31 protein-coding genes, 2 tRNA genes and 4 rRNA genes (2 of these 37 only partly in view) are annotated in these 57,671 nt (G+C 60.9%); 22 read left to right on the top strand and 15 right to left on the bottom strand.

Going from position 1 to position 57,671, the window contains the following annotated elements; genetic code table 11:
• The 8 genes from U9R80_RS00560 to rrf (U9R80_RS00595) all read left to right on the top strand — a co-directional run.
• Nucleotides 1-334 carry the 3' end of an acyl-CoA dehydrogenase gene (locus tag U9R80_RS00560; protein ID WP_028942681.1) on the top strand. 848 nt of this gene lie to the left of the window's left edge, so only the last 334 of its 1,182 coding nucleotides appear in the window; the start codon falls outside the window, past its left edge; the stop codon is at nucleotides 332-334.
• A gap of 14 nt (nucleotides 335-348) precedes the next feature.
• Nucleotides 349-1,569 (top strand): CaiB/BaiF CoA transferase family protein, encoded by a 1,221-nt coding sequence (locus tag U9R80_RS00565; protein ID WP_301839165.1) that lies wholly within the window; start codon nucleotides 349-351, stop codon nucleotides 1,567-1,569.
• 553 nt (nucleotides 1,570-2,122) lie between these two features.
• Nucleotides 2,123-3,659: ribosomal RNA gene (locus U9R80_RS00570) — 16S ribosomal RNA — on the top strand.
• Nucleotides 3,660-3,744: 85 nt separating this feature from the next.
• Nucleotides 3,745-3,821 (top strand) — tRNA-Ile (locus U9R80_RS00575).
• 10 nt (nucleotides 3,822-3,831) lie between these two features.
• Nucleotides 3,832-3,907: transfer RNA gene (locus tag U9R80_RS00580), tRNA-Ala, on the top strand.
• A gap of 223 nt (nucleotides 3,908-4,130) precedes the next feature.
• Nucleotides 4,131-7,020: ribosomal RNA gene (locus U9R80_RS00585) — 23S ribosomal RNA — on the top strand.
• Nucleotides 7,021-7,157: 137 nt separating this feature from the next.
• Nucleotides 7,158-7,273 (top strand): 5S ribosomal RNA (gene rrf / locus U9R80_RS00590).
• Nucleotides 7,274-7,383: 110 nt separating this feature from the next.
• A 5S ribosomal RNA gene (gene rrf / locus U9R80_RS00595) occupies nucleotides 7,384-7,499 on the top strand.
• The 16S, 23S and 5S rRNA genes sit together here with 2 tRNA genes alongside, the layout of an rRNA operon.
• Before the next feature lie 62 nt (nucleotides 7,500-7,561).
• Here rrf (U9R80_RS00595) and U9R80_RS00600 read toward each other — a convergent pair.
• The 5 genes from U9R80_RS00600 to U9R80_RS00620 form a co-directional block, all read right to left on the bottom strand.
• The gene (locus U9R80_RS00600; RefSeq protein ID WP_301843376.1) at nucleotides 7,562-8,737 is read right to left on the bottom strand and encodes a PepSY-associated TM helix domain-containing protein; all 1,176 of its coding nucleotides are present in this window, start codon (nucleotides 8,735-8,737) and stop codon (nucleotides 7,562-7,564) included.
• Nucleotides 8,738-8,823: 86 nt separating this feature from the next.
• Nucleotides 8,824-11,241: a TonB-dependent siderophore receptor gene (locus U9R80_RS00605; protein WP_301843388.1), complete on the bottom strand. Its 2,418-nt coding sequence runs from the start codon at nucleotides 11,239-11,241 to the stop codon at nucleotides 8,824-8,826.
• Nucleotides 11,242-11,416: 175 nt separating this feature from the next.
• Nucleotides 11,417-12,385 carry a FecR domain-containing protein gene (locus U9R80_RS00610; protein WP_301843378.1) on the bottom strand — a complete coding sequence of 323 codons (969 nt, stop codon included), beginning with the start codon at nucleotides 12,383-12,385 and terminating at the stop codon, nucleotides 11,417-11,419.
• Nucleotides 12,386-12,391: 6 nt separating this feature from the next.
• Nucleotides 12,392-12,895: a sigma-70 family RNA polymerase sigma factor gene (locus U9R80_RS00615; protein WP_301843380.1), complete on the bottom strand. Its 504-nt coding sequence runs from the start codon at nucleotides 12,893-12,895 to the stop codon at nucleotides 12,392-12,394.
• A gap of 144 nt (nucleotides 12,896-13,039) precedes the next feature.
• Nucleotides 13,040-13,732 (bottom strand): GntR family transcriptional regulator, encoded by a 693-nt coding sequence (locus tag U9R80_RS00620; protein ID WP_301843382.1) that lies wholly within the window; start codon nucleotides 13,730-13,732, stop codon nucleotides 13,040-13,042.
• A 333-nt stretch (nucleotides 13,733-14,065) separates the two neighbouring features.
• Here U9R80_RS00620 and lapG point away from each other — a divergent pair, with 333 nt between their 5' ends.
• Nucleotides 14,066-14,728 (top strand): cysteine protease LapG, encoded by a 663-nt coding sequence (gene lapG, locus U9R80_RS00625; RefSeq protein ID WP_442964953.1) that lies wholly within the window; start codon nucleotides 14,066-14,068, stop codon nucleotides 14,726-14,728.
• A 10-nt stretch (nucleotides 14,729-14,738) separates the two neighbouring features.
• Nucleotides 14,739-16,685, top strand: a complete 1,947-nt coding sequence (lapD, locus tag U9R80_RS00630; RefSeq protein ID WP_301843386.1) for a cyclic di-GMP receptor LapD — start codon at nucleotides 14,739-14,741, stop codon at nucleotides 16,683-16,685.
• Nucleotides 16,686-16,721: 36 nt separating this feature from the next.
• Here lapD and U9R80_RS00635 read toward each other — a convergent pair whose 3' ends face one another.
• On the bottom strand, nucleotides 16,722-17,063 hold the full coding sequence (locus tag U9R80_RS00635; RefSeq protein WP_274117089.1) for a tryptophan synthase subunit beta: 342 nt from the start codon (nucleotides 17,061-17,063) through the stop codon (nucleotides 16,722-16,724).
• A gap of 158 nt (nucleotides 17,064-17,221) precedes the next feature.
• Nucleotides 17,222-36,247, bottom strand: coding sequence for a retention module-containing protein (locus U9R80_RS00640; RefSeq protein ID WP_324804604.1), 19,026 nt, complete (start codon nucleotides 36,245-36,247; stop codon nucleotides 17,222-17,224).
• 346 nt (nucleotides 36,248-36,593) lie between these two features.
• On the opposite strand from U9R80_RS00640, the gene U9R80_RS00645 reads away from it, so the two are divergent.
• Genes U9R80_RS00645 through U9R80_RS00655 form a run of 3 tightly spaced genes read left to right on the top strand, consistent with a single transcriptional unit; the run spans nucleotide 36,594 to nucleotide 41,493 of the window.
• On the top strand, nucleotides 36,594-37,931 hold the full coding sequence (locus tag U9R80_RS00645) for a TolC family outer membrane protein (RefSeq protein ID WP_301843098.1): 1,338 nt from the start codon (nucleotides 36,594-36,596) through the stop codon (nucleotides 37,929-37,931).
• Between the two features lie 42 nt (nucleotides 37,932-37,973).
• Nucleotides 37,974-40,130: a type I secretion system permease/ATPase gene (locus U9R80_RS00650; protein WP_301843097.1), complete on the top strand. Its 2,157-nt coding sequence runs from the start codon at nucleotides 37,974-37,976 to the stop codon at nucleotides 40,128-40,130.
• Nucleotide 40,131: 1 nt separating this feature from the next.
• Nucleotides 40,132-41,493 carry an HlyD family type I secretion periplasmic adaptor subunit gene (locus tag U9R80_RS00655; RefSeq protein WP_442964954.1) on the top strand — a complete coding sequence of 454 codons (1,362 nt, stop codon included), beginning with the start codon at nucleotides 40,132-40,134 and terminating at the stop codon, nucleotides 41,491-41,493.
• Nucleotides 41,494-41,552: 59 nt separating this feature from the next.
• Here the strand turns inward: U9R80_RS00655 and U9R80_RS00660 are convergent, their stop codons facing one another.
• Nucleotides 41,553-42,557, bottom strand: a complete 1,005-nt coding sequence (locus U9R80_RS00660; protein ID WP_301843094.1) for a helix-turn-helix transcriptional regulator — start codon at nucleotides 42,555-42,557, stop codon at nucleotides 41,553-41,555.
• Nucleotides 42,558-42,763: 206 nt separating this feature from the next.
• Between U9R80_RS00660 and U9R80_RS00665 the strand changes: the two genes are divergently transcribed.
• The 6 genes from U9R80_RS00665 (at nucleotide 42,764) to U9R80_RS00690 (ending at nucleotide 48,694) form a co-directional block, all read left to right on the top strand.
• Nucleotides 42,764-43,582: a tetratricopeptide repeat protein gene (locus tag U9R80_RS00665; RefSeq protein ID WP_301843093.1), complete on the top strand. Its 819-nt coding sequence runs from the start codon at nucleotides 42,764-42,766 to the stop codon at nucleotides 43,580-43,582.
• 94 nt (nucleotides 43,583-43,676) lie between these two features.
• Nucleotides 43,677-44,129: a MarR family winged helix-turn-helix transcriptional regulator gene (locus U9R80_RS00670; protein ID WP_301843092.1), complete on the top strand. Its 453-nt coding sequence runs from the start codon at nucleotides 43,677-43,679 to the stop codon at nucleotides 44,127-44,129.
• Nucleotides 44,126-46,216 carry an FUSC family protein gene (locus tag U9R80_RS00675; protein ID WP_301843091.1) on the top strand — a complete coding sequence of 697 codons (2,091 nt, stop codon included), beginning with the start codon at nucleotides 44,126-44,128 and terminating at the stop codon, nucleotides 46,214-46,216. Before U9R80_RS00670 ends, U9R80_RS00675 begins: the two co-directional genes overlap by 4 nt.
• Nucleotides 46,213-46,425 carry a DUF1656 domain-containing protein gene (locus U9R80_RS00680; RefSeq protein WP_028943804.1) on the top strand — a complete coding sequence of 71 codons (213 nt, stop codon included), beginning with the start codon at nucleotides 46,213-46,215 and terminating at the stop codon, nucleotides 46,423-46,425. The genes U9R80_RS00675 and U9R80_RS00680 overlap by 4 nt, the downstream gene beginning before the upstream one ends.
• A complete protein-coding gene (locus U9R80_RS00685; protein ID WP_301843089.1) occupies nucleotides 46,422-47,297 on the top strand; it encodes an efflux RND transporter periplasmic adaptor subunit in 876 nt (291 codons plus the stop codon). The genes U9R80_RS00680 and U9R80_RS00685 overlap by 4 nt, the downstream gene beginning before the upstream one ends.
• Complete coding sequence (locus U9R80_RS00690; RefSeq protein WP_301843087.1) at nucleotides 47,294-48,694, top strand: efflux transporter outer membrane subunit; 1,401 nt, start codon at nucleotides 47,294-47,296, stop codon at nucleotides 48,692-48,694. The genes U9R80_RS00685 and U9R80_RS00690 overlap by 4 nt, the downstream gene beginning before the upstream one ends.
• Nucleotides 48,695-48,757: 63 nt before the next feature.
• On the opposite strand, the gene U9R80_RS00695 is transcribed toward U9R80_RS00690, so the two are convergent.
• Nucleotides 48,758-49,504, bottom strand: coding sequence for a slipin family protein (locus U9R80_RS00695; protein ID WP_301843085.1), 747 nt, complete (start codon nucleotides 49,502-49,504; stop codon nucleotides 48,758-48,760).
• A gap of 2 nt (nucleotides 49,505-49,506) precedes the next feature.
• Nucleotides 49,507-50,892 (bottom strand): NfeD family protein, encoded by a 1,386-nt coding sequence (locus U9R80_RS00700; protein WP_301843083.1) that lies wholly within the window; start codon nucleotides 50,890-50,892, stop codon nucleotides 49,507-49,509.
• Between the two features lie 101 nt (nucleotides 50,893-50,993).
• Between U9R80_RS00700 and U9R80_RS00705 the strand changes: the two genes are divergently transcribed.
• The 3 genes from U9R80_RS00705 (at nucleotide 50,994) to U9R80_RS00715 (ending at nucleotide 52,456) form a co-directional block, all read left to right on the top strand.
• On the top strand, nucleotides 50,994-51,452 hold the full coding sequence (locus tag U9R80_RS00705; protein WP_028943809.1) for an aminoacyl-tRNA deacylase: 459 nt from the start codon (nucleotides 50,994-50,996) through the stop codon (nucleotides 51,450-51,452).
• Nucleotides 51,453-51,512: 60 nt separating this feature from the next.
• Nucleotides 51,513-51,752 (top strand): DUF2789 domain-containing protein, encoded by a 240-nt coding sequence (locus tag U9R80_RS00710; protein WP_301843081.1) that lies wholly within the window; start codon nucleotides 51,513-51,515, stop codon nucleotides 51,750-51,752.
• Nucleotides 51,753-51,817: 65 nt separating this feature from the next.
• Entirely contained in the window at nucleotides 51,818-52,456 is a 639-nt protein-coding gene (locus U9R80_RS00715; RefSeq protein ID WP_028943811.1) for a hypothetical protein, read from the top strand.
• Between the two features lie 16 nt (nucleotides 52,457-52,472).
• Here U9R80_RS00715 and U9R80_RS00720 read toward each other — a convergent pair whose 3' ends face one another.
• The 5 genes from U9R80_RS00720 to U9R80_RS00740 form a co-directional block, all read right to left on the bottom strand.
• Nucleotides 52,473-52,913: a CBS domain-containing protein gene (locus U9R80_RS00720; RefSeq protein ID WP_301843078.1), complete on the bottom strand. Its 441-nt coding sequence runs from the start codon at nucleotides 52,911-52,913 to the stop codon at nucleotides 52,473-52,475.
• Between the two features lie 166 nt (nucleotides 52,914-53,079).
• The gene (locus U9R80_RS00725; RefSeq protein ID WP_301843076.1) at nucleotides 53,080-54,936 is read right to left on the bottom strand and encodes a DUF3857 domain-containing transglutaminase family protein; all 1,857 of its coding nucleotides are present in this window, start codon (nucleotides 54,934-54,936) and stop codon (nucleotides 53,080-53,082) included.
• A gap of 73 nt (nucleotides 54,937-55,009) precedes the next feature.
• On the bottom strand, nucleotides 55,010-56,284 hold the full coding sequence (locus U9R80_RS00730) for a VWA domain-containing protein (protein WP_301843074.1): 1,275 nt from the start codon (nucleotides 56,282-56,284) through the stop codon (nucleotides 55,010-55,012).
• Nucleotides 56,285-56,296: 12 nt separating this feature from the next.
• Entirely contained in the window at nucleotides 56,297-57,523 is a 1,227-nt protein-coding gene (locus U9R80_RS00735; RefSeq protein WP_301843073.1) for a hypothetical protein, read from the bottom strand.
• 47 nt (nucleotides 57,524-57,570) lie between these two features.
• A protein-coding gene (locus tag U9R80_RS00740) for a hypothetical protein (RefSeq protein ID WP_301843071.1) crosses the window boundary here: on the bottom strand, nucleotides 57,571-57,671 show its 3' end. 403 nt of this gene lie beyond the right edge of the window; only the last 101 of its 504 coding nucleotides appear in the window; its start codon lies off the right edge, out of view — the gene reads right to left on this strand; its stop codon occupies nucleotides 57,571-57,573.

Below are 57,671 nucleotides of genomic sequence, written 5' to 3' on the forward strand. Positions count from 1 at the left end.
ACTGGCCGCCAATCAGCTAATCCAGAAGAAGCTGGCTGACATGCAGACCGAGATTACCCTGGCTCTGCAAGGCTGCCTGCGCCTGGGGCGGATGAAGGATGAAGGCACTGCGGCGGTCGAAATCACTTCGATCATGAAGCGCAACTCCTGCGGCAAGGCGCTGGATATCGCTCGCCTGGCGCGTGACATGCTGGGTGGCAACGGCATCTCCGACGAGTTCGGTGTGGCCCGTCATCTGGTCAACCTGGAAGTGGTCAATACCTATGAAGGTACCCACGACGTGCATGCGCTGATCCTGGGTCGTGCGCAAACTGGCATCCAGGCCTTCTATTAATAAGGAGCCAGCCCATGGGCGCGCTATCTCATCTGCGGGTGCTGGATTTGTCGCGAGTGCTGGCCGGGCCGTGGTCCGGGCAGATCCTTGCCGACCTTGGAGCGGAAGTGATCAAGGTCGAGCGCCCGGGCAGCGGCGATGATACGCGTGCCTGGGGCCCACCCTTCCTCAAGGACGCCTACGGCGAGAACACCAGCGAAGCGGCCTATTACCTATCGGCCAACCGCAACAAGCGGTCGGTGACCATCGACTTCACGCAGCCTGAAGGCCAGCGTCTGGTGCGCGAGCTGGCGGCCAAGTCGGATGTGGTCATCGAGAACTTCAAAGTGGGCGGCCTGGCCGCGTACGGGCTGGATTATGAAAGCCTGAAGGCGATCAATCCGCAGCTTATCTATTGCTCGATCACGGGCTTCGGCCAGACCGGGCCGTATGCCAAGCGTGCAGGCTACGACTTCATGATCCAGGGGTTGGGTGGGCTGATGAGCCTTACCGGCCGCCCCGAGGGTGATGAAGGTGCTGGGCCGGTCAAGGTTGGTGTTGCACTGACCGATATTCTCACGGGCCTTTACTCGACCGTGGCGATCCTGGCCGCCCTCGCCCATCGAGACCATGATGGCGGTGGTCAGCATATCGACATGGCCTTGCTCGATGTGCAAGTGGCCTGCCTGGCCAATCAGGCGATGAACTACCTGACTACCGGCAACCCGCCCAAGCGGCTGGGCAATGCTCACCCCAATATCGTGCCTTACCAGGACTTCCCTACTGCCGACGGTGATTTCATCCTCACGGTGGGCAACGATGGCCAGTTCCGCAAGTTCGCCGAAGTGGCCGGGCAGCCGCAATGGGCGGATGACCCGCGCTTTGCTTCTAATAAGCAGCGCGTCGCCAATCGGGCCGAGTTGATTCCATTGATCCGCCAGGCAACGGTATTCAAAACCACCGCCGAATGGGTCTCTCAGCTGGAAAAGGCTGGCGTGCCGTGCGGGCCTATCAATGATCTGGCGCAGATGTTTGCCGATCCACAGGTGAAAGCCCGGGGACTGGCAATTGAAATCCCGCATCCCCTGGCCGGGGTTGTGCCGCAAGTGGCAAGTCCTATTCGGTTGTCCGCGACGCCGGTGGAGTATCGCAATGCGCCACCTCTGCTGGGGGAGCATACTGAGCAGGTCCTGGGTGAAGTGCTGGGGATGGCGGCCGCGGAGATCGGGCGGTTGCGTGGAGCGGGGGTGTTGTAAGGTTTCTTCCCTTCTATATAGAAGCGGCGCGTCAGGGGCTTATTGTCATAAGTTTGAAATAAAGCATTGACGTGCCGTTTTATCTCTCTATAATTCGCCCCACTTCCGGCGTGGTCGGAATCGAAAACTCCTTGAGTTTCAAAGAGTTAGCGGTTCAAGGTAGTGCTGGAGGGGCTTCGATCGAAAGATCGGCAGCGGTGAAAAGGCAGTTGACAGCGACTTGAAACGCTGTAGAATTCGCCTCCCGCTGACGAGAGATCGCAGCGAGTTAAGCGGTTGAAGTTGAAAGAGAAATTCTGAAAAACTTCAAAATGAACGCTTGACACACTCTGAGGAAGGCGTAGAATGCGCGCCTCGGTTGAAGCGAAAGACTTCAGCCACCGCTCTTTAACAATCGAATCAAGCAATTCGTGTGGGTGCTTGTGAGCTCAGACTGATAGTCAAAAAGATTATCAGCATCACAAGTGACTACACGAGAAGTCGAAAGATTTCAAAGAAGTCATTTGAGATTGCTGAGCCAAGTTTAGGGTTTTCTCAAAACCCAAGCAGTATTGAACTGAAGAGTTTGATCATGGCTCAGATTGAACGCTGGCGGCAGGCCTAACACATGCAAGTCGAGCGGATGAGAAGAGCTTGCTCTTCGATTCAGCGGCGGACGGGTGAGTAATACCTAGGAATCTGCCTGGTAGTGGGGGACAACGTTTCGAAAGGAACGCTAATACCGCATACGTCCTACGGGAGAAAGCAGGGGACCTTCGGGCCTTGCGCTATCAGATGAGCCTAGGTCGGATTAGCTAGTTGGTGAGGTAATGGCTCACCAAGGCGACGATCCGTAACTGGTCTGAGAGGATGATCAGTCACACTGGAACTGAGACACGGTCCAGACTCCTACGGGAGGCAGCAGTGGGGAATATTGGACAATGGGCGAAAGCCTGATCCAGCCATGCCGCGTGTGTGAAGAAGGTCTTCGGATTGTAAAGCACTTTAAGTTGGGAGGAAGGGCATTAACCTAATACGTTAGTGTTTTGACGTTACCGACAGAATAAGCACCGGCTAACTCTGTGCCAGCAGCCGCGGTAATACAGAGGGTGCAAGCGTTAATCGGAATTACTGGGCGTAAAGCGCGCGTAGGTGGTTCGTTAAGTTGGATGTGAAATCCCCGGGCTCAACCTGGGAACTGCATCCAAAACTGGCGAGCTAGAGTAGGGCAGAGGGTGGTGGAATTTCCTGTGTAGCGGTGAAATGCGTAGATATAGGAAGGAACACCAGTGGCGAAGGCGACCACCTGGGCTCATACTGACACTGAGGTGCGAAAGCGTGGGGAGCAAACAGGATTAGATACCCTGGTAGTCCACGCCGTAAACGATGTCAACTAGCCGTTGGAATCCTTGAGATTTTAGTGGCGCAGCTAACGCATTAAGTTGACCGCCTGGGGAGTACGGCCGCAAGGTTAAAACTCAAATGAATTGACGGGGGCCCGCACAAGCGGTGGAGCATGTGGTTTAATTCGAAGCAACGCGAAGAACCTTACCAGGCCTTGACATGCAGAGAACTTTCCAGAGATGGATTGGTGCCTTCGGGAACTCTGACACAGGTGCTGCATGGCTGTCGTCAGCTCGTGTCGTGAGATGTTGGGTTAAGTCCCGTAACGAGCGCAACCCTTGTCCTTAGTTACCAGCACGTAATGGTGGGCACTCTAAGGAGACTGCCGGTGACAAACCGGAGGAAGGTGGGGATGACGTCAAGTCATCATGGCCCTTACGGCCTGGGCTACACACGTGCTACAATGGTCGGTACAGAGGGTTGCCAAGCCGCGAGGTGGAGCTAATCTCACAAAACCGATCGTAGTCCGGATCGCAGTCTGCAACTCGACTGCGTGAAGTCGGAATCGCTAGTAATCGCGAATCAGAATGTCGCGGTGAATACGTTCCCGGGCCTTGTACACACCGCCCGTCACACCATGGGAGTGGGTTGCACCAGAAGTAGCTAGTCTAACCTTCGGGAGGACGGTTACCACGGTGTGATTCATGACTGGGGTGAAGTCGTAACAAGGTAGCCGTAGGGGAACCTGCGGCTGGATCACCTCCTTAATCGACAGACATCAGCTGTCTTATAAGCTCCCACACGAATTGCTTGATTCATTGAAGAAGACGATATCGGTAACAGCTCTTAACTGGGTCTGTAGCTCAGTTGGTTAGAGCGCACCCCTGATAAGGGTGAGGTCGGCAGTTCGAATCTGCCCAGACCCACCAGTTTCTTGTTGGGGCCATAGCTCAGCTGGGAGAGCGCCTGCCTTGCACGCAGGAGGTCAGCGGTTCGATCCCGCTTGGCTCCACCACCCCTTGCTACCGTGTCAAAGCTTAGAAATGAATATTCGCCTCGAATATTGATTTCTGAACTTTTTCAGAATCGTTCTTTAAAAATTTGGGTATGTGATAGAAAGATAGACTGAATAGCACTTTCACTGGTGTTGTTCAGGCTAAGGTAAAATTTGTGAGTTTAATCGCGAATTTTCGGCGAATGTCGTCTTCACAGTATAACCAGATTGCTTGGGGTTATATGGTCAAGTGAAGAAGCGCATACGGTGGATGCCTTGGCAGTCAGAGGCGATGAAAGACGTGGTAGCCTGCGATAAGCTTCGGGGAGTCGGCAAACAGACTTTGATCCGGAGATCTCTGAATGGGGGAACCCACTCAGCATAAGCTGAGTATCTTGTACTGAATACATAGGTGCAAGAGGCGAACCAGGGGAACTGAAACATCTAAGTACCCTGAGGAAAAGAAATCAACCGAGATTCCCTTAGTAGTGGCGAGCGAACGGGGACTAGCCCTTAAGTGGCTTTGAGATTAGCGGAACGCTCTGGAAAGTGCGGCCATAGTGGGTGATAGCCCTGTACGCGAAAATCTCTTAGTCATGAAATCGAGTAGGACGGAGCACGAGAAACTTTGTCTGAATATGGGGGGACCATCCTCCAAGGCTAAATACTACTGACTGACCGATAGTGAACCAGTACCGTGAGGGAAAGGCGAAAAGAACCCCGGAGAGGGGAGTGAAATAGAACCTGAAACCGTATGCGTACAAGCAGTGGGAGCCTACTTGTTAGGTGACTGCGTACCTTTTGTATAATGGGTCAGCGACTTATATTCAGTGGCGAGCTTAACCGAATAGGGGAGGCGTAGCGAAAGCGAGTCTTAATAGGGCGCTTAGTCGCTGGGTATAGACCCGAAACCGGGCGATCTATCCATGGGCAGGTTGAAGGTTAGGTAACACTGACTGGAGGACCGAACCGACTACCGTTGAAAAGTTAGCGGATGACCTGTGGATCGGAGTGAAAGGCTAATCAAGCTCGGAGATAGCTGGTTCTCCTCGAAAGCTATTTAGGTAGCGCCTCATGTATCACTGTAGGGGGTAGAGCACTGTTTCGGCTAGGGGGTCATCCCGACTTACCAAACCGATGCAAACTCCGAATACCTACAAGTGCCGAGCATGGGAGACACACGGCGGGTGCTAACGTCCGTCGTGAAAAGGGAAACAACCCAGACCGTCAGCTAAGGTCCCAAAGTCATGGTTAAGTGGGAAACGATGTGGGAAGGCTTAGACAGCTAGGAGGTTGGCTTAGAAGCAGCCACCCTTTAAAGAAAGCGTAATAGCTCACTAGTCGAGTCGGCCTGCGCGGAAGATGTAACGGGGCTCAAACCATGCACCGAAGCTACGGGTATCACTTAGGTGATGCGGTAGAGGAGCGTTCTGTAAGCCTGTGAAGGTGAGTTGAGAAGCTTGCTGGAGGTATCAGAAGTGCGAATGCTGACATGAGTAACGACAATGGGAGTGAAAAACTCCCACGCCGAAAGACCAAGGTTTCCTGCGCAACGTTAATCGACGCAGGGTTAGTCGGTCCCTAAGGCGAGGCTGAAAAGCGTAGTCGATGGAAAACAGGTTAATATTCCTGTACTTCTAGTTATTGCGATGGAGGGACGGAGAAGGCTAGGCCAGCTTGGCGTTGGTTGTCCAAGTTTAAGGTGGTAGGCTGAGATCTTAGGTAAATCCGGGATCTTAAGGCCGAGAGCTGATGACGAGTTGCCTTTAGGCGACGAAGTGGTTGATGCCATGCTTCCAAGAAAAGCTTCTAAGCTTCAGATAACTAGGAACCGTACCCCAAACCGACACAGGTGGTTGGGTAGAGAATACCAAGGCGCTTGAGAGAACTCGGGTGAAGGAACTAGGCAAAATGGCACCGTAACTTCGGGAGAAGGTGCGCCGGTGAGGGTGAAGGACTTGCTCCGTAAGCTCATGCCGGTCGAAGATACCAGGCCGCTGCGACTGTTTATTAAAAACACAGCACTCTGCAAACACGAAAGTGGACGTATAGGGTGTGACGCCTGCCCGGTGCCGGAAGGTTAATTGATGGGGTTAGCTAACGCGAAGCTCTTGATCGAAGCCCCGGTAAACGGCGGCCGTAACTATAACGGTCCTAAGGTAGCGAAATTCCTTGTCGGGTAAGTTCCGACCTGCACGAATGGCGTAACGATGGCGGCGCTGTCTCCACCCGAGACTCAGTGAAATTGAAATCGCTGTGAAGATGCAGTGTATCCGCGGCTAGACGGAAAGACCCCGTGAACCTTTACTATAGCTTTGCACTGGACTTTGAATTTGCTTGTGTAGGATAGGTGGGAGGCTTTGAAGCGTGGACGCCAGTTCGCGTGGAGCCATCCTTGAAATACCACCCTGGCAACTTTGAGGTTCTAACTCAGGTCCGTTATCCGGATCGAGGACAGTGTATGGTGGGTAGTTTGACTGGGGCGGTCTCCTCCTAAAGAGTAACGGAGGAGTACGAAGGTGCGCTCAGACCGGTCGGAAATCGGTCGTAGAGTATAAAGGCAAAAGCGCGCTTGACTGCGAGACAGACACGTCGAGCAGGTACGAAAGTAGGTCTTAGTGATCCGGTGGTTCTGTATGGAAGGGCCATCGCTCAACGGATAAAAGGTACTCCGGGGATAACAGGCTGATACCGCCCAAGAGTTCATATCGACGGCGGTGTTTGGCACCTCGATGTCGGCTCATCACATCCTGGGGCTGAAGCCGGTCCCAAGGGTATGGCTGTTCGCCATTTAAAGTGGTACGCGAGCTGGGTTTAGAACGTCGTGAGACAGTTCGGTCCCTATCTGCCGTGGACGTTTGAGATTTGAGAGGGGCTGCTCCTAGTACGAGAGGACCGGAGTGGACGAACCTCTGGTGTTCCGGTTGTCACGCCAGTGGCATTGCCGGGTAGCTATGTTCGGAAGAGATAACCGCTGAAAGCATCTAAGCGGGAAACTTGCCTCAAGATGAGATCTCACTGGAGCCTTGAGCTCCCTGAAGGGCCGTCGAAGACTACGACGTTGATAGGTTGGGTGTGTAAGCGCTGTGAGGCGTTGAGCTAACCAATACTAATTGCCCGTGAGGCTTGACCATATAACACCCAAGCAATTTGCGTCGAACGACCAGATTACGGTGTTGTGAAGACGAAACGAACCGAAAGTTTGCGACTCACAAAACATCACATACCCGATTTGCTGGAGCGTCGAACGACGGTCCGGTACACAGAATTTCTTGACGACCATAGAGCATTGGAACCACCTGATCCCATCCCGAACTCAGTAGTGAAACGATGCATCGCCGATGGTAGTGTGGGGTTTCCCCATGTGAGAGTAGGTCATCGTCAAGATTAAATTCCGAAACCCCTATCTGCACACGCAGGTAGGGGTTTTGTCTTTAGGGTAGAAGCATCAAGAATTCGCTGGCACGTCGCTACAGACGGACCGGCACACAGAATTTCTTGACGACCATAGAGCATTGGAACCACCTGATCCCATCCCGAACTCAGCAGTGAAACGATGCATCGCCGATGGTAGTGTGGGGTTTCCCCATGTGAGAGTAGGTCATCGTCAAGATTCAATTCCAGAACCCCTGTCTGCACTGCAGACAGGGGTTTTGTCTTTCTGGGGGTTGGGATTTATACCTTCCTTGCTCTGCTATTGCGCCGCGCCTGCAGCTTGCGCCACCAGATGTACACCCCGGTCAACGACAGCACTGCAATCATCACCCCCAGCACCGCAATCAACACCTGGCCCGTCATGCCAATGATGCGTCCGCCATGTATGGGTAACTGCAAGCGGTAGAAGCGTTCCCCCAGCGTGCCTTGCCCGGCGATCTCTTTATCCAGCAACCGCCCGTCGGTGCCGTGAAAGAACAGCCAGGACTTACCCTGGGCATCGGTATCGTGCTGGCCAAAGCCTGCGCCGTAGAAGTTGTACTCGAAGCTGTAATACAGCTCGCCGATCGGTGCCGTCAGCCCCAGGCGCTGACCCTCCTGCTGAGCCAACTGATAGGCCTGTTGATAAGTCAGCAGCGTCTGCCCCAACTCATCCTTCGGCAGGCCGCCTCGGGCCTCATAGACGCTTGGCGCCACAGGCGAGAACAACGACACCGCCGGCTTGAACACTTGGGCAGGCAAGTTCATCGCCACGCTGCTGATTGCCACCGGCACCAGCAACAACCACAGCCATAAACCACCAGCCCTGTGGATATCCATATTCATCCGATATGCATGCCCACCCTTGATCTTCCAGGCAGTGGACCACTTGCGCCAGAACGGCCGCCCCCGCGGCAGCGTCAGCAACACGGCGATGAAGCAGTCGAGCACCCAGAGAATCGCCACCACGCCCATCAACAGAATCCCCCAGTTGCCTGGCAGGGTCAGGCTGTAGTGCAGCTCGAGCATGAACGGCATGAAGTTCTCACGCGAGAAGCAGCACTCGCCCCAGTAGCGCTGGCCGAGTGTCTGCCCGCTGACCGGGTCGAGGTAGAAGACTGTGTTCTTCTCGGCGTAGGGCTGCCCGGACGCCGGGTCATTGCGTGGCACGGCTGCCAGCAGCGCGGCATGCGCAGGCTCGTTCGGGTACTCCATGTACCAGACCTGCAGTCGCGGATGCTCGGCTTGAACCTTATCCACAAGCGCGCCCGGTTGCTGTCGCTCACCCACCGCAGGGGCGTCATAGAAGGAGGGGTTGAGCCATTCGTCCAGCTCGTGATGAAAGGCCAGCACACTGCCGGTGAGGCCAGCCATGGCCAGAAACAGGGCCGTGACCAGGCCAAGGTAGCGGTGCAGTAGAACGTAGAGATGACGCATGATCGAAAGTCCGAATTGAAGTCGCCACATACAACAAAGCCAGCCCCCTGAATCAGGTGCTGGCTTTGGCGTTCATTACCCTGGGATCAGAACTGATAGCTGACCGTTGCGCTGACGTTGCGCTCTTCGCCCATGTAGCAGTAGCTCAGGCTGGCACAAGAGGCGATGTAGCTCTCATTGGTCAGGTTGTTGGCATTGACCCGCACATCCATGCCCTTGAGGCCGACCTTGCCCAGGTCATAGCCGACCGAGGCATCGAACAGGGTGTAGGAGGGCACCTTCATGGTGTTCTCGGCATCGACCCAGCTATAGCCCACATACCGCACGCCACCCCCAAGACGAAGTCCGTCCAGGGCACCTTGGCGGAAGTTGTAGTCAGCCCACAGTGACGCCATGTGCCGCGGCGCCTGGGTGGGCGAGTTGCCGTTGTTGTCGAGGTCGGCGGCTACCAGGCTTGGCATCGCCTTGGAGTACTCGATGTCGGTGAAGGTGTAGCTGCCCAGCACCTTGAGGTTGTCGCTGACCTGCACGTGGGCCTCAAGCTCCAGGCCTTGGGAGCGAACCGCACCCACCGGGCGATAGAAGTCCTCGTTCGGTTGCTTGGAGGCCAGGTTCTCCTGCTCGATGTGGAACACCGACGCGGTGAACAGATTGTCGGTACCCGGTGGCTGGTACTTGATACCGGTTTCCCACTGGGTGCCTTCGGTAGGTGCCAGCGGCTTGCCGTTCTGGTCGGAGACGCTGTTGGGGTTGAACGACTCGGAGTAGCTGATGTACGGCGCGATGCCATTGTCGAAGACATACAGCACACCCGCGCGGCCGGTGAGCTTGGTCGGCGAATCGCTGACGCGGCTGCCTTCGATATCGCGATTTTCCTCGGAGGTCTTCACCCAGTCCTGCCGCAGGCCCAGGGAGAAGCGCCAGTTGTCCAGTTCGATGAGGTCCTGCATGTACACGCCGGTCTGCTGCAGGCGGCGCAGGTAACGGTTTTCACCCAGGATCTGCAGGTCACCATTGCCGTACTGCGGGTTCCCGGCGTCCAGGCTGTTGACGGTGCCGTAGCGCCAGTCCACGAGCGCCTTGCGGCGCTGATAGTCGGCACCGGTGAGCAAGGTGTGCTTGGCGGAGCCCGTGAAGAATTCGGCTTGCAGCATATTGTCGACGATGAATGAATGCAGCCGCTCGTCACCGCCGGTATAGGCGCGGTTCATCTCGTTGGTAGCGGGGTCGGCCCAGCCGGCAAAGTAGACCTGGTCCATCGACACGTCTGAATCCTGGTAGCGGAAGTTCTGTCGTGCGGTGAAGACATCGTTGAAGCGATGCTCGAACTGATAGCTGAAGGACTGCTGAGTACGCTCGTAGTTGTCGCTGTCGGGCTCGCCCTCGAAGAAGTGATCGGACAGCCGCAGGCCATTGCGTGGATGCAGGGCGCCATCTGCCGGCAGGGCACCGTGGTAGCCGCCGTTGGGGTCGTGTTGCAGGTAGGCCTGCAGGGTCAGTGAGGTGTCTTCGCTGAAGTTGATGCTGACCGAAGGCGCCAAGGCGTAGCGCTCTTCCTTGTTGTGATCGAACTGGGTGTCGGAAGCGTCGGCGAGGCCGGTCAGGCGATAGGCGATGCGCTTGTCCTCATCCAGCGGGCCGCTGAAGTCGAACCCGGCGCCCCGCTGACCCTGCGTGCCCACCGTCGCCTGCACCTGGCGGAACGGCTCATACAGCGGCTTCTTGCTGGTAAGGGCAACCAGGCCGCCCGGCGAACTGCGGCCATAGAGCACCGAGGAGGGCCCCTTGAGAATGTCGATGCGCTCGAGGAAGTACGGGTCGACCTGCATCGTGCTGTAGGTGCCGTTGTCCCCCATGGACTTAAGGCCGTCCAGGTAGATGTTATCCACAGAGCCATCGTTGAAGCCGCGCATGGCCACGTAGTCGTAGCGGTGAGTCGCGCCGTAGGGGTTGGTCAGTACCCCGGGGGTGTAGCGCATGGCCTGGGCCACGGTCTGCGAGCCCTGATCGTCCATCTGCTGGCGGGTCACCACCGACACCGATTGTGAGGTTTCCAGCAGCGCCATACTGGTCTTGGTCGCGACCTGGCTGTGGGTCGCGTTGTAGCCCTCCATGCTACCCAGTGCGTTGCCCAGCGCAAACTCGCGCACCTCGGTGGAGGGTAGGGCCAGGGCGGCGTCCTGCGCCTGAGCATGCAACACATAGCTGCTGCCATCCTGGCTGCTGGCTTCGAGCCCGGAACCATTGAGCAACTGGCGCAAGCCCTGGTCGGCACTGTAGCTGCCCGACAGGCCAGGTGATTGCAAGCCCTCGGTTAGCTGGGGCGTACTCGACAGGGTAATACCCGCCTGACGGGCGAACTGGTTGAGCACTTCGTTGAGCGAGCCGGCCGGGATGCTGTATTGCTGGCTCACACTACCGGCCTGTTCCGCCAGCGCCTGGGTGGGCAATGCAGCCACACCCAGGGCGGTGCCGAGCAGGGCGGCGCGGATTGCGTTGCCCAGGGTGCTGCGGCAAGCAGAATCTAAGACAGGTTGAAAATCATTCTTTCCAGTGGGCCGCAGCAAAGGCGAAACATTACGCATGGAGAACATCCGTTAAGTCGGTAAGGGCAGAAGAAGTCGCTTACTGTCCTAGCCGGACTCGCGAGAAAAACCCGACAGAAATATCTGCAGAAAATCAGGCCAGCCGTTCCAGGCGCACCCACCAGCGTGTCCGGTAGCTGACCTTGACGGGTAACGTCTGTGGCAGCAGTTGCAACAGTTTGTCGGTGTCTTCCAGGCGGAACACCCCTGACAGGCGCAGGTCGGCAATGTCATCGGCGCAACTGAGCATGCCATGTCGATACCGGCCGACCTCGGCGACAAAATCGGCCAGGCGCATATCGCGGGTCACGATCAGGCCTTCGGCCCAGGCCCCGGCGTCCATGTCCAGTTGCTGGAGCAGGCTGACGCCTTGGGCATCGAGCCGCAGTGACTGGCCGGCGCCAAACCATTGCAGTGCGCCGGGTGCATGCACCGCGACGCTGCCCTGGCTGACGCTCACCCGTGTGCAGTCCGGGTCCTGGCGTACCACGAAGCGGCCATCGAACCCTTCGAGCAGGCCGTGGCGTGTTTGCACCAGCAGTGGACGGCTGGCCGCATTGGCCGTGTCATTGGCGCAGGTCAGCATCATTTCGCCGCGCTTGAGGCGGATCAGCCGCTGCTTGCTGTCGAAGGCCAGGTCGGCGGCGCTGTCGGTATTGAGCTGCAGCACAGAGCCATCGGGCAGGCGGAAACTGCGGCGTTCACCCGTACCGCTGGCAAAGTCTGACGTCCAGTTATCGAGCGCCTGGAGATCCTTGCCCAGCCAGGCGGCCGAGCCGAGTACCACGACGCCACTGAGCAGTTTCAGTGCCTGGCGCCGATGCAGGCGCTGGTTGCTGTTCTCCAGCGTCTGCAAGGCGACACTGGCACCGGGCAGCGAACGCAGGTTCAACTCCTGGTGCAATGACTGCACCCGTTGCCAGGCCAGCTCATGCTCCTGATGGGCCGCGCGCCAGTGTTCGCACTGTTGCAGCAGGTGAGGGCTGTTGCCGTTCTCGCGCAGTTTGAGCATCCAGTGAATGGCTTGCTTGACTACCCGGGGCGCGGGATTCAGAGCGCTCATCGCCGTTTAATCCTGCGACTCATAACGCAGCAGATAGCAGTGATACAGCGCATCGGCCACATAACGCTCGACCGAGCGCAGGGAAACGCCCATTTGCTCGGCGATCTCCTTGTGGGTCAGCCCTTCACACTGCGCGAGCAGAAAAGCCCGGCGGACCTTGGGCTTGAGTCCGTCGAGCATCTGCGCGATGCCTTCGAGCAACTCCAGTAGCAGTTCACGGGTCTCGACCGACGGGACTTCAGCCTCCGGCAGATGCGCCAGGGCTTCAAGGTAGGCCCGGTGCAGTTCTTCACGGCGCCAATGATCAATCACCAGGCCCCGGGCGATCGTGCGCAGAAAGGCCCGTGGGGCAGTGAGTTCAAACTGCTCGCTGCGCTGCAACAGGCGCACGAAGGTGTCCTGGGCGAGGTCTGCGGCATCGGCGGCATTCCCCAGCTTGCTGCGCAGCCAGGAGTTCAACCAACTGTGGTGATGACTGTAAAGCGAATGCACGGACTCTTGAGAAGACATGTAGGTGCGCTGCTGGAGGGGTCACAAATGATAATTAGTCGCATTGTTGGTGCGCCGGGAATATTTTGCAACTTTTCTCGAACAGCGCTTCGCGGCCGATCACAGCCTGGCGGCCGCGGCTACAAAGCGTGTCTGTGAAGGGGATTATTCGGCAGATCGGCTGTTGAGGTAGGCCTTGATGGTGATCTCAGCCTTGTTCAAGTGGCGCTCGAGAATACGGATGGCGTCCTCGACCGACCTGTCGTTGGCGGCGTCCACCAGGCCGTTATGGTCATCCTGGGTCAGCTTGCCCAGGCCCATCGAAGACAAGTGAAAACGCAGAAAGCGCTCCTCTTCGTTCAGTTCGATCTCAATCAGGCGCAGCAGTTTCTTGTTGCTGGCCTTGCTGTACAGGCTCATGTGAAACAGGCGATTGAGCCGGCCAATCTCGGCATGGCGGGTTTCGTTTTCCAACTGCGCGATGTAGCTGCGGGCCAGGGCAATGTCTTCCGGCTCAAGCAGCGGGATCGACTGGCGTAGCGCTTCGGACTCCAGGATCACCCGCAGGGCGTAGGTGTCCACGGCATCTTCACCAATCAGCGGTGCGACCACGGCGCCCTTGTGCGCCACCACCCGCAACAGCGACTGCGCTTCAAGCTGACGCAGGGCTTCGCGCACCGGCATCCGGCTGACGCCGAACAGGGTGGCCAGTTCCTGCTGGCGCAGGGCGTGGCCAGGTGCCAGGCGGCCATCGAGGATAGCGCTGCGCAACCGCTCTTCAATCACACTACGAGCCAGGTGCGGAGGCACTTGCTCGCCGCCCAGTATTTCGCTCAGAGGTCTGGATTTATCGGTCACGCTGTACGCTGCCCTGTGTTGAGGTGTGTCATTGATTGGATCCAATCACACTAGTTAGAGGATGGGTGCATGTCAAACCGCGGGGGACAGGCGTCCATCGTTGCCGGCAGGCAGCGGCCGCGGCGGTACTTGCTATCGTGAATGAAGTTTTTCCCCAAGGGAAGCTGCGCCGACAGAGCGGCTGGCCAAGACTTTGCTGCAGGCCAGTAAGCGGATGGCGCAATGATTGTAAGGTGCCATTGTTTTTTAATGGACCAGGCCGCACCATCGGTGCTTTTCCATGAGTCTGCGCGGGTTCTCGCAGTGGCGATACGTTGGGCTGTTCACTTGACCATGCGCCGGCTGGGCCTTGCCGTCGTGCTCGGCTGCCTGCTGCTGGGCAGCTTGCAGGCCGATTGGGACTTCTCCCAGATCAGCCGTCGCGCCCAGTCCCTGTACGGACCAATGGGGGCGGGACAAGGTCGTATCGATGCCTGGCAGAATCTGTTGACCACACAGAAGCAGGGCAGCGAGGCCGAGCAGCTCAAACGGGTCAATCTGTTCTTCAACCACCAGCTGCGCTATGTCGAAGATATCGACCTGTGGCGCGAGGTCGACTATTGGGCAACGCCCATACAGTCCCTGATCAAGGGGGCGGGCGATTGCGAAGACTATGCTATCGCCAAGTACTTCAGCCTGCGGCGTATGGGCGTGCCGGCGGATAAGCTGCGCATTACCTACGTCAAGGCACTGCGTCAGAACCGCGCGCACATGGTCCTGACCTACTATTCGAGCCCCAATGCCATGCCGCTGGTACTCGATAGCTTGATGGATGCGATCAAGCCCGCCAGTGAGCGTACCGACCTGCTGCCGGTCTATTCCTTCAATGGTGAAGGACTGTGGCTGACGGGGGCAGGGGGCAACAAGAAGGTCGGCGACACGAAACGCTTGTCACGCTGGCAGGATCTACTGAAAAAGATGCAGGCCGAAGGTTTCCCGGCCGAGCCGGTTTACTAAAGGAGCACAGATGTCACTGTTCAAACAATTGCTGCTTGCCATCTGCCTGTTCCTGGTAGTCGCCTTCAGCGGCAGCTTCATGGTCAGCCTGGAGAGCTCGCGCAGCCAATACGTCAATCAATTGCGCTCCCACGCCCAGGATGCTGCCACCGCCCTGGCATTGTCGCTGACCCCGAATATCGACGACCCGGCGATGGTCGAGTTGATGGTCAGTTCAATCTTCGACAGTGGCTACTACTCAAGCATCAAGGTCGTCGACCTGGGCTCCAACGCCGTGTTGGTGGAGCGCCACGCCGAGGCTGAAGCAGGCAGTGTGCCGGCCTGGTTCATTCGCCTGATCGGCCTTGAGCCCGCCGGCGGTGACGCCATCGTCAGCCGTGGTTGGCAGCAGGCGGCACGGGTCGAGGTGGTCAGCCACCCGATGTTTGCCCTGGCCAAGCTCTGGCAAAGCGCCCTGGGCAGCCTGGGCTGGTTGCTGCTGTGCGGCGCCTTGAGCGCAGTGCTGGGCGCTCTGTTGCTGCGTCGCCAGCTCAAGCCGCTGGATTACATGGTGGAGCAGTCGCACGCCATTGCCCGCCGGGAGTTTCTCAGCCTGCCCGACCTGCCGAGCACCCCTGAATTGCGCCGGGTGGTCCAGGCCATGAACCAGATGGTCGAAAAGCTCAAGGCACTGTTCAAGGAGCAGGCCGAGCGCAGCGAGAAGCTGCGGGTCGAATCCTACCAGGACAGCCTGACCGGCCTGGCCAACCGCCGCTATTTCGAGATGCAGCTCAATGCCCAGGTCAGCAATATCGAAGAGGCCCGTCCTGGTTACCTGTTGCTGTTGCGGGTCAAGGACCTGGCCGGGCTCAACCAGCGCCTGGGAGGCCAGCGCACCGACCAGTTGCTCCAGGCCGTCGGGCAGCAACTACAGCGCACCTGTGCCAATTACCCGGAAACCAACAACCTGATCACCCGTAGCCGTGGTGGCGAGTTCGCGGTGCTGGCGCCGGGGCTGGTGCATGAAGAGGCGGTGCAATTGGCCCAGGCCCTGGAAGTGACGCTGCAGAGCCTGGCCGACACTGGCGCCACCGATGTCACCCCGGTCGCCTGCATCGGCATGGCCCCCTACAGCCCGGGCGACTCACCGCAGGCATTGCTCAAGCTGGCCGACGAAGCCCTGGCCCGGGCCGAGAACCAGGTGGAGCCTGGCTGGGTTTGTCTTGAGCAAGGTACTGCACCGCAGGCCGGCGATACCCATCACGCCTGGCATACGCTGCTTGACCAGGCGCTGCAGCAAGGGCGGTTCGAGTTGTTCTTTCAGCCGGTGGTGGACTGCAATTCACCGGAGAAGGTGCTGCACTACAAGGTGATCTCGCGGGTGCTCGACGCCGAAGGTCAGGCCGTTGCCGCCGGACGCTTCCTGCCCTGGCTGGAGCGCTTTGGCTGGTCGGCGCGGCTCGATGTGCTGATGCTCGAAAAGGTGCTCAAGCACCTGCAAACGCACACTGAAGCGCTGGCGCTGAACCTGTCGGCAGCCACCCTGGCCGACCCCGATGCCTTGCAGCGTGTTTATGAGCTGCTCGGCCAGCATGCTGCCCTGGGCTCGCGCCTGACCCTGGAAATCGGTGAAGAGCAACTGCCCGAGCAGGCCATGCTTGAGCAGTTGACCCGGCGCCTGCACGCACTGGGTTACAGCCTGAGCCTGCAACGGTTCGGCGGGCGATTCAGCATGATCGGCAACCTGGCCCACCTGGGCCTGGCCTACCTGAAGATCGACGGCAGCTACATTCGCGCCATCGACCAGGAGCAGCACAAGCGCCTGTTCATCGAAGCGATCCAGCGCGCCGCGCACAGCATCGATCTGCCGCTGATTGCCGAACGGGTAGAAACCGAGGGTGAGCTCAAGGTGCTGCGCGAGATGGGTATTCAGGGCATTCAGGGCCGCTTGGTGGGTGAGCCCGCACCTTGGCGCTGAAACAGGCTGAGCGGGCCTGAGGGAGGCCCGCAGCGATCAGATCAGACCGCTTTCTTCGCTGTCGTCGATCAGGTTGTTCAGGCCGCCCAGGGCTTCACGGGCACTGGAGCGGTTGAGCAACTTGGCCTGCGCACCGGCTGGCAGGTCAGTGATGCTGATCACGCCTTTGGTGGTCAGCACTTCGATCAAATCTTCAAGCACCCGGATCATGTCCAGATCGCTTTGCTTGAGTTGCTTGAGGCTGTTCTCGACAACATCGTCGGCGAACCATTCCTGAACCTCGGCGTGGTCGGCCGGCAACTCTTCCGTGTACCCATCGAAGGCGGCGGCTTCTACTCGAAGCAACTGGCCCTGTGCATCGCGTTGCACGTAGAACATGGGGTATCCCTCGTCAAATTGAGTCCGTGACCGCAGTCAGCAGCATAGGCCAAGCTCGCCGGGCTGTGGGCCCGGCGAGCGAGTATGCAATGTGAATACGGCAGTGGCAAAGCCCTGGTGCTGCGGTAGCCAGACATCGGCTACCGCAGGTTCAGGCATCAGCTGTTGGAGTGGTCGATCTTGATGGTCGGGTCAGCGCCGGTCACCAGCGAGTTGATCGTGGTGTTGGCCCAGTTGACGCCTTCAAGCTTGATCGTCACATCGGCATTGTTCACTCCGCCGGCAGCGTTGAGCTTGCCTTCGGAGCTGACCACCAGGGTCGACTCGCCCTTCACCGTCGTGATCTTCAGGAAGTTGTCGATGGTGCTGGCCTTCTCGCCCTGAAGCAGGTCGCTCAGGTCCAGACGGTCACCTTCGGCAGGCTTGAAGTCCTTGATCACATCCTTGCCCGTGTCGCCGGCTTTCCACACGAAGGTGTCCGCGCCGCTGCCACCGGTGAGGGTGTCGTCACCCTTGCCGCCAAGGAGGATGTCATCGCCCTCACCACCGAGCAGTACGTCTTTGCCGCTGCCGCCGAGCAGGATGTCATTGCCCTTGCCGCCATCGAGGTAGTCGTCGCCACCCTGGCCGAAGAGAATGTCATTGCCGTCGCCACCCAGCAGGGTGTCCATACCATCATTGGTGCGCGACACATCGAACTCGCTGACGTGCTCGGTGATGTACTGGTGCAGCACTCGGCCGTCGATGTCACCCAGCGGCTTGCCCAGCTTGCCTGCGACATAGGCCTGCATGGCCTCCACGCCGTTGCCGGCAATGCCGTCGAAGCTGACCAGGTCGCCGAACAGAATGTCGTGACCATCGCCACCCGCGACCGCATCGTTACCCGGTTTGGTGGCTTCGGTGTGGCCCAGAATGGCTTCGGCCAGCTTGCTCGGGTCGATGTTGGTCTGCGGCTTGCCGTCGGTGTCGTAAGGTTTCAGGTCGTTGGCGTTGACGCCCTTATTGAGACCGATCGCTTCGACGGTCGAGTGCTTGGACAGCAACAGGAACGACGCTTGGGTGTTGCTGTTGACGTACCAGCCGGAGCTTGAGTACGACAACTCATAGGTCCCGTCGCCTTGGGCATGCAGTTCACCCGAGGCATAGTTATCGTTCTCCCAGCCCCAGCCAGACTTGTACTCGGCCCTGAGGTAACCGTTTTTATCGATACTGATGCGGTTGTTGTCACCCAACTTGTAGTTGGAAACTACGTCACCGCGCTTGTAGTTCAGTTCGGCCAATGCCCTGTCGAGGGTGTAGTTGGAGCCGTAGAACGTCGGGTCTTTCTCGCCAGTCTGATAGATGTTCGGCTGGCCATCGGTGATGAAGAACGTCTGGTTTTCACCTTTGTTGCCTGCATTTTCGAGGTTCTGGAACCAGTTGGCCGCGGTTTTGAACGCGTCCTCGTAGTTGGTACCGCCACCGGCCCTGAACTTGTCCAGCGCCGCTTGCAGCTTCTCCAGTGCACGCGGGTCGGCCAGGTTGACCGAGACCTCGGCGTTGACGTTCGCGGAGAAGTCCACCAACAGGATATTCACCGTACCCGATTTGTCCCCTTTGACACTGTTGGCCAGCGTCTTGAACACGGACTCCAGGGAGTCTCTCGCAGCCTTGACGCCCGAATTCTCCATGCTGCCTGAGGTGTCGACGATGAACGCGAGGTTGTAGTCCTTGCCTGGTGTTACGTGCAGGCCGCTGACGTCGGCAACGACGATGTCGTTGTCGGTGCCAAAGGTCTTGTCGTCGTCCACCTCTGTCAGGTTTTCATAGCCGTACTTGTCCGGGTAAACGGTGACCTTGATCGTGTCTGGCGTGGAGGCGGTATCGCCGTTGGCCTTCTCGGTCGCAGTCGCGGTGACGGCAATGTCGAAGGTGCCATGGTAGTAGGCCGGCGGCTTGATGCTCAGGCCGTTGAGGTTCCACCCGGTGACATCCACTTCCGTCTTGCCGACAGTCACGGTGTGGCCGGCGCCATCGCTGAGGATCGAGCCTTCCGGAATGCCGCCCAGCTTGACGCTGAGTTTTTCCGAACCATCGGTATCGGTCAGGCTGGAGGAAATACCGACCAGCTTGACGGTGCCGTTCTCGGCGCCTTCATTGAGCTTGTAGCCCTGGTAGTAACCATCACCGTCGCTGCCGTGCAACTCGCCGACGGTCACACCCGCATTGACCAGGTCGTTGACGCTCGGGTACATCGGGATGTTGGTGTTGCTCAGGTCAACTGGCGTGCTGCCATTGACCGACAAGTTGACGTCGAAGCTGCCCGGGCCGCTCTGGTTGGCGTGGTAGATATCCAGGGTGTAGTAACCGCTGATCGTCGGCGTGAACGAGCCGGAGATCCCGCCACCGGTACCCCAGGTGGCCCACGCTACGTTCTTGCCGCCAATGGTGATCTGCAGGCTGTCGTCACCCACACCGCTGAAGCTGTAGGTCTTGCCGGCTTCCAGGAAGATCAGGCCGGAAATCTTCGAGCCCGAACCGCCGGGCACACTGCCGTCGGACTGGGCATTGGTCACCGTCGAGGTGCTGTTCGGCTTACCGGACTTATCGAAGACATTCTTCAATGCGTCCCCGGTGATGCCGTTGCCGTTGGTGCCCAGGCCGTTGAGGCTGTTCCAGGTTTCCTTGATCAGCCCGATCGAGTTCACATTGTTGCTACCGATGTTCAGGGTCGGTGCATCGGCAACCGGGGTGATATCGACCTTGAGGGTTGCCTCGTTACCGGTGCCCTGGCCGTCGGTTGGCTTGAACTGGATCTGTGCGTAATCGGACTTCTGGTCACCCACACCGTTGGTGTTGGCGTTGATGCCCGACTCGTTCAGGTCTGGTACGAACTTCAGTTTGCCGGCATCGATATCGGCCTTGCTGAAGACCTTGCCAGCATTGACATCTGCCTGGGTCAGGGTTTTCCAGGTGTTGCCATCCTTGTACTGCAGCAGGCCATCGGCAGGCAGCTTGGTGATGGTCAGGCCCAGGTTGGCAGCAGGGGTATCGGCATCGGTGATACCGAAGTTGGCCCAGCTCAGCACCAGGTCGGTGTCCTCGGTCCCGGTCACAGCACCGCCGGCGGCCACTGGCGCCTCGTTGCTCAGGATCGTGGTGTCGACGAAGCTATTGCCGCCGACCTCCAACCTCTCGAAGTTGCCACCGGTAGCCCCGGTGATCTGCACCCTGAAGCTTTCCGCGCTTTCAGCGAGGTTGTCACGCAGGATCGGCACGCTGAAGGTCCCGCTGATGCTTCCTTTCGGAATAGTCACAGTGGTTTGACCGATGAAATCCGAGCCGTCTTTGGCCGTACCGGTGTATTTCAGCGTGATGGTGACGTCAGCTTCTGCTCTGCTGGACAGCGTCAGGGTGTAGTTGGCGTTATCACCTTCGGCAACCGACGTAGAGCCGGAGATACCAACCGTGGTGGTGTTGGTGGTGTCTTTTACGTAAGTGACCGCCGGCTTGTCGCTGATGTCCAGCTTCTCAAAGTTGCCGCCGCTGGCGCCGGTGATGGTTTCACTGACATTGCCCGCATCGACATACACGTCATCGCCTGGAGCATCAACGGTGATGCTGCCGGAGGTCTCGTTGGCACCGATGATGATGGTCTTGCCATTGCTCAAGGTCACGGTCACCGCAGTGCCTGCCGGATTGCTCAGGGTGGCGGTGTAGGTGATCTTGCCGCCTTCATAGACCGACGAAGTTGCTGTCAGTTTGAGGCTGGTGTGGTCGATGGTGTCGGTAACGTCAGTTACCGCAGCCGCTGGGTCGACGTCGAGCTTCTCGAAATCACCACCGTCGGTGGTTTCGATGGTCACTTCGACATTGTCGCGGTCGATGTAGACGTCGTCGGTTGGCGCATCAACGGTGACGGTACCGGTGGTGGCACCAGCAGCGATGTTGATGACCGCACCGTTGCTCAAGGTCACGGTCATCGCCGTGCCGGCCGGGTTGGTCAGCGTCGCGGTGTAGGTGATCTCGCCGCCTTCTTCGACGGTTTCGGTCGCGGTCAGCTTCAGGCCGGTGGTGTCGTCGGTATCTGGGCCGTCGGTGACGGTGACGTTGCTCTCACCGGAGGTGATCAGGTTTTCGTAGTTGCCGCCGGTGAACGACTCGATGCTGTTGGACAGGTCGAGGTTGGTCTCGTGGACGTTGTTTTCGGTGGTGAACTGTACCGAGCCCGAAGTGCCGTTGACCGGGATGGTGATGGACTGGCCGTTGGCCAGGTTGATCACCAGCGGTGCGCCTTTGACCGGATCGCTCAAGGTCACGGTGTAAGTGATCACACCGCCTTCACCGATGGTGGTGACGTCAGCCGACAGGGTGGCAGTCGATTCGTCGATGGTGTCGGTGACATCGGTGATGGCTGCAGCTTCATCCACCACCAGGTTTTCAAAGTCGCCACCGTCGGTGCTTTCGATGGTCACTTCGACGTTATCGCGGTCGATGTAGACGTCATCGGTCGGCGCATCAACGGTCACGGTACCGGTAGTGGCACCGGCGGCGATGTTGATGACGGCACCGTTGCTCAGGGTCACGGTCATCGCGGTGCCGGCCGGATTGGTCAGCGTCGCGGTGTAGGTGATCTCGCCGCCTTCTTCGACGGTTTCGGTCGCGGTCAGCTTCAGGCCAGTGGTGTCGTCGGTATCTGGGCCGTCGGTGACGGTGACGTTGGTCTCGCCGGAAGTAACCAGGTTCTCGTAGTTGCCGCCGGTGAACGACTCGATGCTGTTGGACAGATCGAGGTTGGTTTCGTGGACGTTGTTCTCGGTGGTGAACTGTACCGAGCCCGAAGTGCCGTTGACCGGGATGGTGATGCTCTGGCCGTTGGCCAGGTTGATGACCAGCGGTGCGCCCTTGACCGGATCGCTCAAGGTTACGGTGTAGGTGATCACGCCGCCTTCGCCGATGGTCGTAACGTCGGCGGTCAGGGTAGCGGTCGATTCGTCGATGGTGTCGGTAACGTCAGTGACTGCCGCCGATGGGTCGATGTCGAGCTTCTCGAAATCGCCACCGTCGGTGCTCTCGATGGTCACTTCGACGTTATCGCGGTCGATGTAGACGTCATCGGTCGGGGCATCAACAGTGACGGTACCGGTAGTGGCACCGGCAGCGATGTTGATGACGGCACCGTTGCTCAGGGTCACGGTCATCGCGGTGCCGGCCGGGTTGGTCAGCGTCGCGGTGTAGGTGATTTCGCCGCCTTCTTCGACGGCTTCGGTCGCAGTCAGCTTCAGGCCGGTGGTGTCGTCGGTATCTGGGCCGTCGGTGACGGTGACGTTGGTCTCGCCGGAAGTAACCAGGTTCTCGTAGTTGCCGCCGGTGAACGACTCGATGCTGTTGGACAGATCGAGGTTGGTTTCGTGGACGTTGTTCTCGGTGGTGAACTGTACCGAGCCCGAAGTGCCGTTGACCGGGATGGTGATGCTCTGGCCGTTGGCCAGGTTGATGACCAGCGGTGCGCCCTTGACCGGATCGCTCAAGGTTACGGTGTAGGTGATCACGCCGCCTTCGCCGATGGTCGTAACGTCGGCGGTCAGGGTAGCGGTCGATTCGTCGATGGTGTCGGTGACATCGGTGATGGCTGCAGCTTCATCCACCACCAGGTTTTCAAAGTCGCCACCGTCGGTGCTCTCGATGGTGACTTCGACGTTATCGCGGTCGATGTAGACGTCATCGGTCGGGGCATCAACGGTGACGGTACCGGTGGTGGCACCAGCAGCGATGTTGATGACGGCACCGTTGCTCAAGGTCACAGTCATCGCGGTGCCGGCCGGATTGGTCAGCGTCGCGGTGTAGGTGATCTCGCCGCCTTCTTCGACGGTTTCGGTCGCGGTCAGCTTCAGGCCGGTGGTGTCGTCGGTGTCTGGGCTGTCGGTGACGGTGACGTTGGTCTCACCGGAGGTGATCAGGTTCTCATAGTTGCCGCCGGTGAACGACTCGATGCTGTTAGACAGATCGAGGTTGGTCTCGTGGACGTTGTTCTCGGTGGTGAACTGTACCGAACCACTGGTGCCATTCACTGGAATGGTGATGCTCTGGCCGTTGGCCAGGTTGATGACCAGCGGTGCGCCCTTGACCGGATCGCTCAAGGTTACGGTGTAGGTGATCACGCCGCCTTCGCCGATGGTCGTAACGTCGGCGGTCAGGGTAGCGGTCGATTCGTCGATGGTGTCGGTAACGTCAGTGACTGCCGCCGATGGGTCGATGTCGAGCTTCTCGAAATCGCCACCGTCGGTGCTCTCGATGGTCACTTCGACGTTATCGCGGTCGATGTAGACGTCATCGGTCGGGGCATCAACAGTGACGGTACCGGTAGTGGCACCGGCAGCGATGTTGATGACGGCACCGTTGCTCAGGGTCACGGTCATCGCGGTGCCGGCCGGGTTGGTCAGCGTCGCGGTGTAGGTGATTTCGCCGCCTTCTTCGACGGCTTCGGTCGCAGTCAGCTTCAGGCCGGTGGTGTCGTCGGTATCTGGGCCGTCGGTGACGGTGACGTTGGTCTCGCCGGAAGTAACCAGGTTCTCGTAGTTGCCGCCGGTGAACGACTCGATGCTGTTGGACAGATCGAGGTTGGTTTCGTGGACGTTGTTCTCGGTGGTGAACTGTACCGAGCCCGAAGTGCCGTTGACCGGGATGGTGATGCTCTGGCCGTTGGCCAGGTTGATGACCAGCGGTGCGCCCTTGACCGGATCGCTCAAGGTTACGGTGTAGGTGATCACGCCGCCTTCGCCGATGGTCGTAACGTCGGCGGTCAGGGTAGCGGTCGATTCGTCGATGGTGTCGGTGACATCGGTGATGGCTGCAGCTTCATCCACCACCAGGTTTTCAAAGTCGCCACCGTCGGTGCTCTCGATGGTGACTTCGACGTTATCGCGGTCGATGTAGACGTCATCGGTCGGGGCATCAACGGTGACGGTACCGGTGGTGGCACCAGCAGCGATGTTGATGACGGCACCGTTGCTCAAGGTCACAGTCATCGCGGTGCCGGCCGGATTGGTCAGCGTCGCGGTGTAGGTGATCTCGCCGCCTTCTTCGACGGTTTCGGTCGCGGTCAGCTTCAGGCCGGTGGTGTCGTCGGTGTCTGGGCTGTCGGTGACGGTGACGTTGGTCTCACCGGAGGTGATCAGGTTCTCATAGTTGCCGCCGGTGAACGACTCGATGCTGTTAGACAGATCGAGGTTGGTCTCGTGGACGTTGTTCTCGGTGGTGAACTGTACCGAACCACTGGTGCCATTCACTGGAATGGTGATGCTCTGGCCGTTGGCCAGGTTGATGACCAGCGGTGCGCCCTTGACCGGATCGCTCAAGGTTACGGTGTAGGTGATCACGCCGCCTTCGCCGATGGTCGTAACGTCGGCGGTCAGGGTAGCGGTCGATTCGTCGATGGTGTCGGTAACGTCAGTGACTGCCGCCGATGGGTCGATGTCGAGCTTCTCGAAATCGCCACCGTCGGTGCTCTCGATGGTCACTTCGACGTTATCGCGGTCGATGTAGACGTCATCGGTCGGGGCATCAACAGTGACGGTACCGGTAGTGGCACCGGCAGCGATGTTGATGACGGCACCGTTGCTCAGGGTCACGGTCATCGCGGTGCCGGCCGGGTTGGTCAGCGTCGCGGTGTAGGTGATTTCGCCGCCTTCTTCGACGGCTTCGGTCGCAGTCAGCTTCAGGCCGGTGGTGTCGTCGGTATCTGGGCCGTCGGTGACGGTGACGTTGGTCTCGCCGGAAGTAACCAGGTTCTCGTAGTTGCCGCCGGTGAACGACTCGATGCTGTTGGACAGATCGAGGTTGGTTTCGTGGACGTTGTTCTCGGTGGTGAACTGTACCGAGCCCGAAGTGCCGTTGACCGGGATGGTGATGCTCTGGCCGTTGGCCAGGTTGATGACCAGCGGTGCGCCCTTGACCGGATCGCTCAAGGTTACGGTGTAGGTGATCACGCCGCCTTCGCCGATGGTCGTAACGTCGGCGGTCAGGGTAGCGGTCGATTCGTCGATGGTGTCGGTGACATCGGTGATGGCTGCAGCTTCATCCACCACCAGGTTTTCAAAGTCGCCACCGTCGGTGCTCTCGATGGTGACTTCGACGTTATCGCGGTCGATGTAGACGTCATCGGTCGGGGCATCAACGGTGACGGTACCGGTGGTGGCACCAGCAGCGATGTTGATGACGGCACCGTTGCTCAAGGTCACAGTCATCGCGGTGCCGGCCGGATTGGTCAGCGTCGCGGTGTAGGTGATCTCGCCGCCTTCTTCGACGGTTTCGGTCGCGGTCAGCTTCAGGCCGGTGGTGTCGTCGGTGTCTGGGCTGTCGGTGACGGTGACGTTGGTCTCACCGGAGGTGATCAGGTTCTCATAGTTGCCGCCGGTGAACGACTCGATGCTGTTAGACAGATCGAGGTTGGTCTCGTGGACGTTGTTCTCGGTGGTGAACTGTACCGAACCACTGGTGCCATTCACTGGAATGGTGATGCTCTGGCCGTTGGCCAGGTTGATGACCAGCGGTGCGCCCTTGACCGGATCGCTCAAGGTTACGGTGTAGGTGATCACGCCGCCTTCGCCGATGGTCGTAACGTCGGCGGTCAGGGTAGCGGTCGATTCGTCGATGGTGTCGGTGACATCGGTGATGGCTGCAGCTTCATCCACCACCAGGTTTTCAAAGTCGCCACCGTCGGTGCTTTCGATGGTGACTTCGACGTTATCGCGGTCGATGTAGACGTCATCGGTCGGCGCATCAACGGTGACGGTACCGGTGGTGGCACCAGCAGCGATGTTGATGACGGCGCCGTTGCTCAGGGTCACGGTCATCGCGGTGCCAGCCGGGTTGGTCAGCGTCGCGGTGTAGGTGATTTCGCCGCCTTCTTCGACGGTTTCGGTCGCGGTCAGCTTCAGGCCGGTGGTGTCGTCGGTATCTGGGCCGTCGGTGACGGTGACGTTGGTCTCACCGGAGGTGATCAGGTTCTCATAGTTGCCGCCGGTGAACGACTCGATGCTGTTAGACAGATCGAGGTTGGTCTCGTGGACGTTGTTCTCGGTGGTGAACTGTACCGAACCACTGGTGCCATTCACTGGAATGGTGATGCTCTGGCCGTTGGCCAGGTTGATGACCAGCGGTGCGCCCTTGACCGGATCGCTCAAGGTTACGGTGTAGGTGATCACGCCGCCTTCGCCGATGGTCGTAACGTCGGCGGTCAGGGTAGCGGTCGATTCGTCGATGGTGTCGGTGACATCGGTGATGGCTGCAGCTTCATCCACCACCAGGTTTTCAAAGTCGCCACCGTCGGTGCTTTCGATGGTGACTTCGACGTTATCGCGGTCGATGTAGACGTCATCGGTCGGCGCATCAACGGTGACGGTACCGGTGGTGGCACCGGCGGCGATGTTGATCACCGCACCGTTGCTCAAGGTCACGGTCATCGCGGTGCCAGCCGGGTTGGTCAGCGTCGCGGTGTAGGTGATCTCGCCGCCTTCTTCGACGGTTTCGGTCGCAGTCAGCTTCAGGCCGGTGGTGTCGTCGGTATCTGGGCCGTCGGTGACGGTGACGTTGGTCTCACCGGAGGTGATCAGGTTCTCGTAATTGCCGCCGGTGAACGACTCGATGCTGTTGGACAGGTCGAGGTTGGTTTCGTGGACGTTGTTTTCGGTGGTGAACTGTACCGAACCCGACGTGCCATTCACTGGGATGGTGATGGACTGGCCGTTGGCGAGGTTGATCACCAGCGGTGCGCCCTTGACCGGATCGCTCAGGGTCACGGTGTAGGTGATCACACCGCCTTCGCCGATGGTCGTAACGTCGGCGGTCAGGGTGGCGGCCGATTCGTCGATGGTGTCGGTAACGTCCGTGACTGCCGCCGATGGGTCGATGTCGAGCTTCTCGAAATCACCACCGTCGGTGCTTTCGATAGTGACTTCGACGTTATCGCGGTCGATATAGACGTCATCGGTCGGGGCATCAACGGTGACGGTACCGGTGGTGGCACCGGCGGCGATGTTGATCACCGCACCGTTGCTCAAGGTCACGGTCATCGCGGTGCCAGCCGGGTTGGTCAGCGTCGCGGTGTAGGTGATCTCGCCGCCTTCTTCGACGGTTTCGGTCGCAGTCAGCTTCAGGCCGGTGGTGTCGTCGGTATCTGGGCCGTCGGTGACGGTGACGTTGGTCTCACCGGAGGTGATCAGGTTCTCGTAATTGCCGCCGGTGAACGACTCGATGCTGTTGGACAGGTCGAGGTTGGTTTCGTGGACGTTGTTTTCGGTGGTGAACTGTACCGAACCCGACGTGCCATTCACTGGGATGGTGATGGACTGGCCGTTGGCGAGGTTGATCACCAGCGGTGCGCCCTTGACCGGATCGCTCAGGGTCACGGTGTAGGTGATCACACCGCCTTCGCCGATGGTCGTAACGTCGGCGGTCAGGGTGGCGGCCGATTCGTCGATGGTGTCGGTAACGTCCGTGACTGCCGCCGATGGGTCGATGTCGAGCTTCTCGAAATCACCACCGTCGGTGCTTTCGATAGTGACTTCGACGTTATCGCGGTCGATATAGACGTCATCGGTCGGGGCATCAACGGTGACGGTACCGGAGGTGGCACCGGCGTCGATGTTGATGACGGCGCCGTTGCTCAGGGTCACGGTCATTGCCGTGCCGGCCGGGTTGGTCAGCGTCGCGGTGTAGGTGATTTCGCCGCCTTCTTCGACGGTTTCGGTCGCGGTCAGCTTCAGGCCAGTGGTGTCGTCGGTATCTGGGCCGTCGGTGACGGTGACCGACGTTTCGCCGGAAGTGACCAGGTTCTCGTAATTGCCGCCGGTGAACGACTCGATGCTGTTGGACAGGTCGAGGTTGGTTTCGTGGACGTTGTTTTCGGTGGTGAACTGTACCGAACCCGACGTGCCGTTGACCGGGATGGTGATGGACTGGCCGTTGGCCAGGTTGATCACCAGCGGTGCGCCTTTGACCGGATCGCTCAAGGTCACGGTGTAAGTGATCACACCGCCTTCACCGATGGTGGTGACGTCAGCCGACAGGGTGGCGGTCGACTCGTCGATGGTGTCGGTAACGTCCGTGACTGCCGCCGATGGGTCGATGTCGAGCTTCTCGAAATCACCGCCGTCGGTGCTCTCGATGGTGACTTCGACATTGTCACGGTCGATGTAGACGTCATCGGTTGGTGCATCAACGGTGACAGTACCGGTGGTCGCACCGGCGGCAATGTTGATCACCGCACCGTTGCTCAGGGTCACGGTCATCGCGGTGCCGGCCGGGTTGGTCAGCGTCGCGGTGTAGGTGATCTCGCCGCCTTCTTCGACGGCTTCAGTCGCGGTCAGCTTCAGGCCGGTGGTGTCGTCGGTGTCTGGGCCGTCGGTGACGGTGACGTTGGTCTCACCGGAGGTGATCAGGTTCTCGTAGTTACCGCCGGTGAACGACTCGATGCTGTTGGACAGGTCGAGGTTGGTCTCGTGGACGTTGTTTTCGGTGGTGAACTGTACCGAGCCCGACGTGCCGTTGACCGGGATGGTGATGGACTGGCCGTTGGCCAGGTTGATGACCAACGGTGCGCCCTTGACCGGATCGCTCAGGGTCACGGTGTAGGTGATCACGCCGCCTTCACCGATGGTCGTAACGTCAGCCGATAGGGTGGCGGTCGATTCATCGATGGTGTCGGTAACGTCCGTGACTGCCGCCGATGGGTCGATGTCGAGCTTCTCGAAATCACCGCCGTCGGTGCTTTCGATGGTGACTTCGACATTGTCACGGTCGATGTAGACGTCATCGGTCGGTGCATCAACGGTGACGGTACCGGTGGTCGCGCCGGCAGCGATGTTGATCACCGCGCCGTTGCTCAAGGTCACAGTCATCGCGGTGCCGGCCGGATTGGTCAGCGTCGCGGTGTAGGTGATCTCGCCGCCTTCTTCGACGGCTTCAGTCGCGGTCAGCTTCAGGCCGGTGGTGTCGTCGGTGTCTGGGCCGTCGGTGACGGTGACGTTGGTCTCACCGGAGGTGATCAGGTTCTCGTAGTTACCGCCGGTGAACGACTCGATGCTGTTGGACAGGTCGAGGTTGGTCTCGTGGACGTTGTTTTCGGTGGTGAACTGTACCGAGCCCGACGTGCCGTTGACCGGGATGGTGATGGACTGGCCGTTGGCCAGGTTGATGACCAACGGTGCGCCCTTGACCGGATCGCTCAGGGTCACGGTGTAGGTGATCACGCCGCCTTCACCGATGGTCGTAACGTCAGCCGATAGGGTGGCGGTCGATTCATCGATGGTGTCGGTAACGTCCGTGACTGCCGCCGATGGGTCGATGTCGAGCTTCTCGAAATCACCGCCGTCGGTGCTTTCGATGGTGACTTCGACATTGTCACGGTCGATGTAGACGTCATCGGTCGGTGCATCAACGGTGACGGTACCGGTGGTCGCGCCGGCAGCGATGTTGATCACCGCGCCGTTGCTCAAGGTCACAGTCATCGCGGTGCCGGCCGGATTGGTCAGCGTCGCGGTGTAAGTGATCTCGCCGCCTTCTTCGATGGTTTCGGTCGCAGTCAGCTTCAGCCCGGTAGTGTCGTCGGTGTCTGGACCGTCGGTGACGGTGACGTTGGTCTCACCAGAAGTAACCAGGTTCTCGTAGTTGCCGCCGGTGAACGACTCGATGCTGTTGGACAGATCGAGGTTGGTTTCGTGGACGTTGTTTTCGGTGGTGAACTGTACCGAACCCGACGTGCCATTCACTGGGATGGTGATGGACTGGCCGTTGGCCAGGTTGATCACCAGCGGTGCGCCTTTGACCGGATCGCTCAAGGTTACGGTGTAGGTGATCACGCCGCCTTCACCGATGGTGGTGACGTCAGCGGTCAGGGTAGCGGTCGATTCGTCGATGGTGTCGGTAACGTCAGTGACTGCCGCCGATGGGTCGATGTCGAGCTTCTCGAAGTCACCACCGTCGGTGCTTTCGATGGTGACTTCGACGTTATCGCGGTCGATGTAGACGTCATCGGTCGGGGCATCAACAGTGACGGTACCGGTAGTGGCACCGGCAGCGATGTTGATGACGGCACCGTTGCTCAGGGTCACGGTCATCGCGGTGCCGGCCGGGTTGGTCAGCGTCGCGGTGTAGGTGATTTCGCCGCCTTCTTCGACGGTTTCGGTCGCGGTCAGCTTCAGGCCAGTGGTGTCGTCGGTATCTGGGCCGTCGGTGACGGTGACCGACGTTTCGCCGGAAGTGACCAGGTTCTCGTAATTGCCGCCGGTGAACGACTCGATGCTGTTGGACAGGTCGAGGTTGGTTTCGTGGACGTTGTTTTCGGTGGTGAACTGTACCGAACCCGACGTGCCGTTGACCGGGATGGTGATGGACTGGCCGTTGGCCAGGTTGATCACCAGCGGTGCGCCTTTGACCGGATCGCTCAAGGTCACGGTGTAAGTGATCACACCGCCTTCACCGATGGTGGTGACGTCAGCCGACAGGGTGGCGGTCGACTCGTCGATGGTGTCGGTAACGTCCGTGACTGCCGCCGATGGGTCGATGTCGAGCTTCTCGAAATCACCGCCGTCGGTGCTCTCGATGGTGACTTCGACATTGTCACGGTCGATGTAGACGTCATCGGTCGGGGCATCAACGGTGACGGTACCGGTAGTGGCACCGGCGGCAATGTTGATCACCGCGCCGTTGCTCAGGGTCACGGTCATCGCGGTGCCGGCCGGGTTGGTCAGCGTCGCGGTGTAGGTGATTTCGCCGCCTTCTTCGACGGCTTCAGTCGCGGTCAGCTTCAGGCCGGTGGTGTCGTCGGTATCTGGGCCGTCGGTGACGGTGACGTTGGTCTCGCCGGAAGTGACCAGGTTCTCGTAGTTGCCGCCGGTGAACGACTCGATGCTGTTGGACAGATCGAGGTTGGTCTCGTGGACGTTGTTTTCGGTGGTGAACTGTACCGAGCCCGAAGTGCCGTTGACCGGGATGGTGATGCTCTGGCCGTTGGCGAGGTTGATGACCAGCGGTGCGCCTTTGACCGGATCGCTCAGGGTCACGGTGTAAGTGATTACACCGCCTTCGCCGATGGTGGTGACGTCAGCGGTCAGGGTAGCGGTCGATTCGTCGATGGTGTCGGTAACGTCAGTGACTGCCGCCGATGGGTCGATGTCGAGCTTCTCGAAGTCACCACCGTCGGTGCTTTCGATGGTGACTTCGACGTTATCGCGGTCGATGTAGACGTCATCGGTCGGGGCATCAACAGTGACGGTACCGGTAGTGGCACCGGCAGCGATGTTGATGACGGCACCGTTGCTCAGGGTCACGGTCATCGCGGTGCCGGCCGGGTTGGTCAGCGTCGCGGTGTAGGTGATTTCGCCGCCTTCTTCGACGGCTTCGGTCGCAGTCAGCTTCAGGCCGGTGGTGTCGTCGGTATCTGGGCCGTCGGTGACGGTGACGTTGGTCTCGCCGGAAGTAACCAGGTTCTCGTAGTTGCCGCCGGTGAACGACTCGATGCTGTTGGACAGGTCGAGGTTGGTCTCGTGGACGTTGTTCTCGGTGGTGAACTGTACCGAACCCGACGTGCCATTCACTGGAATGGTGATGCTCTGGCCGTTGGCGAGGTTGATGACCAGCGGTGCGCCTTTGACTGGATCGCTCAAGGTCACGGTGTAGGTGATCACGCCGCCTTCACCGATGGTGGTGACGTCAGCCGACAGGGTGGCGGTCGATTCGTCGATGGTGTCGGTAACGTCAGTGACTGCCGCCGATGGGTCGATGTCGAGCTTCTCGAAGTCACCGCCGTCGGTGGTTTCGATGGTGACTTCGACGTTATCGCGGTCGATGTAGACGTCATCGGTCGGCGCATCAACAGTGACGGTACCGGTAGTGGCACCGGCAGCGATGTTGATCACCGCACCGTTGCTCAAGGTCACGGTCATCGCCGTGCCAGCTGGGTTGGTCAGCGTCGCGGTGTAGGTGATTTCGCCGCCTTCGTCGACGGTTTCGGTCGCGGTCAGCTTCAGGCCGGTGGTGTCGTCGGTGTCTGGACCGTCGGTGACGGTGACGTTGGTCTCGCCGGAAGTAACCAGGTTCTCGTAGTTGCCGCCGGTGAACGACTCGATGCTGTTGGACAGATCGAGGTTGGTCTCGTGGACGTTGTTTTCGGTGGTGAACTGTACCGAACCACTGGTGCCATTCACTGGGATGGTGATGGACTGGCCGTTGGCCAGGTTGATCACCAGCGGTGCGCCCTTGACCGGATCGCTCAGGGTCACGGTGTAGGTGATCACGCCGCCTTCACCGATGGTCGTAACGTCGGCGGTCAGGGTGGCGGTCGATTCGTCGATGGTGTCGGTAACGTCAGTGACTGCCGCCGATGGGTCGATGTCGAGCTTCTCGAAATCACCGCCGTCGGTGCTTTCGATGGTGACTTCGACGTTATCGCGGTCGATGTAGACGTCATCGGTTGGTGCATCAACGGTCACGGTACCGGTAGTGGCACCGGCGGCGATGTTGATCACCGCACCGTTGCTCAGGGTCACGGTCATCGCGGTGCCGGCCGGATTGGTCAGCGTCGCGGTGTAAGTGATCTCGCCGCCTTCTTCGACGGTTTCAGTCGCAGTCAGCTTCAGGCCGGTGGTGTCGTCGGTGTCTGGACCGTCAGTGACGGTGACGTTGGTCTCACCGGAGGTGATCAGGTTCTCGTAGTTGCCGCCGGTGAACGACTCGATGCTGTTGGACAGATCGAGGTTGGTTTCGTGGACGTTGTTCGGTGCGGTGTCTTGCACGGTACCGGTGGTCTGACCCACCGGGATGGTGATGGTCTGGCCGTTGGTGAGGTTGATCACCAGGGGCGAGCCGGTGACTGGCGAAGAGACGGTCGCAGTGTAGGTGATCACGCCACCTTCACCGACGGTGCCGACGTCGGCAGTCAGTTTCACCGTCGACGTGTCGAGGGTGTCCGCCACATCAGTAACGGCCGGGGTGCTATCTACAGCCAACTTCTCGAAGTCACCGCCGTCGGTGCCTTCGATGGTGACTTCGACCTTACCGGCGTCGATGTAGACGTCGTCGGTCGGCGCATCAACGGTCACCGAACCGGTGGTGGCACCGGCAGCGATGTTGATCACCGCGCCGTTGCTCAGGGTCACCGTCATCGCGGTGCCAGCCGGGTTGGTCAGCGTCGCGGTGTAGGTGATTTCGCCGCCTTCGTCGACGGTTTCGGTCGCGGTCAGCTTCAGGCCAGTGGTGTCGTCGGTACCTGGACCGTCAGTGACGGTCACGGTGGTTTCACCCGAGGCTTCGAGTTTCTCGTAGTTGCCGCCAGTCACCGACTCGATGCTGTTGGTCAGATCAAGGTTGGTCTCGTGGACGTTATTCGGCGCGGTGTCTTGCACGGTACCGGTGGTCTGACCCACCGGGATGGTGATGGTCTGGCCATTGGTGAGGTTGATCACCAGGGGCGAGCCAGTCACTGGCGAAGAGACGGTCGCAGTGTAGGTGATCACGCCACCTTCACCGATGGTGCCGACGTCGGCAGTCAATTTCACCGTCGACGTGTCGAGGGTGTCCGCCACATCAGTAACGGCCGGGGTGCTATCTACAGCCAACTTCTCGAAGTCACCGCCGTCGGTGCCTTCGATGGTGACTTCGACCTTACCGGCGTCGATGTAGACGTCGTCGGTCGGCGCATCAACGGTCACCGAACCGGTGGTTGCACCGGCAGCGATGTTGATCACCGCGCCGTTGCTCAGGGTCACCGTCATCGCCGTGCCAGCTGGGTTGGTCAGCGTCGCGGTATAGGTGATCTGGCCGCCTTCGTCGACGGAGTCGGTGGCGGTTAGTTTCAGGCCGGTGGTGTCTTCGGAGCCTGGACCGTCGGTGACGGTCACGGTGGTTTCGCCGGAAGCTTCGAGCTTCTCGTAGTTACCGCCGGTGACCGACTCAATGCTGTTGGTCAGGTCGAGGTTGGTCTCGTGGACGTTGTTCGGTGCGGTGTCTTGGACGGTACCGGTGGTCTGACCCACCGGGATGGTGATGGTCTGGCCGTTGGTGAGGTTGATCACCAGGGGCGAGCCGGTGACTGGCGAAGAGACGGTCGCAGTGTAGGTGAACACGCCACCTTCACCGACGGTGCCGACGTCGGCAGTCAGTTTCACCGTCGACGTGTCGAGGGTGTCCGCCACATCAGTAACGGCCGGGGTGTTATCCACAGCCAGTTTCTCGAAGTCACCGCCGTCGGTGCCTTCGATGGTGACTTCAACCTTACCGGCGTCGATGTAGACGTCGTCAGTCGGCGCATCAACGGTCACCGAGCCGGTGGTGGCACCGGCAGCGATGTTGATCACCGCGCCGTTGCTCAGGGTCACGGTCATCGCGGTGCCAGCTGGGTTGGTCAGCGTCGCGGTGTAGGTGATCTGGCCGCCTTCGTCGACGTTACCAGTAGCGGTCAGGGACAGACCGGTAGACGCGTCGGTATCCGGGCCATCGGTCACGGTGGTCACCGGGTTGCCGGTGGTTTCCAGCTTCTCGTAGTTGCCGCCGGTGGTGCCGGTAATGCTGTTGGTCAGGTCCGGGTTGGTGGTGTGGACGTTGTCAGGGGCAACGAACTCGACCGAGCCGGTGCTTTGGCCGACGGGAATGGTGATCTGTTGACCGTTTGCCAGGGTGATGACCAGGGCCGAACCGGTAACGGGTGCGCTCACCGAAGCGGTGTAGGTCACCACGCCGCCTTCAGCGACGCTAGGGGTGGCCGTCAGGGTAACGGTCGAAGTGTCGAGGGTGTCGGTGACTTCGGTTACCGCGGGTTCTTTGCTCACCACCAGGTTTTCAAAGTTGCCGCCATCGGCCTTGTCGATGGTTACGCCAACATTGCCTGCATCGATGTACACGTCATCGCCAGGCGCGGCCACGCTGACGCTGCCTTCGGTCTGGCCGGCGGCGATGGTGATCACTGCGCCGTTGCTCAGGGTGATGGTCACCGGGGTGCCGGCCGGGTTGGTCAGGGTAGCGGTGTAGATGATCTGGCCGCCTTCGGCGACGGTGCCGGTAGCGGTGAGGCTCAGGCCGGTATTGTCGATCGAGTCGGTGATGGTGGTAACGGCCGGGTTCGGGTTCGGCACCAGGTTTTCAAAGTTGCCGCCCGTGGCGCCGGTGATGGTGGTGCTGACGCTGCTGCCGTTGTTGTAGACGTCGTTCGGTGGCGTCTGTACATCGACGGTGCCGGTGGTCTGGCCCGCGCCGATGGTGATGGTGGTGCCGTTGGACAGGGTGACGGTCACCGGCGTCTGTGCCGGGTTGGTCAGGGTGGCGGTGTAGGTGATCACGCCACCTTCGGTGACACTCGGGTTTGCGGTCAGGGTGACCGTGGTGGTGTCGATGGTGTCGGTGATCTGAGTGACCGCCGGGGTAGTGTCCGGGGTGACGACCAGGCCACCGCCACCGGTGGTGCCGGTAATGGTCGCGGAGATCTCGCTGCCATCCAGGTACACGGTGTCGTTCGGCGGGATGGTCACGCTGACGCTGCCGGTGGTCTGGCCGGCGCTGATGACGATGACCTGGCCGTTGGACAGGGTCACGGTCAGGTCAGTCAGCGGTGGTTGGCCCAGGGTGGCGGTGTAGATGATCACGCCGCCGGCTTCGGTGATTGACGGGGTGGCGGTCAGGGTCAGGCCGGATTCGCGCGTAGGGGTCGTGGTGTTCGGGTTGTTGGCGTCATCCAGGCCGCCCAGTTCCAGGCGGTTGTCGTCAAAGGCAACGCCGATGGGGCCGGTAGGGAAGCCAATGGTCGGGTCGACCGAGCCTGCGGTGGCATCGAGCATGACGAAGCTGTGGCCGCCGCCAGCAGCGCCGGAGCCTGCCGCAGTCGGGCCTGCTGCGGTGGCTTCGAGCTCGGTGGTCGGGTCGAGGCCGGCGACAATGGCCTGTTGCAGCTCTTCAACCGACGGTGCGGCTTGCGCGGTGGCAGCGGCGAGGTCGGCGCTATTGTCGGGCGCGTCGGCGCTCCATTGGGTATCGCGGCCCAGGTCCAGGGTGCGGCCGTCGGCCAGTTCCAGGGTGACAGCGCCTGCAAGGCCCGTCAGTACCTGCTCACCAACGAACAGGCGATCACCCTCAATGAGAACGCGGCGAACCCCTTCTGGGGATACTGCGATTACTTGGCCAACAATGCTTTTGACGATTGCGACAACATTGCTCATTGGTTTCTCCGAACTACCCGTTCAATTGGCTTCCATGCCCAGCTGCGCTGATTGCCGCTACCGATGGAATATTACAATTCGATGTTTTTGACGCTTTTAAGCGTCAAAAATATGTCAATAACTATTGGCTATTAAGTTTATGCCAAAGTATTGACCTTCCTCTCGCCATCCTAAACAATCGGCCCCGTAATGTCACATTGATATTTGAGCGGCTGCCACGCTTCCTACGTACGTCCAAGTACCTCTCTGGAAGTTTCCGACATAAGGTCAAATCGGTTGCCATTTTCGAGTGCAGCAACGTTTTTTGCTGTGATTTGGGACAAGATGTCCCTGGGAAATTAGTTAAATGCGCGCGTCACTGTTCACTGCTCTTCCCTTCGCCCTCGCTGCCAGTTTTGTTCAAGCACAATCCCTGCCAGAGGCCATGCAGAAAGCCCTTGAGGTTCACCCTGAGATCCAGGCCGGGGTCAACAGCCGAATCGCTGCCGACTACCAACTGCGTGCTGCCAAGGGCGGCTATTTGCCGCGGGTCGATGTGCTGGCAGGTTACGGTCGTGAAGGCACCGACAGCCCGAGTACCGGCAACCGCTGGGAGACGCTGGATCGGGGTGAGTCCAGCGTGCGTCTGCGGCAAATGGTTTTTGACGGTTTTGCCACTTCCAGTGAAGTCGGGCGTCAACAAGCCACCGTCAATTCCCGTGCCTATTCCTTGCTGGGCTCCTCGGAGCGCACCGCATTGACCGTAGCCCAGGTGTATCTGGATGTCCTGAGCCGGCGTGAAATGGTGCGTCTGGCCGAAGACAACCTGCGCAGCCACGAACGTATTTTCGATCAGATCAAACTGCGTACCGCTCGCGGCGTAGGTCGCCTGGCTGACCTGGACCAGGCCGAAGCGCGCCTGGCCCAGGCCCAGAACAACCTGATCACCGAACAGACCAACCTGGCAGACGCCAAGACCAACTACCTGAGCGTGGTCGGGCAGATGCCCGATGAGCTGAGCGCTCCGGCACCGTTCATTGATTTGCTGCCGGCCAACCTTGATGAAGCCCGTCAGCAAATGATCGAGAGCAGCCCGGTCCTGCGCTCGGCCGAGTCCGACATTGCGGCGGCTGAACAACAGTACGAAGCGGCGAAATCCTCGTTCTATCCGCGTTTCGATGCAGAACTGGGTCGCACGGCCGATAACGATCTTGATGGAATGAACGGCCACAACAACGAATGGCAAGCTATGCTTCGCATGAGCTTTAACTTGTACGCGGGTGGTAGCAACAAGGCCGACTTGGAATCCAAGTCGTACTTGACCAACCAGGCGCTGGACATTCGCAACAATGCCTTGCGCCAGCTCAATGAGGAATTAGGCTTGGCATGGAATGCTATGGACAACGCCAACGCGCAATTGCCTATTGCCCAGCAATATGTCGATCGCAGCAGCAGTGTGCGCTCTGCCTACCAGAAGCAATTCAGCCTGGGCGAACGTACTTTGCTCGACTTGCTCGATAGCGAGAACGAACTCTTCACTGCACAGCGCCGCCTGACGGACGTGAAGTTCATTCAAGTGTTTACTCAATATCGAATCAAGGCGACCATTGGTCAGCTGCTCAAAAGCCAGGGTGTTGTCGCGCCTATGGCCACTGTTGTGCAGAACGATATGAAACCTAAAGTGAGCCTGCCAGGGATGAACTGAGGCTCGCGTTAATCTCCAACCGCAATCACCAAGAGAAGCCGCGTGGAATCAGAAGTCAGTCGAGTCCAACTCACCCATGATCCACGCAGCCAGCACGACGATCCGTTGCTGGACAGCCTGCTGTCGCTCTGTGTGCTGCACCAGAAGCCCGCCAGCCGGGCGATGCTGACCACCGGCCTGCCGTTGCCGGCCCAGCGCCTGAGCCCGGAGCTGCTGCCTCGTGCAGCGGCCCGAGCCGGTCTGCAGGGGCGCTTGCTGCAGCGCAAGCTTGAGCAGATTCCGAGCATCGCCATGCCGGCCATGCTGCTGCTCAAGGATGGTCGCAGCACGGTTTTGCTGGGTTGGGAGAATGAAGATACCGCGCGGCTGCTGCTCAGCGAGAGCGACGGCGGCGAGGTGCATGTCAGTCGTGAAGCCCTGCAGAGCGACTACAGTGGGCGGGTATTCTTCGCCCAGCCGCAGCACAAGTTCGACGTCAATCACGGCACCTTGATCCCGCGCGCGCGCTCCTGGTTCCGTGACACTCTCAAGCGCAGCCGTTGGTTGTACATCGACGCCATCGCCGCCAGCCTGGTGATCAACCTGATTGCCCTGGCCGCGCCGCTGTTCGTGATGAACGTCTACGACCGCGTGGTACCCAACCAGGCCACTTCGACGCTCTGGGTGCTGGCCATCGGTATCAGCGGTGCCTACCTGTTCGATCTGGTCCTCAAGGGTTTGCGCAGTCTGTGCCTGGACCTTGCCGGCAAAAAGACCGACCTGATCATTTCCGCCACGCTGTTCGAGCGTATCGTCGGCATGGCGATGAAGTACCGCCCGGCACGGGTTGGCAGCTTTGCCCAGAACATCCACGAGTTCCAGGGGCTGCGCGACTTTCTCGCTTCGCTGACCCTGACCAGCCTGATCGACCTGCCTTTCACCCTGCTGATCCTGCTGGTAATCGCCATCATCGGCGGGCACCTGGTGTGGATTCCGATCATTGCCTTCCCCCTGGCCCTTGGCATCGGCTACGCCTTGCAGAAGCCCCTGGTCGCGACCCTTGAGCGGACCATGGCCCTGGCCTCCGAGCGCCAGTCGAGCCTGATCGAGACCCTGGCTGGCCTCGATGCGGTCAAGGTCAACAACGCCGAGAGCGAACGCCAGTACATGTGGGAGCAGACCATCGGCACCCTCAGCCGCCTGGAGCTGCGGGTCAAGGTGTTGTCGGGCCTGGCGATGAACATCACCTTGCTGATCCAGCAACTGGCGGGTGTGGCGCTGATCTGCGCCGGTGTCTACCAGATCATGGCCGGTAACCTCAGCATGGGCGGCCTGATCGCCTGCTACATGCTCAGTGGTCGTGCACTGGGCCCATTGGGCCAGCTGTCCGGTCTGCTGACCCGTTACCAGCAAGCCAAGGTCACCATGGTCTCCACCGACCAGATGATGGAGCTGCCGCAAGAGCGCAACTTTGAAGAGCGTCCACTGAGCCGTCGGGTGCTTCAAGGCGCCATCGAGTTCCGGGGTGTCGACTTCACCTACCCGAACCAACAGAACCTGGCCCTCAAGGGCATCAACCTGTCCATTCGTCCGGGCGAGAAAATCGGCATCATCGGTCGTAGCGGCTCGGGCAAGAGCTCGCTGGCCAAGCTGGTGGTCGGCCTGTATGAAGCCGACCGGGGCTCGTTGCTGGTCGATGGCGTGGACATTCGCCAAATCGACGTCAGCGAACTGCGCCACAACATCGGCTACGTCCCACAAGACATCCAACTGCTGGCAGGTACCCTGCGCGACAACCTGGTCAGCGGTGCCCGCTATGTCGAAGACGAAATGGTGCTGCAAGCTGCCGAGCTGTCGGGTGTTCACGAATTCGCCCGCCTGCATCCGCAAGGCTACGAGTTGCAGGTTGGCGAGCGAGGCCAGAACCTCTCCGGTGGTCAGCGCCAGAACGTCGCTCTGGGCCGGGCACTGTTGCTCAACCCGCAAATCCTGCTGCTCGACGAACCTACCAGCGCCATGGACAACACCGGCGAAGAGCGTCTCAAGCAACGCCTGCAAGCTGTCATCGAGAACAAGACCGTGGTCCTGGTTACCCACCGGGCATCGTTGTTGTCACTGGTTGATCGCCTGATCGTCGTGGACCGTGGACAGATTGTTGCGGATGGCCCGAAAGCCGCCGTCATGGATGCGCTGAAGAAGGGGCAGATCAGTGTTGCTTAAGATGGATATGGGCCAGTTCAAGGACAGCCTGCGCAAATACTTCAAAGGCTCCGAGTCCCTCAGTGGCCAGCCGCTGCCTGAGGTCAACAAGGCGCTGATCGAAGACGCACCGCGTATTGTGCGATTGACCATTTGGGGCGTGATCGCCTTCTTCCTGTTCCTCGGGCTCTGGGCCAACTTCGCCATTATCGACGAAGTCACCCGCGGTGAAGGTAAGGCCATCCCGTCGTCCAAGCTGCAGAAAATCCAGAACCTGGAAGGCGGCATCGTTGCGCAGATCTACGCCAAAGAGGGTGAGATCGTCGAAATTGGCGACCCACTGCTGCGCCTGGATGACACCCGCTTCGTCTCCAACGTCGGCGAGACCGAAGCTGACCGCCTGGCCATGGCCCTGCGGGTCGAGCGCCTGAGTGCCGAAGTCGAAGACCGCCCACTGAAGATCGACGAAGAAATCCGCAAGGCTGCGCCCAGCCAGGCGGCCAACGAAGAATCCCTGTATCAGAGCCGCCGCCAGCAACTGCAGGATGAGATTGGTGGCCTGCAGGAACAGCTAGTGCAGCGTCAGCAGGAGTTGCGCGAGTTCAGCTCCAAGCAGTCGCAATACCGCAACAGTCTGCAGTTGCTGCGCCAGGAGATCAGCATGTCCGAGCCTTTGGTGGCCCAGGGCGCAATCTCCCAGGTTGAAGTGCTGCGCCTCAAGCGCGCCGAGGTAGAGAACCGCGGCCAGCTGGACGCCACCTCGCTGGCCATTCCGCGTGCCGAGTCGGCGATCAAGGAAGTCGAGCGCAAGATTGATGAAACGCGCGGCAAATTCCGCAGCGAAGCCCTCACCCAGCTCAATGAAGCGCGTACCGACCTGAGCAAGGCGCAGGCCACCGGCAAGGCCCTGGATGACCGTGTCAGCCGGACCCTGGTGACCTCGCCGGTGCGCGGTATCGTCAAGCAGCTGCTGGTCAATACCATCGGTGGCGTGATCCAGCCGGGCAGCGACCTGGTCGAGATCGTGCCGCTGGATGACACCTTGCTGGTGGAAGCGCGCATTCGTCCGCAAGACATCGCCTTCCTGCACCCGGGCCAGGAGGCCATGGTCAAGTTCACCGCGTATGACTTCACCATCTACGGTGGCCTCAAGGCCAAGCTGGAGCAGATCGGCGCCGATACCATCACCGACGAAGACAACAACACCTTCTACGTGATCAAGCTGCGCACCGAGCGCAGCCACCTGGGCACTGACGAGAACCCGCTGCTGATCATTCCTGGCATGGTGGCGTCGGTGGATATCATCACCGGCAAGAAGAGTGTGCTGAGCTACCTGCTCAAGCCGATCATCCGCGCACGGGCCGAAGCACTGCGCGAACGTTGACAGCCTCGCGGGGCAAGCCCGCTCCTACGGTAGGAGCGGGCTTGCCCCGCAATGCGTCGTCAGGTGTATTGAGCCGCCGCGTTGATCAAGGTCTGAGCAATCTGCTCGCGCAGCACCAAGGGTTGTTCAACGATCAGCCCATCCCCCTGGCTCAACAGCCACCAACGCAATTGCCAGCTATTGCTTACCGTCGCCTGCAAGCGGTGGCCCTGGTCCAGCGGGGTAAGCTGCATGTCTGCCGACAACGGCGTCTCGCGCACCAGGCGCGCCAGGTTATCGCTGATCCAGGCCTGCAGTTCGATCTTGTCGGTATCGCCAAACTGCAAGGCGTCGCTGCGCAGGTAAGCCTGCAGGTCAAAGTCATGCAGGCCCTGGGTGGCTTGATCGAGAATGCGCAGCCTGCGAAAGCGATGCACGGCGAACTGGCGAATATCGCTGTAAGGCTCGGCCGTAGCGATCAGGTAGCTGATCTGGCCGCGCTGGATCAAGGCCAGCGGGTTGAGGGTCAGCTCGCTCAGCTTGTCGTTGTGCGCTGAGTAGTACTGGCAGTGCAGCTGGTATTCCTCCAGCAGGGCCTGCTGCACTGTTTCCAGTATGGTGTCGGGCACTTCCGGAGCCTGCATGTTCATGTCGGCGCGCACGCTGGCGACCTTGTCCAGCCAGCGCGCAACCTTGTTTGCCCCGGACAGGTGCTCAAGCTTTTGCCGGGCATGGCTGAAGCGCGCATCCAGCACCTTGAGCATGCTGCCTGGCAGCAGCGGTCGAACCGCTTCTTCGACCAGGGCCAGGCTCAGGGCTTCATTCACGCTGATCCCGCGCAGTTCGACGCAGGCATTGGCGGCCCAGTGCCAACCATAGGGGATGCTCTTGTCATTGCGTTCAAGCGGGAAGATCAGCGACAACTCGTTCAGGTCACGTTCGATGCTGCGCTTGCTGATGGAAAAGCCTGCGTCCTGCAGGCGGGCAACCAACTCGGCGCTGGTCAATCCTGGTGAGCGGCTGGGCAACTGGCGCAGCAACTCCCATTGACGGCTGAGGGTGGCTCGGGTGGTGGCAGAGGGCAAAAGGTGGCGTCCTTGTCTAGTCTTGCGGTTGTAGCATGGCCTCAACGCAGTGATATGGCAATTGGCCATTTGACTATCCAGATCAAGGATGAGCAGTTGATTTGCCCCGACCGAATCGTTCGCGACAGGTTTTGTCGTGACCCTGCGCAGAATCACGCCTCATTACACCCGCTGTCGGATCCGTGGGTTGTTCAATGAGGATGAACATGTCAGCTGCCAGCAACATTTACCCACTGCTCGAGCGCTTGCTGCCCGAGCGCGTCATCCCTGCGCCGGGACGCCCCGGCCATTTGCAGCGGTTGTATGCCGGGGTTGGCATGCCCAGCCAGCGGGCGGTGCTGGGCGAGAGCTACAGCCTGATCAACCGGCTGGAAGAGGCCAGCGACCTGCAGGCCTTGTACACCGACCTGCGCCGCCAGGCGCTCGAGGGTAATGTGGCGGCGCTCAACGACTTGGGGTGGATCTGGCTCAATGGCAAGTATTGGCGCGCCGATCACACCCTGGCCGGGCATCTGCTGCGCATGGCCGCGTTGCAGGGCAGTGCGCCGGCCTGGTTCAACCTGGGCCAGCAGTTCTACTTCGGCAAGGGCGTGCTCGTGGCCTATGCCACCGCGGCGGAGTATTACCAGCAAGCCTTCGAGCGTGGCCTCGAGCAGGCCGCCGCGTCACTGGGCGACCTCTATGAGGAAGAGATCTGCGACAGCGACGAGCAACGCTGGACTGTCGACTTGCACCAGGCCTACCGCTGGTTCCTGCGCGGTGCGCAGCGGGGCGATGCGCGTTGCCGCTTTGAAGTGGGGTACCGGCTGCTGCATGGCCAGACAGTGGCGGTCGACCACAAGGCCGGGGTCTATTGGCTGGAGTTGGCGGCAGTGGCCGGCGTGATGCAGGCGGCCGAAGAGTTGGCAGTGCATTTCAGCACTTCAAGCAACGCCTTGCGCTACCTGTTCTGGCGCGACCAGGCCATCAACCTCGGCAGTCCACTGGCCTTGAGCATGAAACTCGACGATCAATTGCAGCCGTGAGCGTAACGCCGGTCAGCCACGCTTGACGCCGGGGGTGGGGGACGAAGTATATTGATAGTTAGCAAACTATGAATATAGCGACGACCTTCCTTTCATGACTCTCGATGCACTGCAGCAGCACATCAGCAGCGGTATGGTGGTGGCCGGTCGGCACTGGCGGCGGATCTGCCAGACGACCCTGGCCGGCTACGGTATTTCCGAAGCCTGCGCCATACCGTTGCTGATGATCGTTCGCCTGGGCGATGGCGTGCACCAGGTGGCGGTGGCCCAGGCCGCCGGGCTTGAAAGCCCGTCACTGGTGCGCTTGCTCGATCAGCTGTGCAATGCCGGATTCGTCTGCCGACGTGGTGATCCGGTGGATCGCCGCGCCAAGGCCTTGAGCCTGACCCCAAGCGGCCGGGTGTTGGCCGAGGCCATCGAAGGCGAACTGGTGCGCCTGCGCCGCGAGGTGCTGCAAGGCATCGACGAAGCGGACCTGCTGGCCACCTTGCGGGTATTGCGAGCCTTTGAAGTAGCCGCCCAGCGAACCCCGGGCGTGCCTTCATGAACGGCTTTTTCAGTACCTTGCCGCCTGCTCGCGACTGGTTTTACGGCGTACGCACGTTCGCCGCCTCCATGATCGCCCTGTACATCGCCTTGCTCATGCAACTGCCTCGTCCTTACTGGGCCATGGCCACGGTGTACATCGTCTCCAGCCCCTTTGTCGGCCCCACCAGTTCCAAGGCGCTGTACCGTGCCATGGGCACCTTGCTGGGAGCCGCGGGGGCAGTATTCCTGGTGCCGTTGCTGGTGCAGACGCCGGTCCTGTTGACCGTGGCCATCGCGCTGTGGACCGGCACGTTACTGTTTCTTTCACTGCACTTGCGTACGGCCAACAGCTACGCCCTGATGCTGGCCGGCTACACCCTGCCGATGATTGCCCTGCCGGTAGTCGATGACCCGCTCAGGGTGTTCGACATCGCCTCGTCCCGTGCCCAGGAAATCTGCCTGGGCATTGTTGTTGCGGCAGTGGTGGGCGCCATTTTCTGGCCGCGTCGGTTGACCCCGGTGGTCGTGGGCGCCACGGGTAACTGGTTCAACGAAGCGATCCGCTACAGCGATACCTTTCTTGCCCGCACGGCCTCGCCCGAATCCGTCGGCAGCCTGCGCGCCTCGATGGTCACCACCTTCAACTCGCTGGAGCTGATGATCGGCCAACTGTCCCACGAAGGTGCCCGCCCGCAGACGGTAAAAAACGCCCGTGAGCTGCGCGGCCGGATGATTCACCTGTTACCGGTGGTCGATGCCCTGGACGATGCCTTGCTGGCCCTGGAAGCCCGCGCACCGGCACAGGCCGAACAGTTCAAGCCCGTGCTGGAACAGGCCCGGGAGTGGCTCCAGCGCACGGCCAGCGATGCCGCACCAAGCCGCTGGTCGACCTTGCGGGCGCAGCTGGAGCAACTGCAACCCAGCGCCGCAGCGCTCGACGAGCGCGGCTTGCTGTTGTTGTCCAACGCGCTGTACCGCCTGGCCGAGTGGGTCGACCTCTGGCAGGACTGCTGCAGCTTGCAGCATGCCATCCGCAATGAAGACCTCTCGCCCTGGCGTGCGGTGTACCGGCACTGGCGCCTGGGCCGGCTGACGCCATTCTTCGACCGTGGGCTGATGCTGTACTCGGTGTTTTCCACCGTCACCGCGATCATTGCGGCCACCACCTTGTGGATTCTCTCGGGGTGGGACAATGGCGGCAGTGCGGTGATTCTCGCCGCCGTGGCCTGCAGTTTCTTCGCCGCCATGGACGACCCGGCGCCACAGATCTACCGGTTCTTCTTCTGGACGGCCGCGTCGGTGGTGTTCGCCAGCCTCTACCTGTTCCTGGTGCTGCCCAACCTGCACGACTTCCCGATGCTGGTGCTGGCGTTCGCCGTGCCGTTCATCTGCGTGGGGACCCTGACGGTCCAGCCGCAGTTCTACCTCGGCACCTTGCTGACCATCGTCAACACCGCCTCGTTCATCAGCATCCAGGGTGCCTACGACGCCAACTTCCTGACGTTCATCAACTCCAACCTGGCCGGGCCGGTGGGGTTGCTGTTTGCCTTTATCTGGACCCTGGTCATGCGCCCGTTCGGTGTGGAGCTGGCGGCCAAGCGCATGACGCGCTTCAGCTGGCGCGACATCGTCGGCATGACCCAGCCGGCCACCTTGGCCGAGCATCGACGGTTGGGCGTACAGATGCTCGACCGCCTGATGCAGCACTTGCCGCGCCTGATCCAGACCGGCCAGGACACCGGTACCGCCCTGCGCGACCTGCGCGCCGGCCTGAACCTGCTCGACTTGCTGGCGTACATGCCGCGGGTAGGCGCGCAGCCACGGCAGTTGCTGCAAACGGTAGTGGAGGAGGTGGGCGAACACTTCCAGGCCTGCCTGGACGCCCGTCGTCGCCTGCATGTCCCCCCTGCGCTGCTGCAGAGCATGGAACGCGCCCGCCGTGCCCTTAACCTCAACGACCTGGCCGACAGCGCCGAAGCCCGTGTTCACCTGCTGCACGCCTTGAGCGGCCTGCGCCTGGCGCTGTTGCCGGGCGTCGAAGTGGTGCTGGAGCCCTCCGACGATCAGCCGCAACTGCCCTATGGCATCGATGGAGCGCCCCTGTGATCGGTGAACTGGATATCAGCGGGGTCTTCCTGCCTACGCTGCTGGTGATGATGGTACTGACCTACCTGCTGTTTCTCGGCGTACATGCCGTACTCACCCGTGTGCATTTCTACCGCCTGGTCTGGCACCGGGCGTTGTTCAACGTTGCGCTTTACGCCGTGCTGCTCGGCACGGTCGACCACTTTTGCCGAAACCTGATGCTGCCATGAAAAAACCCTTGTTGACCCTGGGCCGCGTGGTCCTGACCCTGCTGGTAGTGACCCTGGCGACCGTACTGGTCTGGCAGATGGTCATGTACTACATGTTCGCCCCCTGGACCCGCGACGGGCACATCCGTGCCGACGTGATCCAGATCGCCCCCGACGTGTCCGGGCTGATCCAGCAGGTCGAGGTGCGCGACAACCAGGTGGTCAAGCGCGGCGACGTGCTGTTCACCATCGACCAGGACCGCTTCAAGCTGGCCCTGCGGCATGCCCAGGCCACCCTGGCCGAGCGCAAGGAAACCCTGGCCCAGGCCAGCCGTGAAGCGCGCCGAAACCGTGGCCTGGGTAACCTGGTGGCGCAGGAGCAGCTTGAAGAGAGCCAGTCCCGCGAGGCCCGGGCGCAGTCGGCGCTGGCCGAGGCGCAGGTGGCGGTGGACGCGGCGCAGCTGAACCTGGACCGCTCGGTGGTGCGCAGCCCCGTCGATGGCTACCTGAACGACCGCGCGCCACGGCCCCACGAGTTCGTCAGCGTGGGCAAGCCGGTGCTCTCGGTGGTCGACAGCAATTCCTACCACGTGGATGGTTACTTTGAAGAAACCAAGCTGTCGGGCATCCACATCGGTCAGGCGGTGGATATCCGCGTGATGGGCGACAGCGCGCGCTTGCGTGGCCATGTGCAGAGCTTTGCCGCCGGCATTGAAGACCGCGACCGCAGTAGTGGCGCCAACCTGCTGCCCAACGTCAACCCGGCCTTCAGCTGGGTGCGCCTGGCCCAGCGGATTCCGGTACGGATCGCCTTCGACGAAGTGCCGGCCGACTTTCGCATGATCGCCGGGCGTACCGCGACGGTGTCGATCATCGACGGTAACGACCAATGAAACGCCTGTCGCTGCTGGGCCTGAGCCTGATGCTGTCGGCCTGCCAGATGGTGGGGCCGGACTACAAGGTGCCTGAGCAGGCGGCGGTCCAGCGCCCCGATCTGCAAGGCGCGCTGCGCCAGGATGCCAATAGCGTGGTGTCGGCGCCGGTGCCCAGGGACTGGTGGCGCTTGTACAAGGACCCGCGTCTGGACACCCTGGTCAGCCAGGCCCTGGCCGCCAACACCGAATTGCGCGTGGCGGCCGCCAACATCGCCCGTGCTCGTGCACAGGTTGAAGTGGCCGAATCCCAGGGCGGATTCAACGGTGGCGTGAAGCTCGGCGCCCAGCGCTTGCAGGAGTCCGGCGAAGCCTTTCTGCAGCCTGAGAAAGTGCCGGTGGCCAACATCGGCGAGGCGATTATCAGTGCCTCGTACCAGTTCGATCTGTGGGGCACCCTCAAACGGGGTGTCGAGGCCGCCCAGGCCAATGCCGATGCCACCCAGGCCGCGGCCGATACCGCACGGATAACCCTGGTGGCCGATGTGGTCCGCGCTTACACCCAGGTGTGCGCGGCCAACGAGGAATATCACATTGCCCGCGAATCCCTGGACCTGCAGGAGCAAAGCGTGGACCTGACCCAGCGCCTGCGCGACGCCGGGCGCGGTGACGAAACCCAGGTGACCCGTTCGCAAACCCAGTTCAAGTCGTTGCGCGCCGAGCTGCCCCGATACCAGGCTGCGCGCGAAGCCGGCCTGTATACGCTGTCGATGCTGCTGGCCAAGCCGGTGGACCAACTGCCGGCGGGTACCGCCGACTGCGCGGAGCTGCCGCATATTGCGCAGGTGTTGCCGGTGGGCGACGGCGCCGCACTGCTCAAACGCCGCCCGGATATCCGCCAGGCCGAACGCAGCCTTGCCGCTGCCACGGCGACCATCGGTGTGGCCACCGGTCAGCTGTACCCGGATATCAGCATCGGCGCCCAGGTGGGCACCATTGGTATCCTCGAGAACCTTGGCGAACCTGCAACCAACCGCTGGGGCTTTGGCCCGCTGCTGACCTGGACCGTACCGACCAACGGCTCGCGGGCACGCATCCGCCAGGCCGAAGCTTCGACCCAGGCGGCGCTGGCGCATTTTGACGGGGTGGTGCTCAACGCCATCCGTGAAACCCAGACCAGCCTGGCCAAGTACAGTGCCTTGTTGGAACGCCGTGACGCGCTGGCCGACGCCGAACGTTCGGCGCAGCTGGCGGCCGACCAGACCCACCGTTTCTACAAGGCCGGGCGCGAATCATTCCTGGCGGATCTGCAGGCGACGCGCACCTACACCGACATGCGTGCGCAACTGGCCATGGCCAATACCCAGGTGGCGATGGGGCAGATCGGCTTGTTCCTGGCCCTGGGCGGCGGTTGGTAGATTGCCTTGCGGGGCAAGCCCGCTCCTACAGCCCGGTAGGATCGGGCTTGCCCCGCGATCAGGTCACTTGTCCACAAACCCCTTGAGCATCTCGATCGGCAACGGAAACACAATGGTCGATGACTTGTCCCCGGCGATGCTGCCCAGGGTCTGCATATAGCGCAGTTGCATCGCCCCCGGCTGGCGCCCAAGCATCTCGGCGGCCTGCATCAGCTTCTCCGATGCCTGCAATTCACCTTCGGCATGAATCACCTTGGCCCGCCGTTCACGTTCGGCCTCGGCCTGGCGGGCGATGGCGCGGATCATCGACTCGTTGAGGTCCACATGCTTGATCTCGACGTTGGCCACCTTGATGCCCCAGGCATCGGTCTGGGCATCGAGCACTTGGCGGATGTCGAGGTTCAGGCGTTCGCGCTCGGCCAGCAATTCATCGAGCTCATGCTTGCCCAGCACGGCACGCAAGGTGGTCTGGGCAAGCTGGCTGGTGGCCATGAGAAAATCCTCGACCTGAATGATCGCCTTCTGCGGGTCCAGCACGCGAAAGTACAACACGGCATTGACCTTCACCGAGACGTTGTCGCGGGTGATCACGTCCTGCGGCGGCACGTCGAGCACCACGGTGCGCAGGTCCACCCGGACCATCTGCTGGATCCCCGGAATCAGCAACACCAGCCCCGGCCCCTTGACCCGCCAGAAGCGCCCGAGCTGGAACACCACGCCACGCTCGTACTCGCGCAGGATGCGAAATGCCGACAGCAACAGCACCGCGGTCAACGCCAGCAGTGCGCCGAAACCCAGTTCAAAGAACATGCTCAATCTCCTTGCACCACGGCATCTGCCGCAGCACTGACGTCCAGAAGTACGCCCTTGCGTGAGATCACCCGGACGCGTTGCCCCACGTGCAGTGGCGTCTGGCACTGGGCCTGCCACTGCTCACCCTGCGCCTGAACAGACCCGATGAACGGGTCGCTGTCGTTCACTGCCATCACGGTGGCAAGGCTCCCCACCAGCCCGGCATCGCCGCTGACCAGCGCACGCTTGCGCGCTCGCATGGCCATGCCCAGCACGCCGCCAAGCAGCAGCGCCGAGAACAGGGCCAGGAACAGGATCAACGGCAAGGGGATGCCGAAACCGGGAACATCGGTGTCCATCAGGATCACGGCACCCACCACGAAGGCGACGATGCCGCCAAAGCCGACCACCCCGAAGCTGGGCATGAACGCCTCGGCGATCATGAACGCCACGCCTAGCAGAATCAGCCCGGCCCCGGCATAGCTCACCGGCAACAATTGCAAGGCATACAAGGCCAGCAACAGGCAGATGCCGCCGATCACCCCGCCAACGCCAGAGCCCGGGCTCATGAACTCGAACATCAACCCGTACACGCCGATCATGATCAGGATCAGCGCCACACTGGGGTTGGTGATCACCGCCAGCAAACGCGTGCGCCAGTCCGGCTCGCGCTCGATCAGCGGTGCGGTAGCGGTGCTCAGTTGCTGGGATTGCCCGGCGGCCTCGAGGGTCTTGCCGTCGAGCTGGTGGAGCAAGTCGGGCAGGTCGTTGGCGACCCGGTCGATCACTTTCAGGCGTAGGGCTTCAGTGGCGGGCAGGCTCACGGCTTCCCGTACCGCCTGCTCGGCCCATTCGGCGTTGCGCCCGCGCAGCTGGGCAAGCCCACGGATGTAGGCGGCCGCGTCGTTGACCTGTTTGCGGGTCAGGGTGTCCTGTTCGCTTGGCGGGGCCTGCTTGTCCCCGGTCGGTGCCGGCGGCGGGGCAGCCGGGTCCTTGGGAGAGCCGGGCAGGCCACCGATTTGCACGGGTGTGGCGGCGCCCAGGTTGGTACCCGGGGCCATGGCCGCCACGTGGCTGGCGTAGAGGATGTAGGTGCCGGCGCTGGCGGCCCGGGCGCCGCCGGGGGCGACAAAGCTGGCAACCGGAACGGGGCTGGCGAGGATCGCCTTGATGATCTCGCGCATCGAGCTGTCGAGCCCGCCTGGGGTGTCGAGGCGGATCACCACCAACTGCGCCTGCGTGCTCTTGGCATGGTCCAGGCCACGGATCAGGTAGTCGGCACTGGCCGGGCCAATGGCACCGTTGATACTCAGTACCAGCACCGGCTGGCCGGGCGTAGCCTGGCTGCCCGCAAGCCCGCCGAGCCACAAGAGCAGCAGCAGGTACCGACACCAACGTGCGATCACCTGAATTCACCCGGTTTGTGCGTGTCCAATAAGTTTAGTCCGCTGCCCTGAGCAGCACGGCCTAAACTTCAGAAGTGGGGGGCTACAACCGGAGGTGCATCATGCGTATGGCAAAAACGCTGCAGCAATGCCTGGACAAGGCTGGCTGCGACTACGACATCGTTCCTCACGCGCACTCATCCACCAGCCTTGAGTCGGCGCGCATGGCTGGCGTACCCGCCGAGCGGGTGGCCAAGTCGGTCATGCTCGACGACCGCCACGGCAATTACCTGATGGCTGTGCTGCCCGCCAACCGTCACCTGGACATGAGCAAGGTCCAGGCCACCGGCCAGTGGCACATGACCTCGGAAAGCAACCTGCCTCACTTGTTTGGCGATTGCGAACGCGGCGCCATCCCGGCGATGGGTGATGCCTATTCGATCAAGATGCTGGTCGACCCGACCCTCACTCGTCAGGGCGACATCTACGTCGAGGCTGGCGATCACGACCACCTGATCCACATGAACATGGCGCAGTACTTGAAACTGGTGCCGAGCGCCGAAGTGCGTGAGGTTTGCTGATGATCAACCCACTGCCAGGCTGGCGTCGTGGATGCCCGGCCTGGCCCAAAGGAGTGTCCCATGGAAGCACCCAACCATAAGTTCTCTGAATTGTTCAAACAGCTGGGCCTGCCCGACGATCCGGTCGGTATCGACCAGTTCATCACCAGCCATTCGCCGCTCAAGGGCGACATAAAACTGGTGGATGCGCCGTTCTGGACACCGGCCCAGAAGGCCTTTCTGCAGGAAAGCGTTAACGAGGATGCCGACTGGGCGGTGATGTTCGACCAGCTCAACGAGGCCCTGCGAAATAAACGCTGAGTGGCACCTGATACCGGCGTTCGGCGTTGCTATGCTCAGAAAAAAACAACAGGGGGATAGCGCCAATGAAAGATCCCTATGCCGTCGGTTTCTGGTGTGCCGTGACAGCCTTGGGTCTGCTGACCGTCGGTTATTTCTATGGTGTCAAACAGACTTACCAACTGCATCAGGCGATGGTGTTTCTCTACGCCGCCGGGGGCGTGATCGGGGCACTGGCCTTGACTGCGCTGGCCTGGATTGCCTGGCAGCAGTTGCGAGTCAGCAAACGCCAACTCGCCCAGGGGCGCACGCTGGTCGCCATCTGGAACACCAAGGTGGCCTTGCGCCGGGTCGAGACAGTATTCGACCGCTACTTCTGGGGCAGCTACTGGCAACCGGGGCGGACCTTCCAGGAAGTCATGGGCGAGCTTGAGGGCACGCCACTGGAGCAAAGCCTCGAGGCCCTAAAACGCCAGTGCCGCGAGCTGGACAAGGAAACCCACGACCTGCGCCGTCACTGGCTGGACAACGCCCGAGAGCTGTCCACCGTTGCCACGGCGATGGCCCGCGAGCGGTATCAACTGGACTTGTGCGACTCACAGCAAAGCAGTGGCCGCGGGGGTGCGGTACTCAACCGCGATCTGGAAGTGCTGGTGTACACCTGGTCGGCACGCCTGCGCAGCTTCGACCACCAGCTCGACGAGCTGGAGGGCGAATACCGCTGAGGGACGTCGCGGCGAATCAATCGCCGCGAATGTACTGTTCCAGTTGCAGGATCATGTTGGCCTGCTCGGCGATGGCCTCTTTTACCAGGTCACCGATCGACAGCAGGCCCAGCAGCTCACCGTTCTCCACCACCGGCAGGTGACGCAGGTGGCTGTTGGTCATCATGTTCATGCAGTACTCGATGTTCTGGTGCGGGTCCACCGTGATCACCGGCGCGCTCATGATCGCGCTGACCGGTGTACCGACCGAAGAGCGGCCCTTGAGCACCATCTTGCGCGCATAGTCGCGCTCACTGACGATCCCCACCACTTGCCCGCCCTCGACCACCGGCAACGCGCCGACGTTCTTTTCAGCCATCAACTTGAGCGCATCGAGCACCATATGGTCCGGACCGATGGTGTGAACCTGATGGTGCTGCTGGGCTTTGGTTTTTAGAAGCTGTGCCACGGTTTTCATAGAGGCCTCTGCAATGCTGGGAGTTGTTGACGGCAGATACCTACAGAATCGTGTACAGATGGCTACAGGGCAAGGGAGAAAGCGGCATCGACCCGATTGAAAAACGTCATGGCCGGGAAACCGGCTGCCTTGCCGGGTTTCTACTGAACCCGGCAGGGCGCGCGGATCAGCTCTTGTGCACGATCACCTGGCTGTTCAGGTCATTGAGCATGGCGTCTACCACAGGCTTCATCTTCTCGTAGTCGGCAACGCTGCACACCGCCTTGGGGTAGTGGAAGTCCATGCGGCGTTTGACCACCACGCTGTTGCCTTGCTGAATGTACTCGGCGGTGTAGTCAATGAACGCGTCTTTGAGCGTCACCGACTTTGGCGCGGCCAGAATCTTCACATCAGCCGGGAATTCGTAGCGGGCCTGTTCCTCGTTCACCCCCGAGATACAGCCGAAGGGCTGGGTGCGCTGCTTCTCGGCGACAAAACCGAACACGTTCTGAGCGATGCCGCCGGCCAGGCTGGTGAGGGTCGGTACGCCGATCGGGCCGGGCAGGTTTGCCAGGTTCTCGCTGCGACCGTCGATCTGCACCTCGAAGGCACCGCTGCCTTCCAGGTCGCCGCTGCGGGTCTTGCCGCTACCGGTCTGGCCGTAGTTGGCGAGAATCTGCTGGACCATCAGGTCGCGCTGGGCCGGGGTCATGTTGCGAACGCCCCAGCGGTTGAGCTCCGCTGCCCAGCCATCGATTTTCGAGACATGCCGGAAGTCGGCAGCGCCGCTGCTGGCCACGGTGAAGGTGGTGCTGTTCTCGACCTTGCTCAATTGAGTGGCCGGGGTGTGGCCCAGCGTCCCGGTGCGGGTGAGCAGGGTGGGTTTGTCCAGCACCGGCACCGGCAGGAAACCGCTGGCGATGGATTCGACGGTGGAGTCCAGGTACAGGTCCAGGTTCGGGATGTAGGTGATCACATGGTTGATCACCCCCAGGGTGGGGACGGTGGGCAAGGCATAGGCATTGCCCAGGTTGATCAGTGCCGGGGTGCTGTCGATGTCCACGGCGGCCAGCAGGGCTTCGAGCAGGGCGACATGGTCCTTGCAGTCGCCATAGCGGTTGCTGAGCACGGTATCGGCGGCGTGGGGCACAACGCTGCCGGCGCCGATGTACACCGCCACATAGCGAATGTTGCGACGCACCCAGTCGCCCAGGGCCAGGGCCTTGTCCCGCGGGTTGTCGAGCTTGGCGGTCAGCGAAACGGCCAGCTCGCGAATGGCCGGCGTGACCTCGGTCTTGGCCCGCGCCGCATAGGCTTTGGCAAAGTTGCTGTAGTCATCGAAGGTGGAAACGGCCAGGTACTTGCCGTAATCCGAGTACGCCACGGCGCCCATTTCGATACGGGCATTGTCGCCCTGCACATAGTCCCACTGATAGACGGTGCGCCCGGCAGCGGTCTTGGGCGCGACAGCCTTGAAGCCTCTGGCGTCGGCATGCAGCTTGAGGTTCGCCGGCAGATCGTAGATCTGGGTGAACTGCTTGGTGGGGTGGAACTGCGGCATCGCCAGGTCTTCAAACTGGCCGGGGAACAGCGGCGTCTTGCGCTGCTTCTTGACGTTCAGCACCAGCCGGTCGCCCACCGCCACGTCCGGGAAGATCACCACCTTCACCAGGCTGTCATGGAACATCGGCGCCTGTGCCGACTGTTGCTCCTGCTGCTCCTTGATCTGCTCGGCGCCGACCATCACCTTGCGGCCGTCGGGCTTCTGGGTATAGGCCTGGAGCACATCGAGGCTTTCCAGGGTGCGGTTGTAGTACAGCGAATGCTGGGCGCGGTACTGGATGGCGCGCTCTTCGTTGATCAGGGTGACCAGCTCCTGCGTGGTCTCGAAGCTGCCGTCTTCGGCAACCACGGTGCGTTGAATATCCTTTTCAATGGTGACAGAGGGGTCGGTGCCGTCATCCTTGGCCTGGGCCAGGGAGAACATGAACAGACAGCAGAACATCCCGGCCAGGCGGGCCGGGGTCAAAGCGAGGCACTTCATAAAGATCCTTCTCTTGCAGAGGAATTCCAGCGAACCGATAAGCTTAATGCGAATCAGTCCGCTGCATTTTGCCTCAATTGCACCCCGATGCGCTGGAAACTTCCTGGCTGGCCTCCTGCAATGCGGATGCCACGGCGGCGGCATCGTTGGCGGTGTACACCCGGCCGCCCGTGTTTTTGGCCGCACAATTGGAGCCGGAGCTGGCGCTGATGTTGACGATGTTGATGCGCAGCCGCGGTTGTTGTTCGGCAATCTGGCGTGACACGGCGCACACGCTTTGCCCACAGCTGTCGCTGCCGTCGACGAACATGATGATCATCCCGTCGCGGTCACGGCCGTTCATTTTTGCCGCGGCCGCTTCCAGGCTGATGCCCAGCGCGGTCCCGCCCTGAGGCTGCAGTTGACTGATGCGCTGGGTCAGGTCGCTCCGCTGCGAGGGGTCGAACACCCCATGATCCACGGGCGTGCGGCAACCATCGAAGGTCACCAGGCGCATGTCGATGCCCTGGTCCAGGTTCTGGATCACGGTCGTGAGCGAGCTTTTGGCGACATCCATGCGCGAGACTCGCTCGTTGGTGTCATAGGGCAAGAACTCCTCCACCAGCGGTACCCGGCGCAGCACGGTGATGTACCACGCCTCGTTTTCGCGCTTGACCCGGATCCGCTCATCCATCGACCCCGAGGTGTCGAGCACCACGGCGAACTCCGACGCCTGGAAGTTGCCGTTCGGCGTACAGACCTGGGCTTCTGGGGGGAGGGTTGACCATAGCTGGCGCAACGACGGCCACCACAGGTACAGCCCGTAGAGTAGGGCGAGCAGCAACAGGCCCAGCAGCCAGGGCCATAGCACCAACGGCCGACGCACACGTACCGGGCGGGGCGGCGGCGGTGCTGGGGCGGGCCTGGGTGCTGTCACGGGCGGTGCAGGGGGCTTGGGCGCCACCGGTGCTGGCGAGGGCTGCGGCTGGCCCCAGCGCACCACCAGCGGCTCGCCATTGATGCTGTACAAGTTGTTCAGGTCCGGGGCGCCGATCAGTTTGTTCAGTGCCTGGGCTGCCGCGCCCTGACCGCGCCGGTCGAGCTCCTGGGCCAGTTGCTGGACCGCCGCCTGGCGTTCTTCGTAGCGCTGCAGCAGCACCGCCTGTTGCTGGCGCTCGAGGCTGGCGTACAGGTGCGGCTGGCCTTCCAGCGCCGTCCACCATTCCAGCACGCCGTCCCGGCCCTGGCGGGGCTTGGCGTACAGGTGGGCGATGCTGGGCGGAAAGTGCTGGTCAATGAGCCCCACCGTCTGCTCAAGCGCCGCGGCGGCGTCCTGGTTGGCCTGGGTGTCGCGCAGTACTCGTTGCATGGATTCGACTCCCTAGTCGCAGTTGGCGGTGCTGGACACATCCTGGCTGGCCCCTTCCAGGGCCACCGCCAATTGCGACGCATTGTTTGCCGAGTAGACGCGACCACCGGTGCTGTCGGCGATGCAGTCGGCCAGGCTGTTGTTGCTGATGTTGATCAGGTTGACCTTCAGCCGGGGTTGGTCGCGGGCGATGTCTTGCGCCACTTCGCAGACGTTGCGGCCGCAGCCGTCTGCGCCGTCGACGAACATCACGATCACGCCGTCGCGTTCGCGACCGTCCATGCTGCGCGCGGCCGCCTCAAGGCTGGCGCTCAGTGCGGTGCCATCGTTGGCCACCAGCCCCTGGATGCCCTGGATCAGCGCCGGTCGTTGGGCAAGGTTGAACACGCCATGGTCCACCGGCGTGCGACAGCCATCGAAGGTCACGATGCGCATGTCGATGGCCGGGTGCAGGTCATTGACCATTTGCGTCAGCGACTGCTTGGCCACGTCCATGCGCAGCGGCGCCTGGGTGATGCGGGCCAGGCGCTCAAGGTCCGGTGCAGGGTTGTCCTGGTTCTCGAAGAACCATTTTTCGTCCTCCAGCGTGGCATCGACGCTCAGTTGCATGGAGCCCGAGGTATCCAGCACCACCGACAACTGCGGTGGCTGCACCTGGGGATCCTTGACGCAGGCAAAGGGCTTTGCCGGTTCGCTGTGGAACCAGCGTTGCAGGTAGGGCCAGCCAAACCACAGCGCCGCCAGCAGTGCCAGTAGCGCCAGCAGCGGTAGCAGGAACCACGGCAGCCAGATCCATGTGCGGCGGCGAGTCCTGGCCACAGGCCTGGGCGCTGGCGGCGGCGCCACGGCCGCAGGTTCGCCCCAGCGCACCAGCAGCGGGTAGCCGTTGACGCTGTAGAGGTTGTTCAGGTCTGCCGGGCCGATCAGGCGACGCAAGGCCGAGGCGTCGCTGGCCTGGCCGCGACTTTCCAGCTCGCTGGCCAGTTGGCGCAGGGCATCCTGGCGCTGCTCGTAAAGGCTCAGCAACGCCGCTTGCTGTTCGGCGCCAAGCTCGCCATATAACCGCGGCTGCCCCTCAAGCGCTGTCCACCATTCCCGGGCGCCGTCCTTGCCCGCGCGCGGCAGGGCAAACAACTGGGCAACGCTGGGGGGAAAGTGCTTGGTGATGATCGCGACTGTCTGTACGAGCGCGGCCAGGCCGTCGTGGTCCGGCCCGGCATCACGGGTAACCCGTTGCATGGTGATGTCCTGAAAAAAGATCGGCAGCCGAAGCTGCCGAGGAGGGCTTACTCGTAACCCAGGCTCAACTGCAGGCGACTGACCTGCTGCTGCAGCGCCTTGAGTTGCTGCTTGCGGGCTTCAACCTGCGCGTTGCTGGCATTGTTCG

The sequence above is a fragment of the Pseudomonas sp. JQ170C genome, assembly GCF_035581345.1.
GTDB lineage: Bacteria > Pseudomonadota > Gammaproteobacteria > Pseudomonadales > Pseudomonadaceae > Aquipseudomonas.

Coding starts and splice junctions, on each gene's coding strand:
- U9R80_RS00565 (WP_301839165.1), top strand. CDS start 349: ATGGGCGCGCTATCTCATCTGCGGGTGCTGGATTTGTCGCGAGTGCTG.
- U9R80_RS00600 (WP_301843376.1), bottom strand. CDS start 8,737: ATGCGTCATCTCTACGTTCTACTGCACCGCTACCTTGGCCTGGTCACG.
- U9R80_RS00610 (WP_301843378.1), bottom strand. CDS start 12,385: ATGAGCGCTCTGAATCCCGCGCCCCGGGTAGTCAAGCAAGCCATTCAC.
- U9R80_RS00615 (WP_301843380.1), bottom strand. CDS start 12,895: ATGTCTTCTCAAGAGTCCGTGCATTCGCTTTACAGTCATCACCACAGT.
- lapG (WP_442964953.1), top strand. CDS start 14,066: ATGCGCCGGCTGGGCCTTGCCGTCGTGCTCGGCTGCCTGCTGCTGGGC.
- lapD (WP_301843386.1), top strand. CDS start 14,739: ATGTCACTGTTCAAACAATTGCTGCTTGCCATCTGCCTGTTCCTGGTA.
- U9R80_RS00635 (WP_274117089.1), bottom strand. CDS start 17,063: ATGTTCTACGTGCAACGCGATGCACAGGGCCAGTTGCTTCGAGTAGAA.
- U9R80_RS00640 (WP_324804604.1), bottom strand. CDS start 36,247: ATGAGCAATGTTGTCGCAATCGTCAAAAGCATTGTTGGCCAAGTAATC.
- U9R80_RS00645 (WP_301843098.1), top strand. CDS start 36,594: ATGCGCGCGTCACTGTTCACTGCTCTTCCCTTCGCCCTCGCTGCCAGT.
- U9R80_RS00655 (WP_442964954.1), top strand. CDS start 40,132: ATGGATATGGGCCAGTTCAAGGACAGCCTGCGCAAATACTTCAAAGGC.
- U9R80_RS00665 (WP_301843093.1), top strand. CDS start 42,764: ATGTCAGCTGCCAGCAACATTTACCCACTGCTCGAGCGCTTGCTGCCC.
- U9R80_RS00670 (WP_301843092.1), top strand. CDS start 43,677: ATGACTCTCGATGCACTGCAGCAGCACATCAGCAGCGGTATGGTGGTG.
- U9R80_RS00675 (WP_301843091.1), top strand. CDS start 44,126: ATGAACGGCTTTTTCAGTACCTTGCCGCCTGCTCGCGACTGGTTTTAC.
- U9R80_RS00685 (WP_301843089.1), top strand. CDS start 46,422: ATGAAAAAACCCTTGTTGACCCTGGGCCGCGTGGTCCTGACCCTGCTG.
- U9R80_RS00690 (WP_301843087.1), top strand. CDS start 47,294: ATGAAACGCCTGTCGCTGCTGGGCCTGAGCCTGATGCTGTCGGCCTGC.
- U9R80_RS00695 (WP_301843085.1), bottom strand. CDS start 49,504: ATGTTCTTTGAACTGGGTTTCGGCGCACTGCTGGCGTTGACCGCGGTG.
- U9R80_RS00705 (WP_028943809.1), top strand. CDS start 50,994: ATGCGTATGGCAAAAACGCTGCAGCAATGCCTGGACAAGGCTGGCTGC.
- U9R80_RS00710 (WP_301843081.1), top strand. CDS start 51,513: ATGGAAGCACCCAACCATAAGTTCTCTGAATTGTTCAAACAGCTGGGC.
- U9R80_RS00715 (WP_028943811.1), top strand. CDS start 51,818: ATGAAAGATCCCTATGCCGTCGGTTTCTGGTGTGCCGTGACAGCCTTG.
- U9R80_RS00720 (WP_301843078.1), bottom strand. CDS start 52,913: ATGAAAACCGTGGCACAGCTTCTAAAAACCAAAGCCCAGCAGCACCAT.
- U9R80_RS00725 (WP_301843076.1), bottom strand. CDS start 54,936: ATGAAGTGCCTCGCTTTGACCCCGGCCCGCCTGGCCGGGATGTTCTGC.
- U9R80_RS00730 (WP_301843074.1), bottom strand. CDS start 56,284: ATGCAACGAGTACTGCGCGACACCCAGGCCAACCAGGACGCCGCCGCG.
- U9R80_RS00735 (WP_301843073.1), bottom strand. CDS start 57,523: ATGCAACGGGTTACCCGTGATGCCGGGCCGGACCACGACGGCCTGGCC.